At 65.6% G+C, this 47,813-nt stretch carries 47 protein-coding genes and 1 pseudogene; 23 read left to right on the top strand and 25 right to left on the bottom strand.

Annotated elements, in window-relative coordinates; genetic code table 11:
* Positions 1-513: 513 nt before the first annotated feature.
* A complete protein-coding gene (locus tag ABIB27_RS17765; protein WP_354254504.1) occupies positions 514-1,131 on the top strand; it encodes an NADPH-dependent F420 reductase in 618 nt (205 codons plus the stop codon).
* 274 nt (positions 1,132-1,405) lie between these two features.
* Here ABIB27_RS17765 and ABIB27_RS17760 read toward each other — a convergent pair whose 3' ends face one another.
* The gene (locus ABIB27_RS17760) at positions 1,406-1,903 is read right to left on the bottom strand and encodes an SRPBCC family protein (protein ID WP_354217252.1); all 498 of its coding nucleotides are present in this window, start codon (positions 1,901-1,903) and stop codon (positions 1,406-1,408) included.
* A gap of 13 nt (positions 1,904-1,916) precedes the next feature.
* Complete coding sequence (locus tag ABIB27_RS17755; protein ID WP_354217251.1) at positions 1,917-2,249, bottom strand: ArsR/SmtB family transcription factor; 333 nt, start codon at positions 2,247-2,249, stop codon at positions 1,917-1,919.
* A 112-nt stretch (positions 2,250-2,361) separates the two neighbouring features.
* On the opposite strand from ABIB27_RS17755, the gene ABIB27_RS17750 reads away from it, so the two are divergent.
* On the top strand, positions 2,362-3,207 hold the full coding sequence (locus tag ABIB27_RS17750; protein ID WP_354217250.1) for a CPBP family glutamic-type intramembrane protease: 846 nt from the start codon (positions 2,362-2,364) through the stop codon (positions 3,205-3,207).
* A gap of 265 nt (positions 3,208-3,472) precedes the next feature.
* Positions 3,473-3,670, top strand: coding sequence for a hypothetical protein (locus tag ABIB27_RS17745; protein ID WP_354217249.1), 198 nt, complete (start codon positions 3,473-3,475; stop codon positions 3,668-3,670).
* A gap of 96 nt (positions 3,671-3,766) precedes the next feature.
* Here the strand turns inward: ABIB27_RS17745 and ABIB27_RS17740 are convergent, their stop codons facing one another.
* From ABIB27_RS17740 to ABIB27_RS17730, 3 genes are all read right to left on the bottom strand, one after another.
* Complete coding sequence (locus ABIB27_RS17740; protein ID WP_354217248.1) at positions 3,767-5,128, bottom strand: LLM class flavin-dependent oxidoreductase; 1,362 nt, start codon at positions 5,126-5,128, stop codon at positions 3,767-3,769.
* A 72-nt stretch (positions 5,129-5,200) separates the two neighbouring features.
* Positions 5,201-6,778, bottom strand: coding sequence for a sodium:solute symporter family protein (locus tag ABIB27_RS17735; protein WP_354217247.1), 1,578 nt, complete (start codon positions 6,776-6,778; stop codon positions 5,201-5,203).
* On the bottom strand, positions 6,775-7,023 hold the full coding sequence (locus ABIB27_RS17730) for a hypothetical protein (RefSeq protein WP_354217246.1): 249 nt from the start codon (positions 7,021-7,023) through the stop codon (positions 6,775-6,777). Before ABIB27_RS17730 ends, ABIB27_RS17735 begins: the two co-directional genes overlap by 4 nt.
* Positions 7,024-7,252: 229 nt before the next feature.
* Between ABIB27_RS17730 and ABIB27_RS17725 the strand changes: the two genes are divergently transcribed.
* The 4 genes from ABIB27_RS17725 to nboR all read left to right on the top strand — a co-directional run bounded on the left by ABIB27_RS17725 (position 7,253) and on the right by nboR (position 10,507).
* Positions 7,253-8,461 (top strand): acyl-CoA dehydrogenase family protein, encoded by a 1,209-nt coding sequence (locus ABIB27_RS17725; RefSeq protein WP_354217245.1) that lies wholly within the window; start codon positions 7,253-7,255, stop codon positions 8,459-8,461.
* Positions 8,462-8,893: 432 nt separating this feature from the next.
* Positions 8,894-9,391, top strand: coding sequence for a 2-oxo-4-hydroxy-4-carboxy-5-ureidoimidazoline decarboxylase (gene uraD, locus ABIB27_RS17720; RefSeq protein WP_354217244.1), 498 nt, complete (start codon positions 8,894-8,896; stop codon positions 9,389-9,391).
* Entirely contained in the window at positions 9,388-9,729 is a 342-nt protein-coding gene (gene uraH, locus ABIB27_RS17715; RefSeq protein ID WP_354217243.1) for a hydroxyisourate hydrolase, read from the top strand. Before uraD ends, uraH begins: the two co-directional genes overlap by 4 nt.
* Positions 9,730-9,844: 115 nt before the next feature.
* Positions 9,845-10,507, top strand: a complete 663-nt coding sequence (gene nboR / locus ABIB27_RS17710; protein ID WP_354217242.1) for a nicotine blue oxidoreductase — start codon at positions 9,845-9,847, stop codon at positions 10,505-10,507.
* A gap of 12 nt (positions 10,508-10,519) precedes the next feature.
* Here the strand turns inward: nboR and ABIB27_RS17705 are convergent, their stop codons facing one another.
* From ABIB27_RS17705 to ABIB27_RS17680, 6 genes are all read right to left on the bottom strand, one after another.
* Positions 10,520-11,287, bottom strand: coding sequence for an SDR family oxidoreductase (locus tag ABIB27_RS17705; RefSeq protein WP_354217241.1), 768 nt, complete (start codon positions 11,285-11,287; stop codon positions 10,520-10,522).
* A gap of 148 nt (positions 11,288-11,435) precedes the next feature.
* Entirely contained in the window at positions 11,436-14,270 is a 2,835-nt protein-coding gene (locus tag ABIB27_RS17700; protein WP_354217240.1) for a molybdopterin-dependent oxidoreductase, read from the bottom strand.
* A 2-nt stretch (positions 14,271-14,272) separates the two neighbouring features.
* On the bottom strand, positions 14,273-15,223 hold the full coding sequence (locus ABIB27_RS17695; RefSeq protein ID WP_354217239.1) for an FAD binding domain-containing protein: 951 nt from the start codon (positions 15,221-15,223) through the stop codon (positions 14,273-14,275).
* Positions 15,214-16,548, bottom strand: a complete 1,335-nt coding sequence (locus tag ABIB27_RS17690; protein WP_354217238.1) for an XdhC family protein — start codon at positions 16,546-16,548, stop codon at positions 15,214-15,216. The genes ABIB27_RS17695 and ABIB27_RS17690 overlap by 10 nt, the downstream gene beginning before the upstream one ends.
* A gap of 124 nt (positions 16,549-16,672) precedes the next feature.
* On the bottom strand, positions 16,673-18,205 hold the full coding sequence (locus ABIB27_RS17685; protein ID WP_354217237.1) for an NCS2 family permease: 1,533 nt from the start codon (positions 18,203-18,205) through the stop codon (positions 16,673-16,675).
* A gap of 14 nt (positions 18,206-18,219) precedes the next feature.
* Positions 18,220-18,714 carry a nucleoside deaminase gene (locus ABIB27_RS17680; RefSeq protein ID WP_354217236.1) on the bottom strand — a complete coding sequence of 165 codons (495 nt, stop codon included), beginning with the start codon at positions 18,712-18,714 and terminating at the stop codon, positions 18,220-18,222.
* Between the two features lie 405 nt (positions 18,715-19,119).
* Between ABIB27_RS17680 and ligD the strand changes: the two genes are divergently transcribed.
* The 3 genes from ligD (at position 19,120) to ABIB27_RS17665 (ending at position 23,532) form a co-directional block, all read left to right on the top strand.
* Positions 19,120-20,364, top strand: coding sequence for a non-homologous end-joining DNA ligase (gene ligD, locus ABIB27_RS17675; protein WP_354254502.1), 1,245 nt, complete (start codon positions 19,120-19,122; stop codon positions 20,362-20,364).
* Positions 20,365-20,933: 569 nt separating this feature from the next.
* Positions 20,934-21,842, top strand: a complete 909-nt coding sequence (gene pucL / locus ABIB27_RS17670) for a factor-independent urate hydroxylase (RefSeq protein WP_354217234.1) — start codon at positions 20,934-20,936, stop codon at positions 21,840-21,842.
* A 181-nt stretch (positions 21,843-22,023) separates the two neighbouring features.
* Positions 22,024-23,532, top strand: a complete 1,509-nt coding sequence (locus ABIB27_RS17665; RefSeq protein ID WP_354254500.1) for a nucleobase:cation symporter-2 family protein — start codon at positions 22,024-22,026, stop codon at positions 23,530-23,532.
* A gap of 149 nt (positions 23,533-23,681) precedes the next feature.
* On the opposite strand, the gene ABIB27_RS17660 is transcribed toward ABIB27_RS17665, so the two are convergent.
* Positions 23,682-24,437: an IclR family transcriptional regulator gene (locus tag ABIB27_RS17660; protein WP_354217232.1), complete on the bottom strand. Its 756-nt coding sequence runs from the start codon at positions 24,435-24,437 to the stop codon at positions 23,682-23,684.
* Between the two features lie 220 nt (positions 24,438-24,657).
* On the opposite strand from ABIB27_RS17660, the gene ABIB27_RS17655 reads away from it, so the two are divergent.
* The 4 genes from ABIB27_RS17655 to ABIB27_RS17640 are packed head-to-tail and all read left to right on the top strand — an operon-like array spanning position 24,658 to position 29,813.
* Positions 24,658-26,061, top strand: coding sequence for an NAD-dependent malic enzyme (locus tag ABIB27_RS17655; protein ID WP_354217231.1), 1,404 nt, complete (start codon positions 24,658-24,660; stop codon positions 26,059-26,061).
* Between the two features lie 34 nt (positions 26,062-26,095).
* Positions 26,096-27,709, top strand: a complete 1,614-nt coding sequence (gene aceB, locus ABIB27_RS17650) for a malate synthase A (RefSeq protein ID WP_354254498.1) — start codon at positions 26,096-26,098, stop codon at positions 27,707-27,709.
* A gap of 3 nt (positions 27,710-27,712) precedes the next feature.
* The gene (locus tag ABIB27_RS17645) at positions 27,713-28,990 is read left to right on the top strand and encodes a DUF6986 family protein (RefSeq protein WP_354217229.1); all 1,278 of its coding nucleotides are present in this window, start codon (positions 27,713-27,715) and stop codon (positions 28,988-28,990) included.
* Positions 28,991-29,000: 10 nt separating this feature from the next.
* Positions 29,001-29,813, top strand: coding sequence for a bifunctional allantoicase/(S)-ureidoglycine aminohydrolase (locus ABIB27_RS17640; protein WP_354254506.1), 813 nt, complete (start codon positions 29,001-29,003; stop codon positions 29,811-29,813).
* A 646-nt stretch (positions 29,814-30,459) separates the two neighbouring features.
* Here ABIB27_RS17640 and ABIB27_RS17635 read toward each other — a convergent pair.
* A complete protein-coding gene (locus ABIB27_RS17635; protein WP_354254496.1) occupies positions 30,460-30,759 on the bottom strand; it encodes a putative quinol monooxygenase in 300 nt (99 codons plus the stop codon).
* A 214-nt stretch (positions 30,760-30,973) separates the two neighbouring features.
* Between ABIB27_RS17635 and ABIB27_RS17630 the strand changes: the two genes are divergently transcribed.
* From ABIB27_RS17630 to bcp, 7 genes are all read left to right on the top strand, one after another.
* Positions 30,974-31,774 carry a hydroxypyruvate isomerase family protein gene (locus ABIB27_RS17630; RefSeq protein WP_354217226.1) on the top strand — a complete coding sequence of 267 codons (801 nt, stop codon included), beginning with the start codon at positions 30,974-30,976 and terminating at the stop codon, positions 31,772-31,774.
* Between the two features lie 124 nt (positions 31,775-31,898).
* Positions 31,899-32,777, top strand: a complete 879-nt coding sequence (locus tag ABIB27_RS17625) for a 2-hydroxy-3-oxopropionate reductase (protein ID WP_502909268.1) — start codon at positions 31,899-31,901, stop codon at positions 32,775-32,777.
* 141 nt (positions 32,778-32,918) lie between these two features.
* Positions 32,919-34,697 carry a glyoxylate carboligase gene (gene gcl, locus ABIB27_RS17620; protein WP_354217225.1) on the top strand — a complete coding sequence of 593 codons (1,779 nt, stop codon included), beginning with the start codon at positions 32,919-32,921 and terminating at the stop codon, positions 34,695-34,697.
* 3 nt (positions 34,698-34,700) lie between these two features.
* Entirely contained in the window at positions 34,701-35,909 is a 1,209-nt protein-coding gene (locus ABIB27_RS17615; protein WP_354217224.1) for a glycerate kinase, read from the top strand.
* Positions 35,902-37,245, top strand: a complete 1,344-nt coding sequence (gene allB, locus ABIB27_RS17610) for an allantoinase AllB (protein WP_354217223.1) — start codon at positions 35,902-35,904, stop codon at positions 37,243-37,245. The genes ABIB27_RS17615 and allB overlap by 8 nt, the downstream gene beginning before the upstream one ends.
* Before the next feature lie 10 nt (positions 37,246-37,255).
* A complete protein-coding gene (locus ABIB27_RS17605) occupies positions 37,256-37,891 on the top strand; it encodes a winged helix-turn-helix domain-containing protein (RefSeq protein ID WP_354217222.1) in 636 nt (211 codons plus the stop codon).
* A gap of 66 nt (positions 37,892-37,957) precedes the next feature.
* Entirely contained in the window at positions 37,958-38,425 is a 468-nt protein-coding gene (gene bcp / locus ABIB27_RS17600) for a thioredoxin-dependent thiol peroxidase (RefSeq protein ID WP_354217221.1), read from the top strand.
* Here the strand turns inward: bcp and ABIB27_RS17595 are convergent, their stop codons facing one another.
* The 5 genes and pseudogenes from ABIB27_RS17595 to ABIB27_RS17575 all read right to left on the bottom strand — a co-directional run.
* Complete coding sequence (locus tag ABIB27_RS17595) at positions 38,426-39,199, bottom strand: oxygenase MpaB family protein (RefSeq protein ID WP_354217220.1); 774 nt, start codon at positions 39,197-39,199, stop codon at positions 38,426-38,428.
* Positions 39,200-39,373: 174 nt separating this feature from the next.
* Positions 39,374-39,559: a hypothetical protein gene (locus tag ABIB27_RS17590; RefSeq protein ID WP_354217219.1), complete on the bottom strand. Its 186-nt coding sequence runs from the start codon at positions 39,557-39,559 to the stop codon at positions 39,374-39,376.
* The gene (locus ABIB27_RS17585) at positions 39,559-40,137 is read right to left on the bottom strand and encodes an LLM class flavin-dependent oxidoreductase (protein ID WP_354254494.1); all 579 of its coding nucleotides are present in this window, start codon (positions 40,135-40,137) and stop codon (positions 39,559-39,561) included. The genes ABIB27_RS17590 and ABIB27_RS17585 overlap by 1 nt, the downstream gene beginning before the upstream one ends.
* A 116-nt stretch (positions 40,138-40,253) precedes the next feature.
* Positions 40,254-40,766 (bottom strand): hypothetical protein, encoded by a 513-nt coding sequence (locus ABIB27_RS17580; RefSeq protein ID WP_354217217.1) that lies wholly within the window; start codon positions 40,764-40,766, stop codon positions 40,254-40,256.
* Positions 40,767-41,486: 720 nt separating this feature from the next.
* Positions 41,487-42,806, bottom strand: a pseudogene (locus ABIB27_RS17575) (HNH endonuclease signature motif containing protein); the annotation flags it as partial.
* Between the two features lie 175 nt (positions 42,807-42,981).
* Between ABIB27_RS17575 and ABIB27_RS17570 the strand changes: the two are divergent.
* Positions 42,982-43,554 carry an MOSC domain-containing protein gene (locus ABIB27_RS17570; RefSeq protein ID WP_354217215.1) on the top strand — a complete coding sequence of 191 codons (573 nt, stop codon included), beginning with the start codon at positions 42,982-42,984 and terminating at the stop codon, positions 43,552-43,554.
* Here ABIB27_RS17570 and ABIB27_RS17565 read toward each other — a convergent pair.
* The 7 genes from ABIB27_RS17565 to ABIB27_RS17535 all read right to left on the bottom strand — a co-directional run bounded on the left by ABIB27_RS17565 (position 43,551) and on the right by ABIB27_RS17535 (position 45,785).
* The gene (locus ABIB27_RS17565) at positions 43,551-43,943 is read right to left on the bottom strand and encodes an AAA family ATPase (protein WP_354217214.1); all 393 of its coding nucleotides are present in this window, start codon (positions 43,941-43,943) and stop codon (positions 43,551-43,553) included. The genes ABIB27_RS17570 and ABIB27_RS17565 overlap by 4 nt on opposite strands.
* 156 nt (positions 43,944-44,099) lie before the next feature.
* The gene (locus ABIB27_RS17560; protein WP_354217213.1) at positions 44,100-44,312 is read right to left on the bottom strand and encodes a hypothetical protein; all 213 of its coding nucleotides are present in this window, start codon (positions 44,310-44,312) and stop codon (positions 44,100-44,102) included.
* 138 nt (positions 44,313-44,450) lie between these two features.
* Positions 44,451-44,558 carry a hypothetical protein gene (locus ABIB27_RS17555; RefSeq protein ID WP_354254491.1) on the bottom strand — a complete coding sequence of 36 codons (108 nt, stop codon included), beginning with the start codon at positions 44,556-44,558 and terminating at the stop codon, positions 44,451-44,453.
* A gap of 17 nt (positions 44,559-44,575) precedes the next feature.
* Positions 44,576-44,773 (bottom strand): hypothetical protein, encoded by a 198-nt coding sequence (locus tag ABIB27_RS17550; RefSeq protein WP_354254489.1) that lies wholly within the window; start codon positions 44,771-44,773, stop codon positions 44,576-44,578.
* Complete coding sequence (locus ABIB27_RS17545) at positions 44,766-45,086, bottom strand: GntR family transcriptional regulator (protein WP_354217211.1); 321 nt, start codon at positions 45,084-45,086, stop codon at positions 44,766-44,768. Before ABIB27_RS17545 ends, ABIB27_RS17550 begins: the two co-directional genes overlap by 8 nt.
* Positions 45,079-45,366 (bottom strand): ABC transporter permease family protein, encoded by a 288-nt coding sequence (locus ABIB27_RS17540; RefSeq protein ID WP_354217210.1) that lies wholly within the window; start codon positions 45,364-45,366, stop codon positions 45,079-45,081. The genes ABIB27_RS17545 and ABIB27_RS17540 overlap by 8 nt, the downstream gene beginning before the upstream one ends.
* A gap of 74 nt (positions 45,367-45,440) precedes the next feature.
* Positions 45,441-45,785 carry a DUF3846 domain-containing protein gene (locus tag ABIB27_RS17535; RefSeq protein ID WP_354254487.1) on the bottom strand — a complete coding sequence of 115 codons (345 nt, stop codon included), beginning with the start codon at positions 45,783-45,785 and terminating at the stop codon, positions 45,441-45,443.
* Positions 45,786-46,361: 576 nt separating this feature from the next.
* Between ABIB27_RS17535 and ABIB27_RS17530 the strand changes: the two genes are divergently transcribed.
* On the top strand, positions 46,362-47,813 hold a 1,452-nt coding region (locus ABIB27_RS17530; RefSeq protein WP_354254484.1), incomplete at its 3' end, for an MFS transporter.

The following is a 47,813-nucleotide window of genomic DNA, read 5'->3' as shown; positions in this document are numbered from 1 at the left end:
GCCCGCCCCAGCACCGGCCCCCGCGCCCGAGCCACCTCCGGCTCCTGCGCCCGCGCCACCTCCGGCTCCTGCGCCCGCGCCCGCGCCTGCTCCAGCGCCCGCGCCCGCCCCGCCGCTGCCGCCGGGCCATCCCCCTGAGGACGCTCCCCCCAGTAGCAGGAGGTAAAGCCCCGAGTTTTTGTCCACTTGATGGCGGTTCTGAGCAGGATTTCCGGGATTATCTGGACAAAAACTCCCAGTGCCGACGACGGCGGGAAAGCGCCGCCGTCGGACGTTTCCTGAGCGGCGCCCCCTTAGTCGTGCCGCGCCAGAGCCGCTGCCACCAGGAGCGCTCTGGTTCCGATTCGGGCGGGCGCTGCCGATCTGCGCGACTTCCTGCACGGCCCCGAAGCCAGGGCGGCCTATGCGGCAAACGGTTTGGAGACTGCCTAGAGAATCACTTGACGCTTCAACTTGATAAGCGTACATTTAGTTGTATCTTCAAGTAGTGATCCTCCAGAGAAACAGAATCTGATGAAAACCCTCCTTGCCCGCCTTTTCGGAAAGAAGAAGACCATGACTGACATCACCATCATCGGTAACGGCAACATGGCCCGTGGCATCGCCACCCGCGCCGTCGCAGCAGGCAAGAAGGTTGAGATCCTCGGCCAGGACGGCGCCAAAGCGCAGACGCTCGCCGGTGAACTCGGCGCGGATGTCACCCACGGCACCGCGGCCAGCGCCCCGCAGGGCAGCATCGTCATCCTGGCCGTCCCGTTCGATGCCGCCAAATCAGTGGTCACCGCATACGGCAACCAGCTGGCCGGTAAGACGATTGTGGACATTACCAACCCGGTGAACTTTGACACCTTCGATTCGCTGGTAGTGGAGCCCGGCTCCTCCGCCGCCGAGGAAATCGCAGCGCTGGCCCCGGCCGGCGCCAGCGTGGTCAAGGCCTTCAACACGACCTTCGCCGGCACACTGGTGGCAGGCGAATCGGGCGGCCAGCCGCTGGACGTCTTCATCGCGGCGACGACGCCGCCGCCACTGCGGCAGTGGGCAACTTTGTCAGCGCCGCCGGTATGCGGCCGCTGGTGGTCGGACCGCTCAAGCGCTCCCGGGAGCTGGAAGGCTTCCAGTTCGTCCTCATGACCATGCAGGCCAATCCCGCATTTGAAGACTTCAACTGGGACACCGGACTCCTGGTCACCAAGTAGCAGCACCGGGTAGCACCACTAGACGGCATAGGCAGCCGTCACATGAAGCGGGCGTATTACGGCGGGAGGTCCCGCCGTCGTACGCCCGCTTTTTGCGTTAAAACCTTTAGCCGCGCTCAGCCCGTTGGGGGCGTGAACTGGCTGGCAGTGAATTCCGCTCGCTGAGGGTCGCGGATCAGCGCCGGCCGGGTACCCTCAGCCGGGGATTCTCAGGCGCGTGCGTGGGCGGCGAGGACGGCGTCGATCTGGCCAGCGGCTGCCTTCATGCCTTCGTCCATGCCCATCTTGACCATCTCTTCCATCTGCTCTTCGGATTCGAATGTGGACATGATGGTCATCCGGGTGCGGCCGCCGATGTCGTCGAGGTCAACGGCGGCATGGGTGATGCCCATGGCGTCCACCGGGGCGCCGCTGTCGTCGGCGAAGCCGTCATCGAACTCGAGCCCCCGGGGCGCTTCGATGGCGGTGAACTTCCACCAGCCGCCGGCTTTCTCGCCCTCGGGTCCGGTCATGTAGTAGCCGGCCCTTCCGCCGGGCGTGAAATCAAACCCGTCAAACGTGGCCGGCCAGGTGGGCGGACCCCACCAGCGCTCGAGCTGGCGCGGATCTTCCCAGATCTGCCAGACGCGCTCGACGGCGGCATCGAACTCGGCGACGAGGGTGAAGCTGAGTGCCTCGAGATTCTTGGTGGAACTGATAACAGGCATTGCCGTCCCTTCCTTATCCTTCAGCCAGAATGTCCGCGATCCGCTGGGCGCGCTGCCGCCAGATCGTCTCATAGTCATCCAGCAGCCGGCGGGCCTTCTGCAATCCTTCGTGGTCGCCCCGCACGATCTGCTCCCGTCCGCGCTTTTCCTTGGTAACCAGGAAAGCGCGCTCCAACACCGCCACGTGCTTCTGGACAGCGGCGAAACTCATGGCGTAGAGCGCAGCCAGTCCGGAGACGGAATACTCCGCCACTGTCACCCGCCGGACAATGTCCCGTCGGGTGGCGTCCGCAAGGGCCTGGAACAGGCGGTCCACGTCCGCGTCATTGACCTGATCTACAACCATTTGGTTGTACGATACGCCGGGCGCCGAGGGGTGTCAAGAGGCTGCCGCGGCGCCGCGGGTAAGCTGAAGGAACCACCCAGCAGCCAGCCCGAGTCCGTCCACGGAGGCCAGCATGAGCCGGCGCTCAAAAACAGAATCCGATGTCCGGCCCGGTGCAGCGGCTGCGCCAGCCGGCACCTCGGTGCGGCTAATCCCGGCAACGTTACTGTCGGCGTCGGGCTTTGTGCTGTTTGTCCTTGAAGACCGGCTCAGCGGATTTATCCTACTGGCGGCTGCCCTGGTGCTGGCCGGATTCATCAGCCGCCGGCTGCTCATTGACCTCGCACTGATAGCGGTGGGGCTGACGGCCATGAGCTCCGTCCCCATCACCACTGACATCAGCACCGGGCACATGCTGGTGATGGGCACCGCGATGGTACTGGCCGTCGGTATTCCGTATGTGGTCTCCCGGTTTGTCACCAAGGACCATGCCATCAGCTTTCCCATCCGGAGCGGCCAGCCCTGGACCACGGCCGAGAAGTGGTACCTGCCGGCCGTCCCGCTGCTGGGGTATGCGGTCCTCCCGGTCTACATGATCAGTACAGGCGTGTATCGGAACTGGCCTGCGGTCAACGATCCGGAGGGCATCGGCCGGCTGTTCCTGGGCACCAACGCGCTGGGCATCTGGGACGAGCTCTTCTTCATCTGCACCGCTTTTACGCTGCTGCGCCGGCACCTCCCGGACTGGCAAGCCAACCTGATGCAGGCGGTGCTATTCACGTCCTTCCTGTGGGACTTGGGGTTCCATGTGTGGGCGCCGCTCTTCATCTTCCCGTTTGCGCTGCTGCAGGCGAAGCTGTTCACCATCACGCGGTCATCGACGTATATCGTGTGTGTCCACCTGTTCTTTGACTTCGTGCTGTTCCTGGTCCTGGTGCACGCGCACAACCGCGACTGGATCGACATTTTCCTCTACTGAGCTGCCGGGCCCTGCGGAACGCCCGGCACCAACGTCCGAACAGGCGCCCCAACCAGTGGCGTAACCAGTGGCGTAACAAGCGCAGGACGCGGACGTGCAATCGATCACACTTTGGGCATTTCAGTTGTCAAATCCCCGGCCCACCATGAACCATGAATGCGGGGACCTGTTGCCCCGCACACCTAAATCAGCAATCCTCACCGACGAGGATGCGGCCCTTTCAAGGATGACCTGGCCGTCAACTGCATGAGCGAAAGTACTGACAATGACGTTTGATTCGAGCCACTCTTTAACGCTTAAAATCTGGGACCGGTCCGCGATTGACCACACGCTCAACGCCGCAGCGCTGGATCTCTCAGTCAAGGCGAACACCACCAAGTGCCGCATCGCGGTCCACTGCAGCGGCCCCAACACCTTCACGCTGAGCGTCCGCAGCGACGACCGCCAGCTCGTCACCGTCTGAACGGTTCCACGCTAAAAACACAGAGCGGACGACGCCGGGACCTCCCGGCGTCGTCCGCTTTTGTTTTGTGGTGCTTTGCTGGGCGGAGCCGTCCGCCTACTGGCTGAACGCGCCGCGGTAGCGGGTTGCCGGGTGCCGGTCGTTGAGGCGGTCCTCGCCGAAGAGCTTGCCGCGCAGTGTGCCCGGCGCATATTCGGTCCGGGCGAGGCCGCGGGCCTGCAGGACCGGGAGCAGGTGCTCGTTGAACTCCGTGAACGAGCCCGGCAGGTGCCAGTTCATGACGTTCACGCCGTCGATGCCGCCTTCGCGCTGCCAGGTTTCGAGTGCGTCGGCGATCTGTTCCGGCGTACCCACGATCCGTCCGTTGCGCGCCAGGCTGTCCGCAATGTCCGCCACTACCGGCTCGCGGTCTGTGACGCCGCGGCGGATCCAGTCCAGGAGGCCCTGCGAGGAGTTTGTTTCGAGCTCTGACAGGGGCGTGTCGGCGGGGTAGACGCTGCCGTCCGGACGCGTGCCGATGTTGGCGTGGGCCAGGTAACCGTCGGCACTCGCGTACTCGTCGTATTCAGTGGCCTTGCGCCGGGCTTCGTCCTCGGTGCTGCCGATGATGAAGGCGACACCCTGGAAGAACTTGAGGTCCTGGGGCAGCCGCCCTGCCTCCACGGCCCGGCGGCGTGTGTCCTCGATCCCTTCCAGCGCGATCTTCGGGGTCGGTGCGCGCAGGAAGACGGCTTCGGCGTGGTCGGCCGCGAATTGGCGTCCGCGGGGTGAGGCACCGGCCTGGTACAGCAGCGGAGTCCGCTGCGGTGACGGCGACGGCAGGTGGGGGCCCTCCACCCGATAGCGCTCACCCACGTGGTTGATCTTGTGGATCTTCGACGCATCCGAAAAGACGCCGCTGGCTTTGTCCTTCAGCAGCGCGCCCTCGTCCCAGGAGCCTTCCCACAGCTTGTACGTCACGTCCACGTATTCTTCGGCCCACCCGTAGCGGTCCGTATGGTTGGCCAGCCCGTCCATGCCGAAGTTCCGGGCACCGTTGTCCTGCAGGCCCGTCACGATGTTCCATGCGATGCGGCCGCGCGAAATGTGGTCCAGCGTGGAGACTTTCCGGGCGAAGTTGAACGGGTGCTCCTGCTGGACGTTGGAGGTGAAAGCGAAGCCCAGATGTTCGGTATTCACGGCCAACGCGGAGAGCAGGACGGACGGATCGTTGCTGGGGATCTGAAGGCCTTCCCGCGCGAAGACCTCGAAGCCACCGCTGCTGGGGCCATATAGTCCCACAACATCGGCAAAGAACATCGCGTCGAACAGGCCGGCCTCCAGAGTCTTGGCCAGTTCAATCCACATGGTGACATCGTTGAAGTCCGCCTGCTGCGCCTCAGGGTGTCGCCATTGCCCGTGCTGGATATGGGATCCGGTGTTCATGACGAAGGCGTTGAAGTGCAGCGGGGTGGGCATTGGTGTCCTTTTGTGGCTGGTCAGGTTTAACTTGAAACTACGGGGCGACAAACTGAGCGCCAAATACTACGGCTATACCGCGGCAGGCTCCTCGACGGGCGCTGCCGGTTCGGACGCGGCTGCCGGTTCGGACGCGGCTGCGGGTTCGGACGCGACGGCCGGTTCGGGCGCCACGGCCGGTTCGGACGTGGAGCGGTCGAACAGCGCCGCCACGCGGGCCCGCTCTTCATCCGCGACGGGGACCAGGTAAGCGCAGGCAACATACACCGCCGCGTTCACGATCAGGCCGGCAATCCCGGAGGTGGCGCCGCCGAGCCACGGGACGGACGTCGGATAGAAGATCTGGAATGCAGCGGCAGTGGCGAATCCGCTGGTCATGGAGGCCACGGCCGCCGTCGCATTCCCGCGCTCCCAGAACAGGCCGAAGTACAGGGCGGGGCCCAGCTGCACAATGCCCTGGTAGGAGACGATGGCCAGGACATACAGTGCGGGTTCCTCCAGCCATACCAGCGCACAGACAGCCGCGGCAGCGGTGATGACGATGGTGCCGATCTTGGCCCATTTGGTCTCGCCGGCAACCGCAGAGTCAGGCGCGGTCCGGGCGAAGTCGTTGGTCAGTTGCGCGCTGGCCGCCTGGATCAGGGCATCCACATTGCCCATGGTGGCGGCGAGGACAATCACGCCGGCCAAGGCCACCAGCAACGGACCCCCAACTGCGGCGACGATGAACCAGACCGAGCTGGGAGCTTCCTTGACGCCCGGATATGTCGCGGCGAGCAGGGCCACGGTGCACAGCCCGGTGGAGAAGGCCAGGAGGATGGGGGCGGAGAGCGCAGTCGACTTTTTGATCGCTTCGGTGCTGCGGGCGGTGAACAGGCGGACAAAGACGTCCGGCCAGCACCAGCCGCCGATGGCGCCGGTGAGCACCAGGGAGAAGAAGTACAGTGGGCCTGCCTCACTGCCGGGACCGGGGAGCAGGAAGTAGTCCGCCGGGACGCTGTCCAGCCCGTACCCGCTGGTGACCAGGTGCACCAACAGTCCTACAATGACCACCAGCCCGATGCCGTAGGCGGTGATGCCCTGGATCATGTCGCTGATCACCACGCCGCGCATGCCCATCCGTACGGTCCAGATCTGACGGAAGGCCAGCACCGCGATGCTCAGCACAATGGCGCCTGCGGCCGGCACTGCGCCGTAGCCCAGATGGGTGAAGACGAGGCTCAGGGACTGCATGCCCAGCACGATCCACGGAAACGCCGCGACCAGGCCGATGAGTCCGGCGATGCGGCGGACCGCGTGGGAACGGTAGCGAAAGCCCAGGAGATCGGCCTGTGTCCGCAGGTCAAAGCGTTTGCCCCACTCGTGGACGGGCCGGGCCATAAAGAACATCAGCAGCAACGCCAGCAGGGAATAGAAGACCAGGTAGTAACCGATCACTCCCCCGCCGGCGGTCATGCCCGCGAACGAAATGAAGACAGATCCGGCAAGCCAGGTGTTCAGGAACGACATGGTCTGGTACCAGGGTCCGAATGAGCGGCCGCCGGTGGTGTAGTCGCTCAGGCCAGTGGACTTGACCCGGCTTCGCTCCAGGACGAGGACGACGACGGCGAGGAACAGACCGATGAGTCCGTAACCGGTGACGATGTTCACAGTTCCTCCCCGGCGGTCCGGCGCTTGCGCGCATCCAGGAAGTAGAGGACCACGATGACGGCGGTGACGAAGGTCGCCGTACCCAGCAGGTAGGCCATGGTGCCCGCGGCTGGACCAAGCGCCCAGTGGAAACCGGGGAAAATAGCCAGCGCAAAGCTGGCGAGGAGCAGAACGACGGGCAGGGCGTTGCGGCGCCGGGGCTTTGTGCGCGGCGGCTCTGAGGCGGATTTGTTAAGCGAAGTCAAGAATTCCCCCTGGACAGTGGGTACAGCCTTTGTGGCTGACACGCGGTGGGTAGGCACAGTGGACGCTGCGCACACCACAGTCTTGGGGATGCCGGCGGCTGTGTCGAAAACGATGACAAAGTCCGTAACCGGGTGACGCTTTACGTCACAAGACTTCGGGATCGCGCAGGTGCGCACCCTACGGTGGACGGGCGACACCTCCGTCCCGCCAGAGCCGAAAGAACCAGCCATGGATAGCCTGCACCAGAAGTTCCAGCCGATTTTCGATCGTATTGCCGCTGGCGCCGCAGAACGGGAACAAACGAGGACGCTGCCTTTCGAGCAGATCGGCTGGCTGCGGGACAGCGGCTTCACGGCCCTGCGTGTTCCTGCGGAATACGGCGGATCCGGCATCCGGTTGCCTGAGTTCTATGAGCTGCTGATTCGCCTGTCCGCCGCCGACCCCAACCTCCCGCAGGCGCTCCGGTCCCACATTTCGCTGATCGAATTTCATCTGGCCGAACCCCAAGGTGAGCTGACCGAGTGGTACCTGGCAGAGGCCGGCCGCGGGAAGATCTTCGGGAACGGCGTCACGGAACCCGGCGCGGGCTTCAGCGGCGGCTTCCGCACGCGCATCACGGACGGGGAGGGCGGGGCCGTGCTCAACGGAGAGAAGTTCTACAGCACGGGCACGCTGTACGCCGATTACATTGCGGTGGCGGCGGGGTACAGGGACGAAGCATGCGTGTACGCCGTGGTGGCAGCAGACCATCCGGGCGTGGAGCGCCTGGACGACTGGAACGGGTTTGGCCAGCGGCTCACGGCCAGCGGAACCACCCGCTTCAAGGACGTACCGGTTATTTCCCGGAATTTCCTGCGCTTCGGCGGAGCAAGCGAAACGTTTATGACCGCCCAGTTCCAGCTGATCCTGCTGTCCTGCCTGGCGGGCATTGCAGAGGCTGCCGTCCTCGACGCCAGCGAGTACGTCCGCGGACGCAAGCGCTCCTTCAGCCACGGCCTGGCAGACTTACCCCGGGACGACGCCATGGTCCAGCAGGTAGTGGGCCGCGTATCAAGCCTGGCCTTCGCCGCCAAACACACAGTCCTCGCCGCCGTCGCCAGCCTCGAGCACGCACTCGCAACAATGGCCCAGCACGACGAGCAAACAACTTACCGGGCACTGACAAAAGCCGAACTTGATGCCCAGCAGGCCCAGATCGTGGTGGCTGACCTCGTGTTGGAGGCAACCACCAGGATGTTCGAAGTCGGCGGTGCGTCCGCCGTGGACCGAGGACTGAACCTGGACCGGCACTGGCGCAACGCGCGCACCGTCAGCGCGCACAACCCCACCATCTATAAGGAACGCAGCGTGGGCGATTTCCGGATCAACGGCACCACTCCCGTATACGAGTGGAGTGTGGGCGTGGCGGCTGCCCGGGCCGTCGCGGTGCCTCAATAGCAGCACCCACCAAAGTGGGACCGGACGACGCCGGGACCTTTCGGCGTCGTGCGCTCTTGTTTTGCGGCTCTAGCCCTGGTCGCTGCCGCCCGCCGGAAGTACGGTGCCGGTGATGTAACTGGCGTCGTCGGAGGCCATCAACAGGATCGGCGCTGCCTGTTCCGGCCGCGTTCCGTAGTGCTTGAACAGAGTACTCTCGGTGGTCTGGTATAAATACGGATTTGGGCATATTGAGACGCGGCGGGTCTGACTATTCCTGGGCTGCGGAATCGTAACGCAGGCGACCCATAGTCCCGTCGCCGTCAGTTGACATCACTAGGGCGCGTGCGGTTGACTTTTGCATATGCTGAAATAAAAGTTCCACGATGCGGAATCAACCATCCGCATAGCTGACACCGTGGATGCCAGCATCAAAACACGAGGACCTGTCTAGTGCATCTTGAACAGTTCAATGCGGCCGGCCGCGAGGAGGCCGCCGATTTCCTGCGTCCATGCCTGGACGTCCAACGCTGGATCGACGAGCTCGCCGACGCGCGGCCCTATTCCAGCCTTGAAGCTCTCCTGGCGGCGGGCCGCGACGCGGCGAACCCCTTCACCCTTGCAGAGGTTGACGCTGCCCTCGCCCACCATCCGCGGATCGGCGAGCGGGCACGGGGCGACAGCGCTGAAGCCAAGCTATCGCAGTCGGAACAGGCCGGATTGGGCGTGGCCGATGCCGCCGTCGCGCAGGCACTGGCGGAAGGCAACCGGGCCTACGACGAGAAATTCGGGCAGGTCTTCCTGATCCGCGCCGCCGGCCGCACCCGTGAAGAGATCCTGGGCGCCCTCAATGCCCGGCTGGCCCACACCCCCGAAGAAGAACAATTAATCATTGACCAGCAACTGCGGGAAATCGCAGTGCTCCGACTCGAAGGGCTGATCGCCGAATGAGCACCTCCCATGTCACCACCCATGTCCTTGATACAGGCTCCGGAAAGCCGGCGGCGGACGTCCCGGTCATCCTCAGCGTGCTCGACGGCGAGCGGTGGGTCCGGATCGCCGAAGGAAACACCGATCAGGATGGCCGCATCAAGGAACTAGGACCGGACAGGCTGCCCTCGGGGACCTACCGCCTGGCCTTCGACACGGGCAAGTACTTCGCGGCCAGTGGCACCGAAACGTTCTTCCCGGAGGTGACACTCACGTTCGGCGTGGTGGAGTCTGAGGCCCACTATCACGTGCCGCTCCTCCTGAGCCCGTTCGCGTACTCCACGTACCGCGGCAGCTAAACCGGCCTTTCTGACACTCCCCCGGCGCCTAACCCACTCATCAAGACGACAGTTGACGGCGATGTTCGCCCGAAACACTGCCGTCAATTCTCTTCCAGCTGGATAGTCTGGGGCGATGGCTGGCCTGGACACCGAACGCACGACGGCGGTGCTGCTCGCTGCGGGTGCTGGGACGCGGCTGGGTCTCGGGCCCAAAGCGCTGCTTGGCTTCCGCGGCCGCACGCTCGTTGAAGTCTTGGCGGAGGTGCTGCTAGCCGGCGGCTGCCGGGGAGTGGTGGTTGTGCTTGGCGCGGACGCGGCAACGGTCCGCGCCGCCACTGATCTGAGCCGCTGCCGGGTCATCGAAAACGCGGACTGGGCCGGCGGCATGGGCAGCTCGTTCCGGGCCGGCGTGACGGCGGCGCCGCCGGAAGACCATGTGCTCATCGCGCTGGTGGACCAGCCGGGGCTGACCGCTGAAATTGTCGCCCGTTTGTTGGCATTGCACCGGCCCGGGCGCGTGACAGCCGCCGCCTATCGTGGATCCGACGGAAAGCTCTGGCGGGGACATCCGCTGCTCCTGGATTCCAGCCTCCGCGCTGAAGCCGCTGGAACGGCAACGGGGGACGCCGGGGCACGTTTCTTTCTCCAGGCCCATCCCGACCTGATCGATCTCGTGGATTGCAGCGACCTCTCCGGCGGCGGGGACGTTGACTCCCCCGGCGACCTGCACCTCCTCGAAGCTGCAACGCGGGGTCAGATACCGCCCAAAAAACACCGCGGGATGGGCCGTATCTGACCCCGCGTTGGTTTAGCCGCGGCCGACGAACGGCATCCCCGCGGCGGTAATGACCACCGAGCCGACACTGGCCGACGCCGGCATGCCCGCCATCAGCAGAACCGCCCGGGCGGCGTCCTGCACCGGAAAAGTCGGCTCCACCCTGCGGCTGCCGTCGGCCTGCAGGGCACCGGAGTCCACGCCGATGGTGCTCATGATGTCCGTGGCCGTATTGCCAATGTCGATCTGGCCGCAGGTGATGCCGAAGCCCCGGCCATCCAGTTCGATGCTCTTGGTCAGCCCCGTCATGGCGTGCTTGGTCACCGTGTAGGCCACCGTGCGCGGCCGCGGCGAGTGGGCCGCAATGGACCCGTTGTTGATGATCCGCCCACCCTGCGGCTCCTGGGATTTCATGGCCCGGACGGCCGCGGCGGCGCACAGCATGGAGCCGGTAAGGTTCACCGCCACCACCGCATTCCAGTCGGCCACGGAGATTTCATCCACCGATGCCGCCGGACCGAACACGCCTGCGTTGTTGAACAGGACGTCCACCCGCCCCCATGTCCCGAGAGCCGCGGCGAAAAGGCGCTCAACGTCGTCGGGCACTGTGACGTCGCAGGCCACCGTCAGCGCCTGGCGGTGCCCGGCCGCGGACTCGAGCAGCGGGGCCTCACGGCGGCCGGCCAACACCACGCGGTATCCCTCGGCCAGCATGAGCCGCGCCACCGCCCTGCCAATTCCGGAACCTGCCCCGGTCACGACGGCCACCCTGGAGTCTGCGGGCCGGCGGGAGTCAGTCATGTGGGTGCCTTTCGAAGGGTTGCGTCCGCGCGCAGCGTGAGTTTCTGCAGCGGATATCGGCCAGCCTATGACAGTCTCCGGCCGGGGCCGCCGCGAACCACGCGAACGGGGTTACAAACGGTTGCTTCGCTCACGACGCGGGGTTGGTTTAGACGAAGGGGACCATGCCGGCTTCCTTCAGGGCCAGGTAGATCCTGTCCCGGGCGATCGGCAGCGACGCAAACCGGACACCGGTGGCATCCCGGATGGCGTTGGCCAGGGCGGGTGCCACCGGATTGAACGGGCTTTCGCTCATGGATTTCGCGCCGAGCGGGCCCAGCTTGTCGTTGGTGTCAGCGAAGTACACCTCACTCCGGGGCACGTCGGCGAAAGTCGGGACGTGGTACTGGCGCAAGATGTCCGTGGTGACCCGGCCGGCGGCGTCCACCACCACTTCCTCGTACAGCGCGGCGCCCAGCGCCTGCGCGATGCCGCCTTCGATCTGGCCACGGCATTGCCGCGGGTTGACCACCACGCCGGCATCAGCGGCCTGGACACTCTGCAGGATCCGCAGCTCACCCGTGCCGCTGTTCACCGCAACGCGGAAGCCGTGCACGTTGAAGGCCACCGACCGCGGCGTGCCTCCCCAGCGCCCCTCAGCGGCAAGTTCGACGCCAGCTTCCGCGGCGGCGTGCGCCAGTTCAGCCAGCGGCACGGGCATTCCTTCGCACACCACCGTGTCGCCGTCGAGCACGCAGCCGGCGGACTGGACCTGCCGGATTCCGGCGGCGAACGCCCGGATATGGACGGCCAGTTCCTCTGCGGCGGCGAGCGTCGCCTTCCCGGCCACCACCGTGCCCGCCGATCCGAACGCACCGGTGTCGTGTTCGATCAGGTCGGTATCGGACTGCCGGACCGCAACCCGCGAGGCGTCCGTGGACAGCGCGGTGGCGGCGAGCTGGGCGTGCACCGTGGTGGTGCCGTTGCCGAACTCGGCGGTCCCGACGTCGGCCTGGTACGTTCCGTCGGCCAGGAGCCGGAGCTTCGAATGGGCAAAGTGGCCCCGTGGCGGCACCGTATCGATCATGGACAGCGCCGTGCCCTCGCCGGTGGCCCACTCCGGGCCAAGATCGTCCAGCCCCGCCGCGCGGTACCGCTCGGCACCCCGGTCCAGGGCATCGCGGACCAGGTTCAGGCACTGATCCAGGCCATAGCTGCCGTACTCGACGTCCGCTTCGGGCTCGGAGTGGGTGGAGAGCATGTGGTCGCCTTCGCGGACCATGTTCCGGCGGCGGAACTCCAGCGGGTCCATGCCGATCCCCACGGCGAGCTCGTCCATGGCGGATTCGATCGCGAAGATCGTCTGGCTCAGCCCATACCCACGGAAGGCACCTGAGGGAACGGTGTTGGTGTACACCGCTTGGGCGTCCACCTTCTTGTTGGCGCACTTGTACACACCCAGCGACTCGCCGCAGCCGTGGAACATCACGCCGGGGGCGTGGTTGCCGTAGGCACCGGTGTTGGTGAGGACCTCCAGCCTCAGGGCAGTCAGCTGCCCGTCCGCACTGGCACCGGCCTTGAGTTTGATGGTGAAAGGGTGCCGGGTGGTGGTGGCGGTGAACTGCTCCGTCCGGGTCAGTTCGAGCTGGACCGGGCGCCGCAGTTTCAGGGCCGCGAGCGCCACGATGTCCTCCGTCAGCACTTCCTGCTTGCCGCCGAACCCTCCGCCCACCCGGCCGGCCACCACGCGTACCTGGTCCTCCGGCAGCCCGAAGACCCGGCACAGCGTGCGGCGGACCAGGAACGGGACCTGGCTCGAGGTGCGGACCTGGAGCCGGCCGTCACTGTCCACGGACGCGATCGCCGCGTGGGTCTCCAATGCGAAGTGCTGGACGCGCTGGGTCTGGTAAGTCTGTTCATGGATAAAGCTGGCCGCCGCGAAGCCCGCTTCCACGCTGCCCAGTTCGGAGTGCAGCTCGGCCACCACGTTCTGCTCCGGCCGTGCAATCCGCGCCGTTTGGCTGTCCTTGTCGCCGTGCACCTGAGGGGCACCGGGGTGGATGGCGTCCTGCGGGGTGAACACAGCCCGCAATTCCTGGTACTGGACCTGCAGCGCCAGCACGCCCGCTTCCGCGGCGGCCACCGATTCGGCGACGACGGCGGCAACCCGCTGCCCGATGAAGCGCACCACGTCATCCAGCACCCGGGTGTCATCCGGGTCGTCGGTGTACAGCTCGTGCTGCGCGGTGGAGAACAGCTGGCCCGGCGCGTCGAGGTGCGTGAAGACTGCCACGACGCCGGGAACTTTCAGCGCTTCCACGGTTCTGATGGACACGATGCGGGCGTGGGCGTGCGGCGAGCGCAGTAGTTTCAGGTGGAGCAGGCCCTGCAGCTCGTCTGCCGGCACATCGAGCGTGTAGCGGGCTGTCCCGGTGACCACGGCGCGGCTGGCGGGGGCCGGGACGTCGTCGCCCAACTGTCCGGGCTGCGGATCCGCCTGGCCTTCCCCGGCGATCCCGGAACCGTGCCCTTTCGGGTCGTGGTGCCTGGCGCCCCCACACACGGCGTCCGCGATGGCACTGTAACCGGTACAGCGGCAAAGGTTGCCCTTGAGGTTCCGGGGCAGGTTCTCCTTCTGCTCGTCGGTGAAGGTGGCCGCCGTCATCAGCATGCCGGCCGTGCAGAAGCCGCACTGGAAGCCCTGGCGTTCCATAAACTGCACTTGGACCGGGTGCAGGTCAGTTCCGGCGGCCGCGGCGCTGTCCCGTCCGGCTGTTGCGGCCAGCCCTTCGATGGTGGTAACGGCGTGCCCCTCAGCCCGGACGGCCGGATAGATGCAGCTGTGCACCGCGGTGCCATCCACGTGCACAGTGCATGCTCCGCAGTCGCCGCCGTCGCAGCCCTTCTTCACGCCCAAGTTGCCCTGCTCCCGCAGGAAGGTACGCAGGCACTGCCCGGGCCGCGGCGCGGTGTCCGCGGCGGTTCCGTTGATCTCGATGGCCATGGTCAGGCCCCCTTTGGCTGCGGTGTGGTGGGCTGGGGTTGCGCGCTGGGCTGCGCCGAGCCGGCGTGGGGCCGCCCGGATGAACCGGTCCAGAAGTCGCCGGAAACCGTGAACTGTTCGTCCAGCAACTCGGCGCGGATCTCCTCCACGAGGCGGTAGGTCATGTCCCGCCGCCAGGCCGGCAGCCCGTGGATGTCGTTGTGGTAGAGGTCGTCGGAAATAGTGCCTTCGAGGGCCGCGGCCAGTTCGCCGGCGTCCGGCAGCGCGTCAAAGCGCAGCTGCACGGGCCGTTTGGTCGCCGCGGTGACCGTAAGGACCAATGAGGTCCCGCCGTCGAGCCTTCCGATCAGCAGCACCCCCGAGCGGCCCAGATTGCTCAGCGACAGGCGGCGGAACGCCACCCGGGAGGAAAGGGCCGACGCCGGCAGGTGGACACTGCGCAGCAGCTCGCCGGGTGCCAGGCAGTTCGTCGCGTCGCCAGTAATGAAGTCGGCCACCGGCACGCTGCGGCTGGCACCGCCCGGACCGAAGATGGTCGCCACGCCGTCGAGTCCTGCGCAAAGAGAGATGACCGGTCCGGCGGGCAGCGACGTGCAGAGGTTGCCGCCCACCGTGGACATGTTCCAGACCTTGAAGGAAGCCACAAAGGAATCACAGCAGGGCCGGACCAGGTCCAGGCCGGGCCAGCTCCGGCCTGCCGCTGCCGCCGAGGCGGGGACGTCATAAAGGTCGGCGATGGTGCAGGTGGCCGCCAGTTCGATCCCGGCGTCCGTGACGGTGACGGGTGTCCAGCCGGCCGAGCCCAGGTCCAGCAGGCGCTTGAGCGGTTCGGGCCCGAAGGCGTAGCTGCCGTAGGAAAACAGCACGGTGCCGCCGGCGAGCCAGGCGTCGCCGTCGCGCCAGTCTGCTGGGTCCGTAGTGGGGACCACTGCCTCGATGGTGTTCATGTCCATGCGATCTCCTGGTGGCTGACGAAGGCCGGTACCGGTTCGCGACGTGTTGCCTGCGCGGTGTACGTGTCGTGGTGGATGGGGCCGGTGGTGTCCCGCAGCGGCGTGCAGGACGCGGCCAGGCGGCGGGACGCGATGACTTCGGCCGTGACGGACACGGCGACCTCGGCCGGGGTCACCGCGCCGAGGTCCAGCCCGATGGGTGAATGCAGGTGTGCGATCCGCTCCGGCGGGACTCCGGCGTCCAGGAGGTTATCCACCCGCTGGAGGTGGCTGCGGCGCGACCCTATGGCACCAACGTAGGCAACGTCCAGGGCCAGCGCGGTTTCCAGCAGCGGGATGTCGAACTTGGGGTCGTGGGTCAGGACGCAAACCACCGTGCGCTGGTCGACGCGACCGGCCGCGGCCTCAGCCCCCAGGTAACGGTGCGGCCACTCCAGGACCACCCGATCGGCGCCGGCGAACCGGGCCTGGGACGCGAACGCCTGCCGGGCATCCACCAGGGTCACGTGGTAACCAAGGAGCTGCCCGGCCGGAATGATTGCCGCGCCGAAGTCGTTGGCTCCAACGACCAGCATGCGCGGCGGGGCCAGCCGGGATTCCACTAGGAGGGTCACAGGTTCTGTTGCGCCTGACCTCGGCGTCGCGTCCGGACCGGCGGGGCACATAGCCGGCGCACCCAGCTGCACCAGGCCCGTTCCACCGGCCCGGAGGAGAGACCCAAGTTGCGCCGGTAAGGCGTAGTTCCGGCCGCCCTCGTCCACATCAGTTGTCCCCGCAAAACCCAACAGTGCCTTCAGCTCTGGAGCTTCTGCCACCAGGAAGGTGGCCGGATCCGGGATGACGATGGCGGTGCTCCCGCCGCCATCCAGCCGACGCACCAGGGCCACGGGTTCGCCCGGCCCCACGTCCGCCAGCTGCAGGAGCGCCGCGCGCAGCGCTCCGACACAGGCCTCAGTCCCGGCGTCGCTAGCTATGTCGCTCCCGGCCGGCCAGTGCGCCGAACTGTCCAACGGAACGGGCTGGATGTGGATGTCGAGCTCTCCCCCACAGGTGAGGCCGGCGGCGAACGCATCGGCGGCGCTGTAACCGAACGCCTCAAGGCGGGCGCCGCCGTCGTCCATTGCGTCCAGGGCCAGCGCCACCACGGCGCCCTCCACGCAGCCGCCGGAGAGGCTGCCCAAAACAGCGCCCGATTCGGACACCAGCATGGACGTTCCCACCGGCCGCGGGGACGAGCCCGTGGCCGCCACAATGGTGGCCACGGCGAACCGGCCGCCGGCAAGAGTGGACGCCCAGCTGCGGAGTGAAGGGATCAGGTCAAGCATGTCGGTGCTCCTTCTGCCGCGTGGCGGTGGTGTCCATATTGTCGTTCCTCAGCTGTGGTTCCGGAAGCAGCGGCGCGGGCTGTCGCGGTGCGCGCTGTGGGGATGCCGACTGTCGCGGTCCCCGTCAGCCGCCTAGCAGCGCGTTGATCGGGCCGCGGGCGAAGTACACCAGGAAGCCGGCGCTGACCACCCACATCAGCGGATGGATCTTCTTCGCCTTCCCCGACGCTGCACCGATGATGGCCCAGCTGACGAAGCCCACGCCGATCCCGTTGGCGATCGAGTAGCTCAGCGGCATGGTGACAATGGTGAGGAATGCCGGCAGGGCCACGGAGAACTTGCTGAATTTGATCTCACGGATCTGCGCCATCATCATCGCTCCCACCACCACCAGGGCGGCGGCGGCAACCTCGATCGGGACCACGCTGGTGAGCGGCGTGAGGAACATTGAACCCAGGAACAGCACGCCGGTGACCACGGAGGCCAGGCCGGTGCGGGCGCCTTCGCCGATCCCGGCCGCGGAGTCGATGTACACCGTGTTGGACGAGCCGGAGGTGGCCCCGCCCGCAACGGCGCCGAAGCCTTCCACGATGAAGGCGGACTTGAGCCGCGGGAAGGTGCCGTCCTTGTGGGCGACGCCGGCGCTCTTGGCCAGCCCGGTCATGGTGCCCATGGCGTCGAAGAAGTTGGTGAACACCAGGGTGAACACCAGCATGGTGGCGGCGAGTCCGCCGATCCGGCCGAACGCGCCGAACATGTCGAACTGCCCCATTAGGCCCAGGTCCGGGGCGGAGACCAGCTGCCCGGACAGGACCGGGGTGTTCAGGTGCCAGCCGCCGGGGTTGGTGGCGCTGGCCGGGCCGATCGTCATGAATGCTTCGACGACGGCGGACAGTACGGTGGTGGCGACGATGCCGATCAGCAGGCCGCCCTGGACCTTGCGTGCCACGAGGATTCCCATCGCGAGCAGTCCGACGACGAACAGCAGGGTGGGGATGGAGGTGATGGAGCCGCCGTCGCCCAGCTGCACGGGCGGGCCGCCCGCCGTCGGCCGCACGAAGCCGGAGTCCACGAAGCCGATGAAGGCTATGAAAAGGCCTATGCCCACCGTGATGGCGGCCTTGAGCTCCTTCGGAACTGCCCGGAAGATAGCCGTCCGCGCTCCGGTAACGCCGAAGAGGACGATCAGGATGCCGTTGATGACCACCAGGCCCATGGCCTCGGGCCAAGTGACTTCCTGGATGACGGAAACGGCCAGGAACGAGTTGATGCCCAGCCCTGCGGCGAGTCCGAACGGCAGGTTGGCCACGAGCCCGAAAAGGATGGTCATCACGCCGGCGGTGAGGCCGGTGACGGCGCCCACCTGGGCGGCGGAGAGCCAGCCGCCGGCGACGTCGGTGGGTGCGTTGTCTGCGCTGAACCCGCCCAGGATCAGCGGGTTGAGGATGACGATGTACGCCATGGTGAAGAACGTGACCAGGCCGCCGCGGAACTCGCGGGCAATCGTTGAGCCGCGTTTGGTGATGTGGAAGAAGCGGTCCAGTACGTTTTCCGGTGCCGGGGGCTTGGGGGTGCCGGGCGCAGGAGTGGTGAGTGCCGTGGTGATGCGGGGCCGTGGAGCCGAATGCTCCTCGTGCGATTGATCCAGGATGGTCATCTCAGCCACCGGCCCTAGTAGTCGATCCTGGATTCGAGCGCGTTCCAGGTGTTGAACGGCTCCAGCGGGGCGGGCGCCTGGGCATCGCCGAGTTCCAGTTTGGAGACCGGCATCAGGGAATCCCTGTCCTGGTTCTCAAAGTATTCATAGAAGACGGCGTCGTCGAATCCGACGGAGGCTGCGTCGTGGCGGTCCGCGGCGAAGACCACCCGCTCAACCCTGGCCCAGAGTGCGGAGGCCAGGCACATGGGGCATGGTTCGCAGCTGGTGTAGAGGACGGCGCCGCTGAGGTCGAAGGTGCCGAGTTCCCGGCAGGCCGTGCGGATGGCGGTGACCTCGGCGTGGGCTGTGGGATCGTTGTCGGCGGTGACGCGGTTGACGCCGTCGAACGCCTGGCCATCAGCCGTGACGATCATGGCCCCGAAAGGGCCTCCGCTGTTCAGGACGTTGGCCGTTGCCAGCCGGATGGATCTGGCCAGAAACTGTTCGGCCGTGACGGTTGTACTCATGATGCGACTCCCTTTGCTGGGAAGCCGGTAGCCTGTTGCAGGCCCCAAGGGGACCAGGTGCGACGGTTACCAGGCTTCAGCATGTGCTGTGAAGGTTAAGTTGCGCCTGGTAGATAGCTTTCCCGGTGGCCGGGTGCCCGCCTTTGGCAAGATCGAGACTAGCACCGGAATGTGGGCCACGCCATACCTTTCCGGAAATAAAATTTCGCAATGTGAAATCTAGGTTTCCGGTTCATCACACCCTGTTCATCCCACCCGGACCCTAAGGCGCCGGACCCCACGCCGCCGGACCCTAAGGCGCCGGCCTCAAAGACACCGGACCCTACGCCGCCGGACCCTAAGGCACCCGCCTCAAAGAGCGATTTTGCTCTGGCCGCCATATCCGATCGTTGCTAGCGTGGCGGCATGAGCCCGTCGAAGACCCCGGCCGAGATCCTCACCATCGACGGCGCGGAGGTCCGCATCTCGAGTCCGGACAAGGTGGTGTTCCCCGAGCCAGGGCTGACCAAGCTGGACCTGGTGCGCTACTACCTCGCCGTCGCGGATGGCGCCCTGCGCGGTGCCGGCGGCCGGCCCATGGTGCTCAAGCGCTTCCCGAAAGGCATCGACGCTGAGCCGTTTTTCCAGAAGCGCGTACCCGAGAGCCACCCTAACTTCATCGACACGGCCACCCTGCACTACGCTTCCGGGACGTCCGCAGAAGTGGCCGTCATCCGGGACAGTGCAGGCCTGGCATGGGTGGTGAATCTTGGCTGCCTGGACCTGAACCCCCATCCCGTCCGCGCGGAGGATCTCGAGCACCCCGACGAGCTCCGGGTGGACCTCGATCCGATGCCGGGGGTCGACTGGTCCCAGATTGTCGACGTCGCGCATGTCGCGCGGGAGGTGCTCGACGACGTTGGGCTGGTGGGGTGGCCGAAGACCAGCGGGTCGCGCGGCCTCCACATCCTGGTGCGCATCGCGCCGCAGTGGTCCTACCGCGACGTGCGGCTCGCCGCCGAAACCCTCGCCCGCGAGGTCGAGAACCGCGCGCCGGGCCTTGCCACCGCGCGGTGGTGGAAGGAGGAGCGCGGGGAGAGTGTGTTCGTCGACTTCAACCAGAATGCCAAGGACCGCACCGTGGCATCGGCATACTCGGTCCGAGCCCTCCCCGACGCCCGGGTCTCGACGCCGCTCACCTGGGACGAGGTCCGGTCGGCGCGGCCGGAACAATTCACGGTGCGCACGGTGCCCGGACGTTTCGCGGAGATTGGCGATCCGCATACCGGCATCGACAACGCCGCCGGCGCCCTTGATGGGCTCCTCGCCCTGGCTGCCCAGCTCGGCCCCGCCGAGAAGGCACCACGTGGGGGTGACGGCTCGGGCCGCCGGCAGTCGGTGATGCCGCTTATCGAGGTGGCGCGGACCAAGACCAAGCCCGAGGCACTGGCGGCGCTCGAGGAGTGGAAGTCCCGGCATACGCACGTCGTTCCCGCCCTGCACCCGGCCGATGTGATGGTCGATGGAATGCGCGGCTCGAGCTCGCTCTGGTACCGGGTTCGGGTGAACCTTCAGCACGTTCCCGAAGCGGAGCGTCCGCCGCAGGAGGAGCTCATTGCCGATTATGACCCGTGGACCGGCAAGGAGTGGCCGGGAGGCCCAGGGTCCTGACGCCGGCCCTACCGGCCAAAAACAGGAAGCGCGCGGAGCCAATGGAGAAAGCCGCCGTCCTGCCGGTCTTGCTCGGCAGGGATGCTGAAATCCGGATCCGTGCCACCCCCGCGGGGGAAGTAGAACTCCTGGACTGACGGTGCAGCCGTATTCACCGGTGCAACCGGCGTGTTGTCCTGCTGGTACATCTGATCCTCCTCTGAGGCCGCTGGTTCTTTCACTAGCCTACCTAATTCCACCTTGTGGAACTTCTTTTCTGCTATATGAAATCATACGATTGGCGGGTGAGAGGCGTCAATAGGGGCCAGGTGCAGCGAAGGGGCGCAGCGGTCACAATCGCAAAATAGGACTAGTGATGTACAACACCCCATAGTCTGAGCTACGCTGGCTCCTACATCGTGGCGTACGTCACGAAACCTGGGAGCAGCAGGCAGGGTCGTAATGAGCTGACATCAATCGATGTCGGCTCATTTTTTGTTGGGTCGACGGAACGAGAACGCGTGGGAAACACGCGCTTAATTTCTATGCGGGACTCTGGTCCCACATACCGGAAGTTGGGAAATCTGACCATGAGCAGCAAAATCATCCTCGGCAGCAACCAGTTCGGCAAAGCGGAGGTCCGGGTCGTCAAGATCACCCGCGACACCGAACGCCACCAGATCGAAGACCTGAATGTCACCTCACAGCTGCGCGGCGACTTCGAAGCAGCGCACCTCGACGGCGACAACAGCCATGTGGTACCCACGGACACCCAGAAGAACACCGTCTACGCCTTCGCTCGTGAAGGCGTCGGCTCCCCCGAAGCTTTCCTGCTGCGCCTCGGCGAGCACTTCACGTCCAGCTTCGAATGGGTGGACGGGGGCCGCTGGGAAGCCGAGTCCTACAGCTGGAACCGGATCCAGGCACACGGCGCTGAGCACGACCACAGCTTCGTCCGCAACGGCCAGGAAGTCCGCACTGCGGTGCTGGTCCGGGACGGCGCCACGGAACACCTGATCTCGGGCCTCAAGGACCTGACCGTCCTGAAGTCCACGGAGTCGGGCTTCGCCGCGTACCCAAAGGACAAGTACACCACCCTCCAGGAGACCACGGAGCGCATCCTGGCCACTGACGTCGCCGCCCGCTGGCGGTTCAGGACGGGCACGGATTTCAGCTCGTTCGACTTCAACAAGAACTACGACGACGTCAAGAGCCTCCTGCTCGAAGGCTTCACCGAAAACTACTCCCATGCCCTGCAGCAGACCCTCTTCGACATGGGAACCAAGGTCCTGGAAGCACACCCGGAGATTGATGAGATCAAGTTCTCCATGCCCAACAAGCACCACTTCCTGGTGGACCTCTCGCCGTTCGGCCTCGATAACCCCAATGAGGTCTTCTTTGCGGCCGACCGCCCGTACGGCCTGATCGAAGCCACCGTCCTCCGTGAGGACGCCGCGGGTGCCGAAAACGCCTGGATGGGCATCGCCGGCTTCTGCTGATCCTAGCCACCGGCCCATCCCGCCCCGCCCCGGAGTTTTTGTCCACTTACAGCGGCTTCAGGGCCTCTAAATCCGCTGTATCTGCCCAAAAACTCCGCGGCCGGGCAGCAACATTCCCAAAGATCCATAGCCAGACACGTTAGCCAGACGAAGACGTCTGCCATGAACCAGAAAGTCTGCCATGAAAAGCAAAAAGAATTCGGCCTCGGCAGTTGCCGGCAAAGGCCATAAGGGATCGGGGCGCCCGGAAGACCAGCGCCTCTCCGTCGGCAGTAGCTTCGCCTACGGCTTCCAGCACGTCCTGACCATGTACGGCGGCATCATTGCCGTTCCCCTGATTGTCGGCCAGGCAGCCGGCCTCTCACCCGCCGACATCGGCGTACTGATCGCCGCGGCTCTCTTCATGGGTGGCCTGGCCACCCTGCTCCAGACCATCGGCATCCCGTTCTTCGGTTCGCAGCTGCCCCTCGTGCAGGGTGTGTCATTTGCCAGCGTGGCAACAATGGTCGCCATCGTCACCGGCGGCGGCGGGTTGCCTGCCGTGTTCGGCGCGGTGATCGTCTCCGCCGCCATCGGGCTGCTGATCGCCCCGGTGTTCTCCAAAATTGTGCGCTTCTTCCCTCCCGTGGTCACCGGAACAGTCATCACCACCATTGGGCTGACCCTGATGCCGGTCGCGGCAAACTGGGCCATGGGCGGCAACCGCAAGGCCGAGGACTACGGCAGCATGGCCAACATCGGGCTGGCCGCCGTCACCCTGGCCCTGGTGCTGCTGCTGAGCAAGCTGGGCAACGCCACCATCTCCCGCCTCTCCATCCTCCTGGCCATGGTGGTGGGCACCATCATCGCCGTCATCACGGGCATGGCGAACTTCGCCAAGGTGAGCGAGGGTCCCATCGTCGCTTTCCCCACCCCGTTCCACCTTGGCGCCCCCACATTCGAGATTGCCGCCATCATCTCCATGGTGATTGTGGTACTGGTGATCCTGACCGAAACCATGGCCGACATCTTGGCCGTCGGTGAAATCGTGGGAACCCGGACGGACTCCAAGCGGATCGCGGCAGGCCTGCGCGCCGACATGGTCTCCAGCCTGGTGGCACCGGTCTTTGGTTCGTTTACCCAGAGCGCCTTCGCACAAAACGTGGGCCTGGTGGCCGTCACCAAGATCAAGAGCCGGTATGTTGTTGCCGCCGGCGGCGTGATCCTGGTGCTGCTGGGCCTGCTGCCGGTCCTGGGCCGGGTGGTCGCCGCAGTGCCCACAGCCGTCCTGGGCGGCGCGGGCATCGTCCTGTTCGGAACCGTGGCTGCCAGCGGCATCAGGACTTTGGCCAAGGTGGAGTACAAGAACAACATGAACCTGATCATTGTGGCCGCCTCGATCGGTTTCGGGATGATCCCGATCGCCTCCCCCACGTTCTACGACAAGTTCCCTGCCTGGTTCGGCACCATTTTCCACTCCGGCATCAGCTCGGCAGCCGTTATGGCCATCCTGCTGAACCTGCTCTTCAACCACCTGAAAGCCGGCAATTCGGAGAACCAGTCGGTGTTTGTGGCCGGGACCGGACGCGTCGTCCGGGAAGAGGACCTCAAATGCCTGACCCACGGCGACCGTTACGAGGACGGCAAGCTGATCGACTGCGACGGGAAGGAAGTCCCGGTCCAGTCATCCGAGAAGGCGTCGGAGCACTAACTCACCGCACGAGATGACGTACGACGACGGCGGCCCGCTCCAGGAAGGAGGGGCCGCCGTCGTCAACGGCACCAAAGTTTTTGTCCAGATAAGCCGCAGAAAAGGGCTTAGTGGGCCGCATAGCTGGACAAAAACTCCAGCGGGGGGTGTCAGTTGCGGTTGAGCTCGTCCGAGATGGCCTGGGCGGCCTCGCGCAGCATGGGCACGGCACGCTCGGCAAATGACTGGTCCACGCGGGACACCGGCCCGGACACGGAAATGGCGGTAGGAGTGGGAGCGTTGGGAACGGCCATGGCAAAGCAGCGCACACCCAGCTCCTGTTCCTCCTCATCGATGGAGTAGCCGCGTTCCCGGATGCGGCCCAGGTCGGCCAGCAGGGACTCGATGTCGCCAATGCTCTTGGCGGTGGGCGTCGGCATCCCGGTCCGGGAGACCATGCCGCGGACCATGTCATCGTCGAGCTGGGCGAGGATCGCCTTGCCCACGCCGGTGTCATGGGTGTGGGCTCGGCGCCCCACCTCGGTGAACATGCGCATGGAGTGCAAGGAAGGCACCTGGGCCACGTATATGACCATGTCAGAATCGAGCACCGCCATATTGGAAGTCTCCCCCAGCCGGTCCACCAGCGTCTTGAGCTGCGGCCGGGCCACGGCGCCCAGCTGTTTGTTGGCGCCTTCGCCGAGCCGGATGAGCCGGGGGCCCAAGGCATACCGGCGGTTGGGCAGCTGGCGGATGTAGCCCAGGGTAACCAGGGTGCGCAGCAGCCGGTGGATGGTGGGGAGCGGCAACTCAGTGGAGGAGGAGAGCTCGCTGAGAGTCACCTCTCCGCCGGCATCGGTGATGAGTTCCAGCAGTTCGAAGACGCGCTCAACGGACTGCACGCCTCCGGAGGCTTTTTCGGCCATTCCGTTGTCTCCTAGTGGCTCAGATTCTGACAACTCTTATCCACATCGTGAAAAGCGTTGCTTAGAGCTCTTAAGGTACAGCACCACCCGCCCGCAGGCGATGCCGCCAAAGTTGACTGACAAGTAGTTGCTTTTCCACTTTGCAGATAATAATATCCATAATACGAAAACATTCGATTGAGACGTGGCCCGGACTGGGCCTGTACGAGGAGGAAATTCAATGGCGAACCCGAGCCCCGGAAATTCGATCACCCTGCGCGTCGCCGCGCCGTCCAGCTTTACCGCAACCAGCGAACTGGCCGCAGCCGTCGCTGCCGCCGGTGCGGCCGTTACCGCACTGGACGTGACCGAGTCCCATCACAACACCCTTGTTGTAGACGTCACCTGCAACACCACCGACGAGGCGCACGCGGACCGCATCAAGGATTCACTGAACGCGCTCGACGGCGTTACGGTCCAGCACGTTTCCGACCGCACCTTCCTGATGCACCTCGGCGGCAAGCTCGAAGTCGTCCCCAAGGTAGCCCTGCGCAACCGCGACGATCTCTCCCGCGCCTACACACCCGGCGTCGCCCGCGTCTGCCTCGCCATCGCCGAGGACCCGGCAGCTGCCCGCAACCTCACCGTCAAGCGCAACACAATCGCCGTCGTCACCGACGGTTCCGCAGTGCTGGGCCTTGGCAACATCGGCCCCGCAGCAGCCCTGCCGGTCATGGAAGGCAAAGCCGCCCTCTTCAAGCAATTCGCCAACGTGGACGCCTGGCCGGTCTGCCTGGATACCCAGGACACTGAAGAAATCATCATGATCGTCAAGGCCCTCGCCCCGGTCTACGGCGGCGTGAACCTCGAAGACATCGCAGCCCCGCGCTGCTTCGAGATCGAGAACCGCCTCCGCGAGGAACTCGACATCCCGGTCTTCCACGACGACCAGCACGGCACCGCAATCGTCACCCTCGCCGCCCTGGTCAACGCGCTGCGCGTGGTGGACAAAAAGCTCTCCGAGGTCCGCATTGTGGTTTCCGGCGTCGGGGCCGCCGGCTCAGCCATCATCCAGCTCCTTAAGGCCCAGGGCGCGGAGCACATCGTCGCCGCGGGCCGCTCCGGTGCTATCCACTCCGGCCAGCAGTACGACGACGAGCACCGCACCTGGATCGCGCGGAACACCAACGAGGAAGGCTTCTCGGGCACCCTGCACGAAGCCATGGCCGGTGCCGACGTGTTCATCGGCGTCAGCGCCCCGCACGTGATCGGCGAAGAGCAAGTCGCGTCCATGGCCGATAACGCCATCGTGTTCGCCATGGCCAACCCAACACCGGAAATCGACCCGGTTGTCGCCGCCAAACACGCCGCGGTGGTGGCCACGGGCCGCAGCGACTTCCCCAACCAGATCAACAATGTCCTTGCCTTCCCGGGCTTCTTCCGGGGGCTGCTGGACGCCGGGGCGTCGGACATCACGCCGGAGATGCTGGTGGCCGCCGCCGACGCGATCGCCAACCGGGTAGCTGACGACGAGCTTAATGCCAGCTACATTATACCGAGCGTGTTTGATCCCCACGTCGCCGCTGATGTGGCCGCCGCCGTAGCGGCAGCCGCAACACCCGTCACCGTCCTGGCCAACGACTGACCGCCCCACTTCCAGCACAAGGAAAGGACCAGAAATGGCTATCACTGTCACAAACCCCCGGCCGATCGAACGTGCGGAGGAAATCCTTACCCCGAAGGCCCTGGCGTTCCTGGAGGAACTCCACCTCCGGTTTGCCCCGAGCCGCAACGAACTTCTTGAAGCCCGCGGCGTCAAGCGGCAGAAGGTCGCCGACACCGGCAGGCTGGATTTCCTGCCGGAAACCCAGGACATACGCGACGGCGACTGGCAGGTAGCGCCGGCCCCGGCAGCACTGCAGGACCGCCGGGTGGAAATGACCGGCCCCGCCAGCCCCGCCAAGATGGCCATCAACGCCCTGAACTCCGGCGCCAAGGTGTGGCTGGCTGACCTCGAGGACGCCAGCACCCCCACCTGGGCCAACGTCATCGACGCCATCCTGAACCTGCGCGACGCCGCCAAGGGAACCCTGAGCTACACCTCCACCGAAGGCAAGGAATATACGCTCCGCACCGACGCGCCGCTCGCCGTCGTCGTGGCCCGTCCGCGCGGCTGGCACCTGCCGGAAAAGCACCTGCTGATCGACGGCGAACCCGCCGTGGGTGCGCTGGTTGACTTCGGCCTGCACTTCTTTCACGTGGCCAAGCAGCTGGTCCTCAACGGCCAGGGCCCGTACTACTACCTGCCGAAGATGGAGAGCCACCTCGAGGCCCGCCTCTGGAACGAGGTCTTTGTGTTCGCCCAGGACTTCCTGGGCCTGGACCAGGGCAGCATCCGCGCCACCGTCCTGATCGAAACCATCCCGGCCGCGTTCGAGATGGACGAGATCCTCTACGAGCTGCGGGACCACGCGTCCGGCCTGAATGCCGGACGCTGGGACTACCTGTTCAGCATCATCAAGTACTTCCGCGACGCCGGCGAGGAGTTTGTGCTCCCGGACCGCGCCTCGGTGGTGATGACCGCACCGTTTATGCGCGCCTACACCGAGCTGCTGGTGAAGACCTGCCACAAGCGCGGCGCCTTCGCCATGGGCGGCATGGCCGCCGTCATCCCCAACCGCCGCCACCCGGAGGTCACCGAGGCCGCCTTCGCCAAGGTCCGCGCGGACAAGACCCGTGAGGCCAACGACGGGTTCGACGGCTCGTGGGTGGCCCACCCGGACCTGGTCCCCACCTGCCGGGAAGTGTTCGACGCCGTTCTCGGCGACCCGGAAAACGGCGGCCGCCCCAACCAGCTGGACAAGCAGCGCCCGGAAGTTTCCGTCACCGCCGATCAGCTCCTGGACATCGCTTCCGCGGACGGCCAGGTCACCGAGGCGGGCCTGCGCCTGAACCTGTACGTCGCCGTCGCCTACACCGCGGTGTGGCTCTCCGGCAACGGCGCGGTGGCCATCCACAACCTGATGGAGGACGCCGCCACCGCGGAAATCTCCCGCTCGCAGGTGTGGCAGCAGATCCGCAACAAGTCCGTCCTGGCAGACACCGGAAACACCGTCACCCGCGAACTCGTGGAGCGGGTCCTGGGCGAGGAAACGGAACGGCTCCGGACCGAATTCGGCGACGAAGCTTTCCGCCTCTACTACCAGCCGGCCAGCCAGCTGATCGGCGACATCTGCCTGTCCGAGGACTACACAGACTTCCTCACCACCCCGGCCTACGAACTGGTGGGCTGAGGCATGGCGGTCTCCCCCACGCCGTCGCTCTCAGCGGCGGACCTCGCCGCCATCGACGCACAGCTGGCCACCACCGACCAGCTGCTGGAACGCAATTACCCCGGCGACGACGGCACCCGCCAGCCCGTGCACACCGTGTACGTGCCGGCGGACCGTTTCACGCCGTCGTTCGCTGCCGACTGGGGCGCCCAGGCGCTCACGACTGCGGAGGCACACGGCGGGTTCGAGACGCTCGGCGCGCTGCTGGGCCAGGACGCCGAACTCGCCGGGGCAGTAGCGTCGCGGGTCGCTGCCAAGCTAAGCACCGAACCGATCGAGGACCTGCGCCTCGACTTCGAGGATGGCTACGGCGACCGCGGCGACGAAGCGGAGGACGCTGCCACGGTTGCCGCGGCCCGGGCGGTCAGCGAAGCAGTTGCAGCCGGCACCGCCCCGCCGTTCATCGGCATCCGGTTCAAGTGCTTCGAGGCGCCCACCAGGGCCCGCGGCCTGAAAACCCTTGACCTGTTCGTCTCCACGCTCGCGCAGGCCGGCGAACTGCCTGCCGGGCTCATCCTGACCCTGCCCAAGGTCACCACCGTAGCCCAGGTCCAGGCAATGGACTTTGCGGTGTCCCGGCTGGAGGAAGTCCACGGTCTTCCCGCCGGCCGGCTCCGCTTCGAGGTGCAGGTGGAAACGCCGCAGCTGATCCTCGGGCCGGACGGCACCTCCCCCGTGGCGCAGTTGCCGCACGTCGTTCCGGGGCGCATCAGCGCCCTGCACTACGGCACCTACGACTACTCCGCGTCGCTGCAGATCTCGGCCGAGTACCAGTCCATGGAGCACCCGGTGGCGGACTTCGCCAAGGAAGTCATGCAGCTGGCCGTCGCGGGCACCGGCATCCGCCTCTCCGACGGTTCCACCAACATCATCCCGGTGGGTGACGCGGTCGAAGATGCCTGGAAGCTGCACGGACGGCTCGTCCGGCGTTCGCTGGAGCGGGGCTACTACCAGGGCTGGGACCTGCACGCCGCCCAGCTGCCCAGCCGGTTCGCAGCCACGTATGCGTTCTATCGTGAGGGCCTCCCGGCCGCCGCAGCACGCCTCCGCAACTATGTCGACCACACCGAAGGCGGGGTCATGGACGAACCGGCCACCGCCCGGGCCCTGGCCGCCTTTGTCCTGCGGGGTGTCCAATGCGGCGCGGTGGGGACCGAAGAGGTCCAGGCGCTCGCCGGCGTCGAACTTTCCCAGCTGACCGCACTGGCGCACCCGCGGCTGGCACACTCCACTTCGAAGTAAGGATCCCATGATGGGCAAGTACTACACCCCGCAGGGCGGCCTGCCGCCGCAGACGCATCTGACCACGGAACGGGCAATCGTCACGGAGGCCTACACGGTCATCCCCAAGGGCGTCATGACGGACATCGTGACCAGCACCTTGCCCGGTTTCAGCAACACCCGGTCCTGGATCCTCGCCCGCCCGATCTCCGGGTTCGCCACCACGTTCTCCCAGCTGATCGTGGAGATCGGCCCCGGCGGCGGCGCCCCCAAGGCCGAGTTTGAGGCAGGCGTCGAGGGCGTCATCTTCGTCACCAAAGGCAAGGTCAACCTGACGCTGGACGGCGAACTGCACCAGCTCGAGGAAGGCGGCTACGCCTACCTGGCCGCCGGCGCCACCTGGGGACTGGAGAACGTCTCCGACGACGTCGTCTCCTTCCAGTGGATCCGCAAGGCCTACGAGCGGCTTGAGGGTTACGAGGCCAAGTCCTTCGTCACCAGTGATGCCGAGGTGGAACCCACCGCGATGCCGGACACTGACGGCGCCTGGAAGACCACCCGCTTCACGGACTCCAGCGACCTGGCCCACGACATGCAGGTCAATATCGTGACGTTCCAGCCGGGTGGCGTCATCCCGTTCCCGGAGACCCACGTGATGGAGCATGGCCTGTACGTCCTCGAGGGCAAGGCCATGTACCTGCTGAACAACGACTGGGTTGAGGTGGAGGCCGGCGACTTCATGTGGCTGCGCGCCTTCTGCCCGCAGGCCTGCTACGCCGGTGGCCCCGGCCAGTTCCGCTACCTGCTCTACAAGGACATGAACCGCCAGATCCGCCTGACGTAGGCTCGCAGCACCCAGGCTGCGCCTCTCCTAAGCTCGCGGCACCGGGCGGTCCCTTGACCGCCCGGTTTGCCTATTTAAAAGAGGTAGCAGCGGCCCGAGCACGCGGACCAACTGCAGGCGCAACATGGGATTACCGGACCACAACATTCAACATGGATCCGGAGTCGAGCCCTCGCTAATTCGGGGCGTGCTGTTTAAAATCGGGACGGCAGGCTGCGGGCTGCCACACAGATCAATCCCGACATGCTCAGGCGCGTCCGCCTGACAGTGTCAAAAAATTAGTTGATCGCATCCTTAATTAGTTGATCGCATCCTTAATAGGAGCAAAAGATGTCCATCACTCCAACAATGAATACCCGTTCAATCCGGGCAAAGATTGCCTTGGTTCCGGTCCTCTCCTGAGGTCTGCTCGGGTTCCGCGGCACTGGCTGTCCCAGCCCAAGCGGATTAGGAAAGTCCGGTTGGATGTCGCCCTCGGGCAGGCAGTACAAAAGCGAACATCAGACTGGGAACCACCACAGTGGCCGCCAGGGTTCGTGCCTGCGAAAATGAGCCTGTTTGAAGACTCGATTCGGACGCATCTAGCCGGGTAACGGGCGTAACTACTCAGCGCCCGGCAGGCGCACTTCCACGAGCGATCCGTGACTCAACGGAGCGGCGATCCCACCACCGTGAAACGGGTACCGCCCATCTCCCCCGAGAGCAGCGGCATGGCCTCAGCAATTGCGGCCCGCACGCTGTCCAGCTGCAACGAGGCCTGGTGTGCTTCGGCGGATTGCCAGAGCTCGCTCACGAACACGGTGTCCGGCACATCAGGATTGACACCCACCTCATACCGGAGGCAGCCGGCCGCCTCAAGTCCGGCCATCGGCCGGAGCAGAAGTTGCACTAAGTCGTCCTGCTGGCCCGGTTTGGTTCCAAGGCTGCCCACATTCACGAACGTCATAGGGACAGTGTGCCGCAGGGTGTCGATGACGGTGTGTAAAACTCCCACACAACTGGCAGCAACGTCGCAACTCCCGTCAGGGCTCCCCTTGACTCGCCCGCCCTTCCTTCCCTACACTTTTCATAAAGCAGAATCTAAATTCCACAAAGCGGAAACGGTAAAGAACCGGGAAGCGCAGGAAGATGGATCAAAGCCCTCCTCGGAAGGACCTACGATGACGTACACAGTGAACTGCTCCATCCTCTTGACGGAGCTGCCCCTGCTCGAGCGCCCCGCCGCGGCAAAAGCTGCCGGCTTTGACGCCGTCGAGTTCTGGTGGCCCTTCGAAGCCTCCGTCCCCACCGACGCCCAGGTCACCGAGTTTGAGAACGCGATCAAGGATGCCGGCGTCCAGCTCACGGGCCTGAACTTCAACGCTGGCAACATGCCGGGCGGTGACCGCGGCCTGGTCTCCTGGAAGGGACGCTGCTCCGAATTCAAGGACAACATCGACGTGGTTGTCGGCATCGGCGAACGCCTCGGCTGCAAGGCCTTCAATGCCCTCTACGGCAACCGCCAGGACGAATTCACCCCCGAAGCGCAGGATGAGCTGGCCGTCAAGAACCTTGCCGCAGCTGCCGAAGGAGTCGCCCGCATCGGCGGCACCGTCCTCCTCGAGCCGGTCAGCGGCGCCGCCAAATACCCGCTGCTCAAGGCACAGGACGCCCTGAATGTCATCGCCCGGGTCAAAGAAGAAACCGGCGCGGGGAACATCAAGCTCCTCGCGGACTTCTACCACCTCGCAGTCAACGGTGACGACGTAGCAGCCGTCATCGAGAACCACGCCAAGGACTTCGGCCACATCCAGATTGCCGACAACCCCGGCCGCGGGGCTCCCGGAACCGGCGAGCTTCCCCTAGGCGAATGGATTGCCCGCAGCCGCGAACTCGGCTACGAGGGCTACATCGGCCTCGAATACAAGGAACCTCAGGAAACGGCCTTCAGCTGGGCCATCCGCCAGCACGTCACCCGGTAGCCCCCAGCCCAACTGACTGGCAGTTAACGTCGCGAAATGCCATTTTCACGACATCTAATGCGAGTCAGTTGGGCCAGGAACCAGCACACCAGCCCCACCACAGACTTTCAGTAAAGGAACCACAATGAGCAACGTTGCAGTCATCGGACTTGGAATCATGGGCCTGCCCATGGCCATCAACCTGGTCAAGGCCGGCCACACCGTCACCGGCTTCAACCGCAGCCAGGACAAGATCGACAAGCTGGTCTCCGAAGGCGGCAAGGGTGCCACGAGCATCGCGGACGCCGTGAAGGATGCCGACGTCGTCATCACCATGGTGCCGGACTCCCCTGATGTTGAGGGTGTAGTCAGCGGCAAGGACGGCGTCTTCGCCAACGCGAAGAAGGGCACCCTCTGGATCGACGCCAGCAGCATCCGCCCGGATGTGGCCAAGCGGCTCGCGGACGATGCCCGGGCAGCCGGCATCCGCGCGCTGGACGCCCCGGTGTCCGGCGGCGAGCAGGGTGCCATCAACGCCGCCCTCTCCATCATGGTGGGCGGCAGCGCGGAAGACTTCGAGGCAGCACAGGACGTCCTCAACGCCGTGGGCAAGACCATCGTCCACGTCGGCCCCTCCGGCTCCGGCCAGACTGTCAAGGCAGCCAACCAGCTGATCGTGGCCGTCAACATCGAAGTCCTCGGCGAGGCCATCGCCTTCCTCGAGGCCTACGGCGTGGACACCGACGCGGCCCTCAAGGTCCTCGGCGGCGGACTGGCCGGCTCCAAGGTCCTCGACCAGAAGGGCCAGAAGATGCTGGACCGCGACTTCGAACCCGGCTTCCGCCTGGCCCTCCACCACAAGGACCTGGGCATCGTCACCTCCGCAGCCCGCGAAGCCAACGTCGCCGTCCCCCTCGGCGCCGTCGTCGCACAGCTCGTCGCTGCGACCGTCAACCAGGGCGACGGCGGCCTCGACCACTCCGGCCTCTTCAAGCAGGTCCTGCAGCTCAGCGGCCGCAAGTAGGAGCAGCCCCAGAACGGGGCACTTCGACACGGACACACCGGCCGCCGTCGAAATTTACGACGCCGACTCCCCCGCAGTGCCCCGCGACGGTTCGCCGGGCTACTTCAGCACACCCAAAAACAGACTTTCAAGGAGCACACCATGAGCAAGATGCGTACCGTTGATGCAGCGGTTGCCATCCTGGAAAAGGAAGGCGCCATCGAGGCGTTCGGCCTGCCAGGCGCGGCAATCAACCCCTTCTACTCGGCCATGCGGGCCCACGGCGGCATCCGCCACACCCTGGCCCGCCACGTCGAAGGCGCCAGCCACATGGCCGACGGCTACTCCCGCGCCAAGGACGGCAACATCGGCATCTGCATCGGCACGTCCGGCCCTGCCGGCACCGACATGATCACCGGTCTGTACGCCGCGTGGGCCGATTCCATCCCCATGCTCTGCATCACCGGACAGGCCCCCGTCGCCAAGCTGCACAAGGAAGACTTCCAGGCCGTGGACATCGAATCCATCGCCAAGCCGGTCACCAAGATGGCCATGACCGTCCTGGAGCCCGGCCAGATCCCGGGTGCCTTCCAGAAAGCCTTCCAGCTGATGCGCTCCGGCCGCCCCGGCCCGGTGCTGCTGGACCTGCCCATCGACGTGCAGATGGCCGAGATCGAATTCGACATCGATACCTACGAGCCCCTGCCCGTGGAGAAGCCCAAAGCCTCCCGCAAGCAGCTGGAAAAGGCCCTGGACATGCTCACCGCAGGCGAGCGTCCGCTGATCGTGGCCGGCGGCGGCATCATCAACGCCGGCGCCTCCGCGCAGCTGGTTGAGCTGGCCGAGATCCTCAACGTTCCGGTCATCCCCACGCTCATGGGCTGGGGCTCCATCCCGGACGACCACCAGCTGATGGCCGGCATGGTGGGCCTGCAGACCTCGCACCGCTACGGCAACGAGAACTACCTGCGCAGCGACTTTGTGATCGGCATCGGCAACCGCTGGGCCAACCGCCACACCGGCGGCCTGGACACCTACACCGCGGGCCGGAAGTTTGTACACATCGACATCGAGCCGACGCAGATTGGCCGCGTGTTCTCGCCGGACCTGGGCATCGCGTCCGACGCCGGCGCGGCACTGGATGGACTGATCGACCTCGCCAAAGAGCGCGCGGCAGCAAAGTCCCTGCCGGACTACAGCGCCTGGGTCACCGAATGCCAGGACCGCAAGGCCAGCCTGCACCGCAAGACGCACTTTGAGAATGTCCCCATTAAGCCGCAGCGTGTGTACGAGGAAATGAACAAGGCCTTCGGCAAGGACACCACCTACGTGTCCACCATCGGCCTGTCCCAGATTGCCGGCGCGCAGATGCTGCACGTGTTCGGCCCGCGTAAGTGGATCAACGCCGGCCAGGCGGGCCCGCTGGGCTGGACCGGACCGGCTGCCCTCGGCGTCGTTCGCGGGAAGCCGGACGAGTCCGTGGTTGCGCTGTCCGGTGACTACGACTTCCAGTTCATGATCGAGGAACTGGCCGTGGGTGCCCAGTTCAACATCCCGTACATCCACGTGGTGGTGAACAACTCCTACCTGGGCCTGATCCGCCAGTCCCAGCGCGGCTTCAAGATGGAACAGAACGTGTCCCTGGCGTTCGAGAACATCAACTCCCCCGAGACCAACGGCTACGGCGTAGACCACCTGAAGGTTGCCGAAGGCCTGGGCTGCAAGGCCCTCCGCGTGGAGGACCCGGCGGACCTGCCGGCCGCGTTCGACAAGGCCAAGGCCCTCATGGCCGAGTTCGAGGTGCCCGTGGTGGTGGAAGTGATCCTGGAAAAGATCACCAACATCTCCATGGGTGTGGAAATCGACGCGGTCAACGAGTTCGAGGAACTGGCTGAGACGGCCGCCGACGCCCCGACCGCCATCCTGGCCCTGCAGGCTTAAGCAATGCGGATCGTGATTGCCCCGGACAAGTTCAAGGGGTCATTGTCAGCCCCGGAGGTCTGCAGGCACCTGGAACAGGGCCTGCAGACCGCCGCTGGAACTGCACAAGTGGGCAATTTGGACGTTCTGCGGATTCCCGTGGCCGACGGCGGCGAGGGCACCCTGGATGCCGCCATCGGCTCCGGCTTCACCCGCCGCAGCGCCACGGTCAGCGGGCCTACCGGCCAGCCGATCGAGGCTGACTTCGCCGTCCGCGGCCACGAGGCAGTCATTGAGATGGCCACCGCGTCAGGGCTTGCAGTCCTTCCGCAGGTCGTCGCCGGCGGTCAGCCCGATTCCACCAGCGCCGCCACAGCCTCGAGCCTGGGCACCGGCCAGCTCATCCGCGCTGCACTGGATGCGGGCTGCCGCCGGATTATTCTCGGCGTGGGCGGCAGCGCCAATACCGACGGCGGCGCCGGACTCCTGCAGGGACTCGGCGCCAGGTTCCTGGACACCAAAGGCAACGAACTGCCGGCCGGCGGCGCCGCCCTGGCGGACCTGCACAGCATCGACTTCACAGAGTTTGAGCCACGTTTGGTGGACACACGCTTTGTGCTGGCATCTGACGTCGATAATCCCCTGCTCGGCGCCGAGGGCGCGGCAATGGTATTCGGCCCGCAGAAGGGTGCCACACCAGAAGACGTCGGCACGCTCGACGCCGCCCTGGCCAGGTTTGTCGAAGTCCTGGCCAGGGAAATCGGATTCCGCGCCATCAAAGCGGCGGAAGCTCCCGGAGCAGGGGCCGCCGGCGGGGTGGGCTACGCTGCCATCGCGGTCCTGGCCGCAACGCGGCGGCCCGGCATCGACGTCGTGCTTGAATTCACCCAACTGGCAGACCGGCTTAGCGGCGCCGACCTGGTGATCACCGGCGAAGGCAGCCTGGATGAGCAGAGTCTGCTGGGTAAAACGCCCATGGGCGTGGCCCGGGCGGCAGCCGCGGCCGGCATTCCGGTGGTGGCCGTCTGCGGACGCACCACACTGGCCACGGAACAGCAGCAGAATTCCGGTTTCCGGCACGTCTACGCGCTGACCGATTTGGAACCCAAGGTAGAAATATGTATAGCTCAAGCAGGGCCCCTGCTTGAACAATTGGGAAAGAACATCCTGCAGGGGCTGGCCAACCCGGACCCCGCAGGTGGCATTGGCGTAAAGGAGCCCCTGAATGTCTGAAGAACGCTTTGACCTTGTGATCCGGGGCCAGCGGATCCTCACCACCGCTGGCATCGCACCGCGTGAAGTGGGCGTGCGCGGCGGCAGGATCGTGGCCATCGAACCGCTCGGCAACGGCCTCGCCGGCGCGGAACTGATCGAACTGGCCGACGACGAGACCCTCCTTCCAGGGCTGGTGGACACCCACGTCCACGTCAACGAACCCGGCCGCACCGAGTGGGAGGGCTTCGCGTCCGCCACCCGAGCGGCCGCCGCCGGCGGAGTCACCACCATCATCGATATGCCGCTGAACTCCGTGCCGCCCACCACCACCGTGGAAAACCTCAAGCTCAAGCGCGAGGTGGCCGAGGACCAGGCCTTTGTGGACGTCGGATTCTGGGGCGGCGCCATTCCCGGCAACAAGCAGGACCTTCGCCCCCTCCACGACGAGGGCGTCTTCGGGTTCAAGTGCTTCCTGTTGCACTCCGGCGTGGACGAGTTCCCGCACCTCGAAGCGGACGAGATGGAGGAGGACATGGCCGAGCTCAAGTCCTTCGACTCCCTCATGATTGTCCACGCCGAGGACTCGCACGCCATCGACCGCGCCCCGCACCCCGGCGGCGACCACTACGAGACGTTCCTGGCCTCCCGTCCGCGCGGCGCCGAGAACAAGGCCATCGCGGAGGTGATCGAGCGCGCCCGCTGGACCGGCGCCCGCGCCCATATCCTGCACCTCTCCTCCTCCGATGCGCTGCCCATGATCGCGAGTGCAAAGCGCGACGGCGTCCACCTGACCGTGGAGACGTGCCCGCATTATCTCACCCTCACGGCCGAGGAAATCCCCGACGGTGCCACGGCATACAAGTGCTGCCCGCCCATCCGCGAGGCGTCCAACCGGGAGTTGCTGTGGAAGGGCCTGCAGGACGGGACCATCGACTGCATCGTGTCGGACCACTCCCCCTCCACGCTGGACCTGAAGGACCTGGAGAACGGCGACTTCGCCGTGGCCTGGGGCGGCGTCTCCTCGCTGCAGTTGGGCCTGTCCCTGATCTGGACCGAAGCCAGGCACCGGGGCATCGCCCTGGAACAGGTGGTTTCCTGGATGGCTGAGAAGCCCGCCGCCCTGGCCCGGCTGCACAACAAGGGCCAGCTGGCCCTCGGCTATGACGCGGACTTCTCCATCTTCGCGCCGGATGAGGCGTTCGTCGTGGACGTCACGAAGCTCAAGCACAAGAACCCCATCACTCCGTACGATGGCAAGGCGCTCTCCGGCGTCGTCCGCAAAACCTACCTGCGCGGCAACGAGATCGATGGCCGCACGCCCAGCGGCACGCTGATCCGCCGCGGCGGCGTCTAGGCGCAGCGCGATGGCCGTCAACGTCCACGCCCCGTACCCGCGGCCGCGCGCCGGATCCCGTCCAGGCGACCAGTCCGGCACCGGCACCGGTGCCGGGCGCCGGCCGGGGCTTCAGCCACGCGGTCTGGCGGTCTGGCTGCGGCCTTGTGAGGGCCAGGAAATCGACCCAGCGGTCTGGGCCCAGGCCGCCCAGGCGGTCCTGGCCCGTGCCTTCCGGCTTGCACCGGAAGCCGAAGTCCAGATGTGGCCCGACGCCGACGACGGGACTGCCGCCGTCGAAGGTTCAGACACTGTTGACCCGCCAGTATCCCTGGCCGGGCGGCGCAGCACCGTGGCAGTGGACCTGGCCGCGGGTACCGTTCTTTTGGACGGCGTCCCAGTCAGCTTCACGGGCATGGAATACAGCCTCCTGCGGTACCTCGTGCAGAACCAGTCCCGGCCAATTCAACGTGGGGAATTGCAGCGCGTACTTGAGTCCCTGGACTGCCCCGGCGCGGGTTTCCGTTCCATTGACGCGTATGTGGCCCGCGTTCGGCGCAAGCTGGGTTCGGCCCGTTACGCCATCGCCACGGTGCGTGGGGGCGGCTACCAGTTCGTGCCCGGACCGGGCAGCACTGTCCGCGGACCGGCGGAATACTGCATCTAGGCTGTCCGCTACCCGTATCAATTGATCGCCGGCCACTGCCGGTGTCCCACAAGTAAGGATCACTTCATGACCCAGAAACTCCTCCCCGGAACCCAGGCCCCCGATTTCGCGTTGCTGAACGCTGACGGCCAGAAGGTCTCCCTCTCCGATTACCGCGGACGCAACGTCATTGTGTACTTCTACCCGAAGGCCGCCACCCCCGGCTGCACCACCGAGGCGTGCGACTTCCGCGACAACCTCGCCAGCCTCCAGTCCTCCGGCTACGAAGTCCTGGGCATCTCCCCGGACGCGCCCGAGAAGCTGGCAGCCTTTACGGGCGACTTCGCCCTGACGTTCCCGCTGCTCTCCGACGAGGACCACGCCGTTGCACTGGCCTACGGCGCCTGGGGCGAAAAAATTGTGAACGGCGACGTGGTTGACGGCCTGGTCCGCTCCACCGTGGTGCTCGACGCCGACGGCAAGGTCACGCACACCCAGTACCAGATCCAGGCCCAGGGCCACGTGGCAGCGCTCCGGGAGGAGCTAGGCGTCTAACTAGGCCGTGCGGAGCCGGCCGAGGCAGTAGTCCTTGACGAAATGCCGGACGGTCCGTGGCAGCCGTGGATACACCAGCGCGGACCACCGGGTGGTGCGGTCGAACAGGCGGCTGTGGCGGTCACTCCACGGCAGCCCGTAGCTGCTCCGGAGATGGTCGGGCAGGAGGCCTGCGGTGATGAACCGGATCAGCGGCATGCTCATCCGGAGCCAGAGCGGACCGGCTGGCGGGTAGAGCAGTTCGCGGCCCACGCGCGCTGTGACGGTGTCCAGTTCCAGCACCTGCAGGCGTGCATCCCAGTACGTCCTGAACGCTGCACGGTCGGCCGGCCACAGCTCGGCAGGGAGTTGCAGGACGGTCCCGATCCGCGCGTAGTCCTGGTACATCAGCTCGGAAGTCTCGTCATCCAGCGGGCCGTAGATTTTCTCGTAAACGGTGACGGCGGTGTCATACAGCGTTGCCACCACCCACAGTTGGGCCTGCGCGTCGAAGGCGCTGTAGCCGTGGGAACCGGCATCCGGCTTGCGGCGCACGGCGGAGTGGGCGCGGTTCACTCTGCGCCGCACAGCCGCGACCTGGTCCTCATTCCCGTAGACCACCGCGTACACATAGGTGACGGTGGAACGGAACCTCTCCAGCGGCCGGCCAGCAAAGTCACTGTGCTCGGCGACGCCGTGGCCAACCGCAGGGTTCGCGATCTGGAGCAAAATGGCGCGGCCGGCCCCTGCGAGCAGAACGACTTCCGCTCCGATATCCGCCAAGGTCCGCACCATGCCCCACAGACTACCGACAAACCCCGCAACCGGGTAATGATCGGTGGTCGAGCCGACGGCTGATCGGTGGTCGAGCTCCCGACCAATCGGTGGTTGAGCGTGTCGAAACCACGTTTCCACAAGCTCAACCACCGCGACGGCGGGACCTCCCGCCGTCGTCAGCTTCCGTTGGGTTTAAGCTGCCCCGGCGCCCAGTTCCCGGTTGACGGCGGGCATGATTTCGGTGGCGAGGAGCTCGATGGAGCGGGCGGTTTCGGCGTACGGCAGGCCGCCGAGGCCGATCTGCGCCATGTAGCGGCTGTTGCCCAGGGTCTGGTGGATTTCGAGGAGCTTCTCGATGACCTGCTGCTGGCTTCCCACTAGCAATCCGCCACCCGGATCGCTCCAGTCATCGAACGTGGAGCGCGGGAAATGTTCCACGTTGCGCGGCACGTTCTGCTCGGCGCGATGTCCATGCCGGGAATGATCTGGGTCAGGTTGCCCTTCCAGTCGAGCACTGCGTTGTCGCGGAGTTCGAGGAGCATCCGCAGCTTCTCGTCGAACAGGCCGTCGTAGTCGGCGGTGTCGTGGCCGAACAGCGGGTAGGACTCGATGAAGGCACCGCGGCCGGCGATGATCTCGGCACGGCCGTCGGAGATGAGGTCCAGCGTGGCGAAATGCTCAAAGAGCCGCACCGGGTCCTGGGTGGACAGCACCGTGACCGCAGTGCTGAGCCGGAGGTTGGTGGTTTCCCGGGCGATGGCAGCCAGGACGATTTCCGGGGCCGAAAGCGCGAAGTCGGGCCGGTGGTGCTCGCCCAGGCCCAAAAAGTTAAGGCCCCCCTGGTCCGCCAGTTTGGCGAGCTCAATGATCTCCTTCGGCCGCTGCTGCGGTGAGGGTGCGCTGCCGGTGCTGACGCTGCGGGTAAGTTCGCCGAAGGTAAAGATGCCAAAGTCCATGCATGCTTGAACATTCAAGCTTTGGGATTCATTCCCGAGGTGAGCGGACGACAGCGGCAGGAGCCGCCGAATAAACAGAAACTGTCATGGTGGCCGACGACCGCCAAGGCTAACGCTCAGAGTGCCGCCCGCAAACCCTCAACAAACAGTTGTGCCCGCTCCCCCACGTACTGCTCCAAGGGGACGAGGCCAGTGGTGATACCCGAGCGGCCGCTCAGGGCGGCCGATTCGATGAAAAGCCGGGAGGTTTCTGCAACGAGAACAAATTGCGGTGGCGGAAACCACTCCGTCGCTCCGTCCGCCGGGCCGGAATCCTCCAGATCCGTCTCATGGGCCAGCTGCATGTACTGCGTCATGCCTTCATGGAGTGGAACTGCACCGTCCGGAAGGGCGAGCTGGAGGTCACCGTCCCGCGTGATGTTCAAGTACACAGCACCGTGCGGATGGTAGGTAAAGCCGTTGTCCCGGCGCTTGAACAGGGCATCCGCCACCGGCCATGAGTTGTCCGGGATGGCCTCGAGGATTCCGCCCTTCGCATACGTTTTAAGGGTGCGCGATCCGAGCTCCCGCAAGAACGGTACGAGGAGTGCTATCCGTCGCTGCAGCTCAGCTTCGTCGGCGTCCATCATGGCCCGATAGTACGCTCCAGGAGACCATTCCGTTACCCCATCAGCCGTGGAAGCCAAGCCCGGCAAACGGGGCCCACCGCCGCGGCCGCAGGCATACCAACCGGAAGTAGTCCCCGCACCTAAGCAACAGCGGACGACGGCGGGAGGCACCGCCGTCGTCCGCTTCAGTGCGGGGCACTATGCTGAGCTGAGCTTCAAGGGTGATGGACGTGGCGGTGCAAGGGGGACTGTTGGGATCAGATTCTGGCGACGAGGGTCTTCCGCCCGTCCGCCGTTCGCCCAGTGGGCGCATTCCGCAGTGGGCCATCGATGAGGCAGTGGGCAAGACTCAAGCTCCCGACCCATGGCGCGGTGCCCCCATTTCGCAGGTCTCAGCCGCACGTCCTGGGGCTGGACCACGTTGACGACCCCACGCAACTGATGCATGAAGGGACCAGCGGGCAGTTCGATTTCGGGGACGGCGACCGTGGCGGGCTTGCCCTAGTGGGCACGGGGGCGGGCGTCCCCGCGGTTGTGACGTCAGCCGAGGGCGCGGAGGAACCCTTCCACAGCCTCTTCTCCCAACGACATCCCTGTGTGGAGACAATCCGGGTGGCCGTGGGGAGCGCTGCGCGATGCGTGGTACCGACAACCGCTTGTTGTGAGCGGCGGATGGGAGCCCCCTTCCAGCCCCGGGAGTGATTCCGGTTTTACGTCTTTGGGCCAATGTGGTGGTTCTCAATCCTGGTGTTCGCTTTTGTAGTGCCGGCCGCGTGGCGAGATCCAGCCGGGCGGTTCGTTTTTGGTCGCTGGTGTGGGCCGCCAGGCGCTGGTGTGTCTCAGCCTGTGGTGGCGGGGACACGGCTGTCCCAGATTCGCTACGCCGGTGGTGCCGCCGTGGGCCCACGCGAGAATGTGGTCCGCTTCGTTGTCCAGGGAGTGGTTGCTGCAGCCCGGGAAGGGGCACTTTCCGTCACGCAGCCGCACCCAGTTCCGCATGGCCTTGGTCAAACGGTAGCTTTTGCGGCCGATTTCCAGTGGCGCCCCGTCCCGCGGGTCAACCAGGACCCGGTAGAACGATTCTGCCCCGTTCGCCACGAGCTCTCTGGCCATCGATGCCGGAATCGGGCCGTAACTGTCCAGCATCGCCGGTTCCTCGGTGACGCCGAGCAGCGAAAACACTGGAACCGTCACCAGCACCTGCGCCCGCGGCGGCGGGATGCGCCCGGGATCACGTCCTTCCTGGCTTCCGCTGTTGAGGAGGGCGGTGGCGAGGACGTCAGCGCGGAGCTGCGTGAGGGTCAGGGGCTCGTCGGGGCCCTGGAGCCCTCGGGCGACAGCGGTGGTTCGGTTCCAAATGGCTGCCGCCTGGTGTGCGGGAAGATAGGCCGAGAGCCAGGCCATTCCGTCCTGGTCCGGCGCGTACTCGACCCTGCGGTCAAGGACACCTTTGGCGTGGCGCTTCTCGATACTCTCGGCGTGGTGGCGTTCGCGCCAGGTGCGGGCCTTGTGCCGGAACCGAAACGCCGGCATCTCCCCCGCAGGACAACTACTAGCGGGGTCCGACGCGTCCGGACCCAAAAAGTGGCCCTCCAGCGCGGCAGCACCGTCCGAGTCAAGGGTGGCGGTTTCCTCCACCATGGCCCGGGCGTGCTGCCACGAAATAGCGCCCTTCTGCAGTGCGGACAGGGTCAGCGGCAAAGCGGTGGTCAGCACCTGCGCCTGGTCTAGCAGAGAACCGGCGGCCCGTTCACCAATGGTCAGGACGCACGCGACCTCCGCGGTCACCGCTGCCTCGCGCGCCGAGCCTTCCCCGGGCGAGGCACCGGGAGGCGCCACAGACGCCGCCGTTACAGCGAATTGTGCGGCAGCCTGGGCCTTCAGGGCAGCCATCCGGGCGTCCGATCCCGCCGTCCCGGTCAGCACATTGAGGCAATCCTCGGACAACGCCCGCAACGGGTCAGTCCCGCAAAGCGCACCCGGTCCGCTGACCACGCCACTGAGCACGGCGATGGCGGCATTGATGTCCTCAAATGCCTTTGCCACTTCCGGGTTTCTCATGTCTCAATCATCCAGCGAGGGTCTGACATTCCACGAGACCGCAGCTCGGGGCGTGCGTCCCGCGGTTGTCACCGCGGCGCCCCAGACAAGACGGGCGGCGGACGACGGCGGGACTTTCCGCCGTCGCCCTTCTCCCGCGGGTGCCGCGCACCCGCCTGGGGGATAGTTTGGAAGCATGACGGAAAGCTTTCGGTACGACGTCGAAATCCTGCATCTGCTGGTGTCCCCGGCGCACGCCTACTTCGGCCGCGCGCGGGAGGGTGCGGCGGACGTCCCCACCACTGATGCGGAGAGCGTTGAACTGGTTGCCGGCAAGGGCATCGTCGGTGACCGGTTTTTCGGCAAGGCTGCACATATGGACGCGGCTGTAACCCTGATCTCCGTTGAGGCCCTCGAAGCCATGGCGGCGGAGCTGGGTGCCGGGCCTTTCGATCCGCTCCTGACCCGGCGCAACGTTGTGCTCCGCGGCGCCCACCTGGCGCCCCTTATTGGTGGGGACTTCGTGCTGGAATCGCGCGGACGTGAGGTGCGGCTCAAGGCCGGCCGGCCCGCCAATCCCTGCGCGTGGATGGACCAGATGCTCGCACCCGGCGCCTACAAAGCGATGCGCGGGCGAGGCGGCGTTCGCTGCCGGCCGCTCTCGGACGGCGTCCTGCACCGCGGGCCGGCGGTGCTGATCAGTCCCGTGCCGCTGAAGCCCGAACGGGCCGGCGAGGCCTCGATGTTGCGGGCCTCGCGGCTGCCCTAGTGCGGCACGGGCACCACATGCTCCTCGACCAGGCCCAACGGCTCCCGGCTGGTGGCGAGGATCCGTACCTCAGACCCGGCCTTCAAGAGTCTGCTGGTCAGCTGCGCCACGTGGCGGGTCGGATGTTCGAAGTTGTCGAGCACCAGGAGCAGCCGTCTGTCCCTCAGGTGCGCGGCCAGGGCATCGGCCGATTCAACGGTCCCCTGCTCGCGCAGGTCCAACGCCTTGCGGGCCGTACCGGCGAGCAGCGCCGGCTCGCGCATCTCGGCAAGCTCCACGAACCAGAAGCCATCCGGGAAGTTCCGCCGTAGCTGGGCAGCGAGCCGAAGCGACAGCCGCGTTTTGCCCACACCTCCCGGACCCGCCAGGGTGACCAGCCGTGCGGTCAAGAATCTCTTCTTGGCCCCGCTGAGTTCCCGACGGCGGCCCACGAAGCTTGTCGTTGCGGCCGCAGGTTTCAAGGAGTCCCACCATGGCTCCCCATGAACACAAGGTACCCCGCTTCAGGCAGCGTTCAGCGGAATCAAGCCCTGCGCCGGCCTGGATCATTTCTGCTCTGGGGATCCTTCGCCCTCGGCATCCACGTGGTGCCCGAGCAAATCGCCTTTATGGCGGGCTACGTCGAGGTGGTGCTCCAGCTTTTCCTCCGCATCGCGGCGGCGTTGACCCACGGTCCGCATTTGTTGCGTGGTCGGAGCGGCGTGGGCGTGCTGGTGCGGGCCATGGTCCTGAATGCTGTCAGCGCTGTTCTCACTCATACTGAAATCGTCCCACCCCACGGCAGTGTCCGGAAGGTGTCGTGTCCGGCAAAGCAGAAGGACGACGACGGTACCTCCCGCCGTCGTCCTTTTGCCTTGGGTGCCGCTCCCCCAGGACGCCGCTACCCCAGGGTGCTGTTACCAGTTGGACGCGAAGACGTAATTGAAGTCATCGGCACGGTGGATGGCACGGCGCCAGCCACCGGACCGGCCGTCACGGGTGAGCAGCAAGGTCTCAACAACCATAATCGGTTCGCCCTCGCTTAGGTCCAGGGCCGCGGCGTCCTCCCCTTTCGCCCGGACGCCCACACGTGGTGCTCCGAGCGGGTGAGGTCGATGTTGCGCTGCTGGTGGAGCGGATCGAACGCGGAGCCTGCGTCCTCGAGCTCGCGGCTGGTGGGTTCGAACTCCGCCGGGCTGCACTGATAGCCCTTGAAACTGACGAGCTTCTCGTCATTCACGGTAATGACGCGGGGTGAAAGTGAGAACCTTTTCCGAGGCGCCCAGGCCGAGCTGCTTACGCACGTCGGCCGGCGGAACAGCGCGGGTCACCCCGTGCACCGTGGCCTCGGGCGAGAGGCCCTGCTCGCGCAGGTAGCCCATGAGGCCGCCGAGCTGCAGCGTGGCGGGCCGTTGCACGTTCAGGCCTTGCACCGGGAAAGTTCCCTTGGCCCGTTCGCGGTAGACGTATCCCTCGTCAACGAGTTCCTTGAGCGCCTGGCGTACGGGAGCACGGCTGACGTGGAAACGCGTGATGAGGACTTCCTCAGTCATCGCCTGGCCGTCGGCTCCGGCGCCGGCCTTGGCGCCCCGGGCTGCAGCGGACCAGAACAGGAGGCCCTTTGCGGATGAAGGCGAGAATCTGGACCAGGACGAAGCCCATCACACCCAGGACCAGCATGGTGAAGGTCTGCCACTTGGAGGCACCCAGCGACTGCATGACGTCCCGCCGTTCGCGCTTCACCGATTTGAAGCCCGCGAAGCCGGCCACCAGCACAGGGAAGAAGACGATGAGCGGGGCGATTGCAATCTTGGGAACGCTCTGGAACGCCACTATCAACGGGTTGAAGATCCGCGAGCCTGGCTCCCTTAATTATCCCAGCGCGGCGGCATATGTCTTTGGACCGGTTAGGCAGCCAGCGGTATTCCGAAGAGCGCCTCGGCAAGCCGGATCAGGTGGCACGGAGCGTCGGTTTCGTCGCCGCGGGTTCCGTGTCCCAGGAACACCGCCGTCCCGTTGAGCGTGCCGTCGAGAACGATGCCTGCCTCGCGGGCAAGCACTTCGGCACGGAAGTTCTGGGGCAGCCGGCTGCCCTCGTCGTTCAAGTAGACGTGCCAGTCCCTGCTGGTAATGGATTCGATGTTTCCGGCGACCAGCTTCTGCAGTGCCGGCATGTCCATGTCAACACTTTCGATGCGCACCGGTTGCGTGAGGTGGGCAGGGACGATCAGGGCGTTGTAGGTGGTGTTCATGGTCTTGTCCTTGGGGCTGAACGTTTCTCAGGGCCGGCCTCAGGCCGCGGCACACTAGCGCTGGTTTTTGCGCGTCTTTATGAACCGAATTTCGCTGGTTTCGCTTTTAGCTCTTTTATCGGCGCGCTTTTCGAGAATTGACTTTTCCGCTTTTTTAACACTTCTGCTCCTGGGGGATTTTCCTGACACTGGAATTCCACCTTTCTATGCTGTGTATCTACCCGATACCATACACACTTATATTTTTTGTGCCAGTTTCCTTATAAAATATCGTCGGCCTGTGAGGTGGGCCGCAGGTGGCGTCCTCACGGAGCTGAAGGGTCCGTGTGTGGCTACCAACTTCCCCCCAAGCGTGCATTCCTCGCGGCCATGATGAATTTCCGCTTAATGAGGCGAACGGAAATTATTCTGCTGGCGAATTTGCTTCTGGATAAATTCACACGACCTGGAAAGGCCACACGCTCCCAAGGTCCGACGCCGGCATTCAGGTGAGTGCCGGCGTCGTGCTCTGTGCAGATTTTCTTAGGTGCGTGGTGACGCTGTCCGCGGCCGAGGGTTGTCAGTAAACTGGGACGCATGACCCAGGACGAACCGGCCCTGGCCGGGGTCGCTGCGGCTCCGGGCCTCGGCGATCCGGAGTCCATCAACACGTCCATGCGCAGTCCGGCACAGCGTTCCCGCACGTTCGCCGGAATCCTGGTGAACACCGGCCTCGCCAACATCACTACCAGCTATCTTTGGTTCGCCCTGACTTTCTGGGTTTACTTGGAGACGCGCAACGTGATCGCCACGGGGGTGATCGGCGGCGCCTACATGCTGTTGATCGCCCTTTCCAGCATCAGCTTCGGCACCTTCGTGGACCGCAACCGCAAGTTGGCCGTGATGCGCTTCGCCGCTGGCTTCACCCTGGTGATGTTCGCGGTATCCGGGGTCATGTTCCTGATAACGCCCACAACCAGCCTGCTGGACCTGACCCAGCCGTGGTTTTGGATCTTCGCCGTGATCATCCTGGTGGGTGGGGTGGTGGAGAACATGCGCAACGTGGCCCTCTCCACCATAGTCACCATCCTCATCGAGCCGGACCGGCGGCCCAACGCCAACGGGCTGGTGGGCATGGTTCAGGGGCTGGCGTTTCTCGTCACCTCGGTGCTCTCCGGCCTCTCAGTTGGGCTGCTGGGCATGGGCTGGACTGTCGTCGTCGCAGTGGTCCTCACTGGGCTGGCGTTCGCGCACCTTCTCACGCTGCGGATGCCGGAGGAAGTGCGGGCAGCCGCCACTGACGCACACGGCGCGTTCGATCTCCGCGGCTCCCTCGCCGCGGTACTGGCCGTTGCGGGACTGTTCGCGCTGATCCTGTTCTCCACGTTCAACAACTTCATCGGCGGCGTCTACATGGCGTTGATGGATCCGTACGGCCTGGAGATGTTCCCCGTGGAGCTGTGGGGGACGGTCTTCGCCGTGGGCGCCACGGGGTTCCTCGTGGCCGGTGCGCTGATCGGCAAGTTCGGACTCGGTTCCAACCCGTTGCGCACACTGCTCATCGCGGTGATCCTGATGGGCTTCCTCGGCGCGGTGTTCACGGTGCGGGAGTGGCCCTGGCTGTTCATCCTGGGGATCTGGCTGTACATGTTGCTGATTCCTTTTGTGGAGGCCGCAGAGCAGACGGTCATCCAGCAGGTGGTGCCGCTGCCCCGGCAGGGCCGGGTGTTCGGCTTGGCCATGGCGTTCGAGTCCGCGGCAGCGCCGATCACCGCCTTCCTCATTGCGCCGATCGCCCAGTTCTGGATCATCCCGTACGCGCGGTCCACTGAGGGCGCCGCCCAGCTGGCCCCGCTGCTGGGCGAAGGGATGTCCCGCGGCATCGCCCTGATCTTCCTGGTGGCCGGGATCATCGTCATCGTGGCCGCGTTGCTGGCCTTCCTGACCCCGGTCTGGCCTTTTGGCATTCTCGCGGAAGGAATGGGCTGGAAGGCTCATGCGGGGCGCGGTTCGATCCCGGGGCGCCGTCCCCGGTCGGGTTCAGGCGGT

This window comes from Arthrobacter sp. UYEF21, assembly GCF_040546085.1.
In the GTDB taxonomy this organism is placed as follows: domain Bacteria; phylum Actinomycetota; class Actinomycetes; order Actinomycetales; family Micrococcaceae; genus Arthrobacter.
This window is presented reverse-complemented; position numbering and strand designations above follow the sequence as displayed.

What these genes read in the sequence shown, in the direction of transcription:
- pucL (WP_354217234.1), top strand. Translation starts at nt 20,934, where the DNA reads ATGAGCAGCAAAATCATCCTCGGCAGCAACCAGTTCGGCAAAGCGGAG.
- ABIB27_RS17570 (WP_354217215.1), top strand. Translation starts at nt 42,982, where the DNA reads ATGACGGAAAGCTTTCGGTACGACGTCGAAATCCTGCATCTGCTGGTG.
- ABIB27_RS17640 (WP_354254506.1), top strand. Translation starts at nt 29,001, where the DNA reads ATGGGCAAGTACTACACCCCGCAGGGCGGCCTGCCGCCGCAGACGCAT.
- aceB (WP_354254498.1), top strand. Translation starts at nt 26,096, where the DNA reads ATGGCTATCACTGTCACAAACCCCCGGCCGATCGAACGTGCGGAGGAA.
- uraH (WP_354217243.1), top strand. Translation starts at nt 9,388, where the DNA reads ATGAGCACCTCCCATGTCACCACCCATGTCCTTGATACAGGCTCCGGA.
- ABIB27_RS17685 (WP_354217237.1), bottom strand. Translation starts at nt 18,205, where the DNA reads ATGACCATCCTGGATCAATCGCACGAGGAGCATTCGGCTCCACGGCCC.
- ABIB27_RS17585 (WP_354254494.1), bottom strand. Translation starts at nt 40,137, where the DNA reads ATGGACTTTGGCATCTTTACCTTCGGCGAACTTACCCGCAGCGTCAGC.
- ABIB27_RS17760 (WP_354217252.1), bottom strand. Translation starts at nt 1,903, where the DNA reads ATGCCTGTTATCAGTTCCACCAAGAATCTCGAGGCACTCAGCTTCACC.
- ABIB27_RS17605 (WP_354217222.1), top strand. Translation starts at nt 37,256, where the DNA reads ATGGCCGTCAACGTCCACGCCCCGTACCCGCGGCCGCGCGCCGGATCC.
- ABIB27_RS17765 (WP_354254504.1), top strand. Translation starts at nt 514, where the DNA reads ATGAAAACCCTCCTTGCCCGCCTTTTCGGAAAGAAGAAGACCATGACT.
- nboR (WP_354217242.1), top strand. Translation starts at nt 9,845, where the DNA reads ATGGCTGGCCTGGACACCGAACGCACGACGGCGGTGCTGCTCGCTGCG.
- ABIB27_RS17555 (WP_354254491.1), bottom strand. Translation starts at nt 44,558, where the DNA reads ATGGTTGTTGAGACCTTGCTGCTCACCCGTGACGGCCGGTCCGGTGGC.
- ABIB27_RS17665 (WP_354254500.1), top strand. Translation starts at nt 22,024, where the DNA reads ATGAAAAGCAAAAAGAATTCGGCCTCGGCAGTTGCCGGCAAAGGCCAT.
- ABIB27_RS17740 (WP_354217248.1), bottom strand. Translation starts at nt 5,128, where the DNA reads ATGCCCACCCCGCTGCACTTCAACGCCTTCGTCATGAACACCGGATCC.
- bcp (WP_354217221.1), top strand. Translation starts at nt 37,958, where the DNA reads ATGACCCAGAAACTCCTCCCCGGAACCCAGGCCCCCGATTTCGCGTTG.
- ABIB27_RS17535 (WP_354254487.1), bottom strand. Translation starts at nt 45,785, where the DNA reads ATGAACACCACCTACAACGCCCTGATCGTCCCTGCCCACCTCACGCAA.
- ABIB27_RS17700 (WP_354217240.1), bottom strand. Translation starts at nt 14,270, where the DNA reads ATGGCCATCGAGATCAACGGAACCGCCGCGGACACCGCGCCGCGGCCC.
- ABIB27_RS17660 (WP_354217232.1), bottom strand. Translation starts at nt 24,437, where the DNA reads ATGGCCGAAAAAGCCTCCGGAGGCGTGCAGTCCGTTGAGCGCGTCTTC.
- ABIB27_RS17745 (WP_354217249.1), top strand. Translation starts at nt 3,473, where the DNA reads ATGACGTTTGATTCGAGCCACTCTTTAACGCTTAAAATCTGGGACCGG.
- ligD (WP_354254502.1), top strand. Translation starts at nt 19,120, where the DNA reads ATGAGCCCGTCGAAGACCCCGGCCGAGATCCTCACCATCGACGGCGCG.
- ABIB27_RS17595 (WP_354217220.1), bottom strand. Translation starts at nt 39,199, where the DNA reads ATGGTGCGGACCTTGGCGGATATCGGAGCGGAAGTCGTTCTGCTCGCA.
- ABIB27_RS17705 (WP_354217241.1), bottom strand. Translation starts at nt 11,287, where the DNA reads ATGACTGACTCCCGCCGGCCCGCAGACTCCAGGGTGGCCGTCGTGACC.
- ABIB27_RS17645 (WP_354217229.1), top strand. Translation starts at nt 27,713, where the DNA reads ATGGCGGTCTCCCCCACGCCGTCGCTCTCAGCGGCGGACCTCGCCGCC.
- ABIB27_RS17690 (WP_354217238.1), bottom strand. Translation starts at nt 16,548, where the DNA reads ATGCTTGACCTGATCCCTTCACTCCGCAGCTGGGCGTCCACTCTTGCC.
- ABIB27_RS17750 (WP_354217250.1), top strand. Translation starts at nt 2,362, where the DNA reads ATGAGCCGGCGCTCAAAAACAGAATCCGATGTCCGGCCCGGTGCAGCG.
- ABIB27_RS17580 (WP_354217217.1), bottom strand. Translation starts at nt 40,766, where the DNA reads ATGATGGACGCCGACGAAGCTGAGCTGCAGCGACGGATAGCACTCCTC.
- ABIB27_RS17680 (WP_354217236.1), bottom strand. Translation starts at nt 18,714, where the DNA reads ATGAGTACAACCGTCACGGCCGAACAGTTTCTGGCCAGATCCATCCGG.
- ABIB27_RS17560 (WP_354217213.1), bottom strand. Translation starts at nt 44,312, where the DNA reads ATGAGTGAGAACAGCGCTGACAGCATTCAGGACCATGGCCCGCACCAG.
- ABIB27_RS17630 (WP_354217226.1), top strand. Translation starts at nt 30,974, where the DNA reads ATGACGTACACAGTGAACTGCTCCATCCTCTTGACGGAGCTGCCCCTG.
- ABIB27_RS17695 (WP_354217239.1), bottom strand. Translation starts at nt 15,223, where the DNA reads ATGGACATGAACACCATCGAGGCAGTGGTCCCCACTACGGACCCAGCA.
- ABIB27_RS17755 (WP_354217251.1), bottom strand. Translation starts at nt 2,249, where the DNA reads ATGGTTGTAGATCAGGTCAATGACGCGGACGTGGACCGCCTGTTCCAG.
- ABIB27_RS17725 (WP_354217245.1), top strand. Translation starts at nt 7,253, where the DNA reads ATGGATAGCCTGCACCAGAAGTTCCAGCCGATTTTCGATCGTATTGCC.
- ABIB27_RS17545 (WP_354217211.1), bottom strand. Translation starts at nt 45,086, where the DNA reads ATGACTGAGGAAGTCCTCATCACGCGTTTCCACGTCAGCCGTGCTCCC.
- gcl (WP_354217225.1), top strand. Translation starts at nt 32,919, where the DNA reads ATGAGCAAGATGCGTACCGTTGATGCAGCGGTTGCCATCCTGGAAAAG.
- ABIB27_RS17635 (WP_354254496.1), bottom strand. Translation starts at nt 30,759, where the DNA reads ATGACGTTCGTGAATGTGGGCAGCCTTGGAACCAAACCGGGCCAGCAG.
- ABIB27_RS17615 (WP_354217224.1), top strand. Translation starts at nt 34,701, where the DNA reads ATGCGGATCGTGATTGCCCCGGACAAGTTCAAGGGGTCATTGTCAGCC.
- allB (WP_354217223.1), top strand. Translation starts at nt 35,902, where the DNA reads ATGTCTGAAGAACGCTTTGACCTTGTGATCCGGGGCCAGCGGATCCTC.
- ABIB27_RS17625 (WP_502909268.1), top strand. Translation starts at nt 31,899, where the DNA reads ATGAGCAACGTTGCAGTCATCGGACTTGGAATCATGGGCCTGCCCATG.
- ABIB27_RS17655 (WP_354217231.1), top strand. Translation starts at nt 24,658, where the DNA reads ATGGCGAACCCGAGCCCCGGAAATTCGATCACCCTGCGCGTCGCCGCG.